General features: G+C 38.7%; 70 protein-coding genes and 2 other annotated features. Of the genes, 68 read left to right on the forward strand and 2 right to left on the reverse strand.

Annotation, left to right across the window (positions count from 1 at the left end; translation table 11 throughout):
* The first annotated feature begins 574 nt into the window (after positions 1–574).
* From ACE38V_RS20590 to tuf, 31 genes are all read left to right on the forward strand, one after another.
* On the forward strand, positions 575–1,036 hold the full coding sequence (locus tag ACE38V_RS20590; RefSeq protein WP_375844275.1) for a CtsR family transcriptional regulator: 462 nt from the start codon (positions 575–577) through the stop codon (positions 1,034–1,036).
* A gap of 27 nt (positions 1,037–1,063) precedes the next feature.
* The gene (gene mcsA, locus ACE38V_RS20595; RefSeq protein ID WP_375844276.1) at positions 1,064–1,612 is read left to right on the forward strand and encodes a protein-arginine kinase activator protein McsA; all 549 of its coding nucleotides are present in this window, start codon (positions 1,064–1,066) and stop codon (positions 1,610–1,612) included.
* 1 nt (position 1,613) lies between these two features.
* Positions 1,614–2,681, forward strand: a complete 1,068-nt coding sequence (gene mcsB / locus ACE38V_RS20600) for a protein-arginine kinase McsB (protein ID WP_375844278.1) — start codon at positions 1,614–1,616, stop codon at positions 2,679–2,681.
* A gap of 18 nt (positions 2,682–2,699) precedes the next feature.
* A complete protein-coding gene (gene clpC, locus ACE38V_RS20605; protein WP_375844279.1) occupies positions 2,700–5,135 on the forward strand; it encodes an ATP-dependent protease ATP-binding subunit ClpC in 2,436 nt (811 codons plus the stop codon).
* Positions 5,136–5,307: 172 nt separating this feature from the next.
* Positions 5,308–6,687: a DNA repair protein RadA gene (radA, locus tag ACE38V_RS20610; RefSeq protein WP_375844281.1), complete on the forward strand. Its 1,380-nt coding sequence runs from the start codon at positions 5,308–5,310 to the stop codon at positions 6,685–6,687.
* Between the two features lie 5 nt (positions 6,688–6,692).
* Positions 6,693–7,766: a DNA integrity scanning diadenylate cyclase DisA gene (gene disA, locus ACE38V_RS20615; protein ID WP_375844283.1), complete on the forward strand. Its 1,074-nt coding sequence runs from the start codon at positions 6,693–6,695 to the stop codon at positions 7,764–7,766.
* 246 nt (positions 7,767–8,012) lie between these two features.
* Entirely contained in the window at positions 8,013–9,095 is a 1,083-nt protein-coding gene (locus ACE38V_RS20620; protein ID WP_375844284.1) for a PIN/TRAM domain-containing protein, read from the forward strand.
* A 20-nt stretch (positions 9,096–9,115) separates the two neighbouring features.
* The gene (gene ispD / locus ACE38V_RS20625; RefSeq protein ID WP_375844285.1) at positions 9,116–9,802 is read left to right on the forward strand and encodes a 2-C-methyl-D-erythritol 4-phosphate cytidylyltransferase; all 687 of its coding nucleotides are present in this window, start codon (positions 9,116–9,118) and stop codon (positions 9,800–9,802) included.
* 12 nt (positions 9,803–9,814) lie between these two features.
* The gene (ispF, locus tag ACE38V_RS20630) at positions 9,815–10,294 is read left to right on the forward strand and encodes a 2-C-methyl-D-erythritol 2,4-cyclodiphosphate synthase (RefSeq protein ID WP_375844287.1); all 480 of its coding nucleotides are present in this window, start codon (positions 9,815–9,817) and stop codon (positions 10,292–10,294) included.
* 79 nt (positions 10,295–10,373) lie between these two features.
* Complete coding sequence (gltX, locus tag ACE38V_RS20635; RefSeq protein WP_375844289.1) at positions 10,374–11,837, forward strand: glutamate--tRNA ligase; 1,464 nt, start codon at positions 10,374–10,376, stop codon at positions 11,835–11,837.
* Positions 11,838–11,882: 45 nt separating this feature from the next.
* Positions 11,883–12,114 (forward strand) — a binding site (T-box leader).
* 139 nt (positions 12,115–12,253) lie between these two features.
* Positions 12,254–12,913 carry a serine O-acetyltransferase gene (gene cysE / locus ACE38V_RS20640; protein WP_375844290.1) on the forward strand — a complete coding sequence of 220 codons (660 nt, stop codon included), beginning with the start codon at positions 12,254–12,256 and terminating at the stop codon, positions 12,911–12,913.
* A complete protein-coding gene (cysS, locus tag ACE38V_RS20645) occupies positions 12,903–14,300 on the forward strand; it encodes a cysteine--tRNA ligase (RefSeq protein ID WP_375844293.1) in 1,398 nt (465 codons plus the stop codon). The genes cysE and cysS overlap by 11 nt, the downstream gene beginning before the upstream one ends.
* Positions 14,301–14,303: 3 nt before the next feature.
* Entirely contained in the window at positions 14,304–14,723 is a 420-nt protein-coding gene (locus tag ACE38V_RS20650) for a Mini-ribonuclease 3 (protein ID WP_375844295.1), read from the forward strand.
* The gene (rlmB, locus tag ACE38V_RS20655; RefSeq protein WP_375844296.1) at positions 14,720–15,463 is read left to right on the forward strand and encodes a 23S rRNA (guanosine(2251)-2'-O)-methyltransferase RlmB; all 744 of its coding nucleotides are present in this window, start codon (positions 14,720–14,722) and stop codon (positions 15,461–15,463) included. The genes ACE38V_RS20650 and rlmB overlap by 4 nt, the downstream gene beginning before the upstream one ends.
* A 2-nt stretch (positions 15,464–15,465) precedes the next feature.
* A complete protein-coding gene (locus tag ACE38V_RS20660) occupies positions 15,466–15,972 on the forward strand; it encodes an NYN domain-containing protein (protein WP_375844298.1) in 507 nt (168 codons plus the stop codon).
* A gap of 7 nt (positions 15,973–15,979) precedes the next feature.
* Positions 15,980–16,708 carry an RNA polymerase sporulation sigma factor SigH gene (sigH, locus tag ACE38V_RS20665; RefSeq protein ID WP_375844402.1) on the forward strand — a complete coding sequence of 243 codons (729 nt, stop codon included), beginning with the start codon at positions 15,980–15,982 and terminating at the stop codon, positions 16,706–16,708.
* Positions 16,709–17,031: 323 nt separating this feature from the next.
* Entirely contained in the window at positions 17,032–17,175 is a 144-nt protein-coding gene (rpmG, locus tag ACE38V_RS20670; protein ID WP_375844300.1) for a 50S ribosomal protein L33, read from the forward strand.
* Between the two features lie 53 nt (positions 17,176–17,228).
* Positions 17,229–17,411, forward strand: coding sequence for a preprotein translocase subunit SecE (gene secE / locus ACE38V_RS20675; protein ID WP_375844302.1), 183 nt, complete (start codon positions 17,229–17,231; stop codon positions 17,409–17,411).
* A gap of 200 nt (positions 17,412–17,611) precedes the next feature.
* On the forward strand, positions 17,612–18,145 hold the full coding sequence (nusG, locus tag ACE38V_RS20680; protein WP_375844304.1) for a transcription termination/antitermination protein NusG: 534 nt from the start codon (positions 17,612–17,614) through the stop codon (positions 18,143–18,145).
* 170 nt (positions 18,146–18,315) lie between these two features.
* Positions 18,316–18,741: a 50S ribosomal protein L11 gene (gene rplK / locus ACE38V_RS20685; protein WP_141770133.1), complete on the forward strand. Its 426-nt coding sequence runs from the start codon at positions 18,316–18,318 to the stop codon at positions 18,739–18,741.
* 140 nt (positions 18,742–18,881) lie between these two features.
* The gene (gene rplA / locus ACE38V_RS20690) at positions 18,882–19,583 is read left to right on the forward strand and encodes a 50S ribosomal protein L1 (protein ID WP_375844306.1); all 702 of its coding nucleotides are present in this window, start codon (positions 18,882–18,884) and stop codon (positions 19,581–19,583) included.
* 50 nt (positions 19,584–19,633) lie between these two features.
* Positions 19,634–19,777 (forward strand) — a sequence feature (ribosomal protein L10 leader region).
* 32 nt (positions 19,778–19,809) lie between these two features.
* A complete protein-coding gene (rplJ, locus tag ACE38V_RS20695) occupies positions 19,810–20,310 on the forward strand; it encodes a 50S ribosomal protein L10 (RefSeq protein WP_375844308.1) in 501 nt (166 codons plus the stop codon).
* Positions 20,311–20,370: 60 nt separating this feature from the next.
* Positions 20,371–20,733 carry a 50S ribosomal protein L7/L12 gene (rplL, locus tag ACE38V_RS20700; protein WP_375844310.1) on the forward strand — a complete coding sequence of 121 codons (363 nt, stop codon included), beginning with the start codon at positions 20,371–20,373 and terminating at the stop codon, positions 20,731–20,733.
* Between the two features lie 171 nt (positions 20,734–20,904).
* Positions 20,905–21,504: a class I SAM-dependent methyltransferase gene (locus tag ACE38V_RS20705; RefSeq protein ID WP_375844312.1), complete on the forward strand. Its 600-nt coding sequence runs from the start codon at positions 20,905–20,907 to the stop codon at positions 21,502–21,504.
* 251 nt (positions 21,505–21,755) lie between these two features.
* A complete protein-coding gene (gene rpoB / locus ACE38V_RS20710) occupies positions 21,756–25,316 on the forward strand; it encodes a DNA-directed RNA polymerase subunit beta (RefSeq protein WP_375844314.1) in 3,561 nt (1,186 codons plus the stop codon).
* A gap of 134 nt (positions 25,317–25,450) precedes the next feature.
* On the forward strand, positions 25,451–29,050 hold the full coding sequence (rpoC, locus tag ACE38V_RS20715; protein ID WP_375844315.1) for a DNA-directed RNA polymerase subunit beta': 3,600 nt from the start codon (positions 25,451–25,453) through the stop codon (positions 29,048–29,050).
* Positions 29,051–29,228: 178 nt separating this feature from the next.
* Positions 29,229–29,477 (forward strand): 50S ribosomal protein L7ae-like protein, encoded by a 249-nt coding sequence (locus ACE38V_RS20720; protein ID WP_375844317.1) that lies wholly within the window; start codon positions 29,229–29,231, stop codon positions 29,475–29,477.
* A gap of 105 nt (positions 29,478–29,582) precedes the next feature.
* On the forward strand, positions 29,583–30,005 hold the full coding sequence (gene rpsL, locus ACE38V_RS20725; protein ID WP_075980311.1) for a 30S ribosomal protein S12: 423 nt from the start codon (positions 29,583–29,585) through the stop codon (positions 30,003–30,005).
* 41 nt (positions 30,006–30,046) lie between these two features.
* Positions 30,047–30,517, forward strand: a complete 471-nt coding sequence (gene rpsG / locus ACE38V_RS20730; RefSeq protein ID WP_375844318.1) for a 30S ribosomal protein S7 — start codon at positions 30,047–30,049, stop codon at positions 30,515–30,517.
* A gap of 51 nt (positions 30,518–30,568) precedes the next feature.
* A complete protein-coding gene (fusA, locus tag ACE38V_RS20735; protein WP_375844320.1) occupies positions 30,569–32,647 on the forward strand; it encodes an elongation factor G in 2,079 nt (692 codons plus the stop codon).
* A 125-nt stretch (positions 32,648–32,772) separates the two neighbouring features.
* A complete protein-coding gene (gene tuf / locus ACE38V_RS20740; protein ID WP_375844322.1) occupies positions 32,773–33,960 on the forward strand; it encodes an elongation factor Tu in 1,188 nt (395 codons plus the stop codon).
* 58 nt (positions 33,961–34,018) lie between these two features.
* Here tuf and ACE38V_RS20745 read toward each other — a convergent pair whose 3' ends face one another.
* Entirely contained in the window at positions 34,019–34,633 is a 615-nt protein-coding gene (locus ACE38V_RS20745) for a nitrous oxide reductase accessory protein NosL (protein ID WP_375844323.1), read from the reverse strand.
* A 508-nt stretch (positions 34,634–35,141) separates the two neighbouring features.
* Here ACE38V_RS20745 and rpsJ point away from each other — a divergent pair.
* The 37 genes from rpsJ (at position 35,142) to ACE38V_RS20930 (ending at position 55,571) form a co-directional block, all read left to right on the forward strand.
* Entirely contained in the window at positions 35,142–35,450 is a 309-nt protein-coding gene (rpsJ, locus tag ACE38V_RS20750; RefSeq protein ID WP_003348621.1) for a 30S ribosomal protein S10, read from the forward strand.
* Positions 35,451–35,487: 37 nt separating this feature from the next.
* A complete protein-coding gene (gene rplC / locus ACE38V_RS20755) occupies positions 35,488–36,117 on the forward strand; it encodes a 50S ribosomal protein L3 (protein ID WP_375844326.1) in 630 nt (209 codons plus the stop codon).
* Positions 36,118–36,142: 25 nt separating this feature from the next.
* Positions 36,143–36,766: a 50S ribosomal protein L4 gene (rplD, locus tag ACE38V_RS20760; RefSeq protein WP_375844328.1), complete on the forward strand. Its 624-nt coding sequence runs from the start codon at positions 36,143–36,145 to the stop codon at positions 36,764–36,766.
* Positions 36,766–37,050 (forward strand): 50S ribosomal protein L23, encoded by a 285-nt coding sequence (rplW, locus tag ACE38V_RS20765; RefSeq protein ID WP_375844330.1) that lies wholly within the window; start codon positions 36,766–36,768, stop codon positions 37,048–37,050. Before rplD ends, rplW begins: the two co-directional genes overlap by 1 nt.
* A 24-nt stretch (positions 37,051–37,074) precedes the next feature.
* Entirely contained in the window at positions 37,075–37,905 is an 831-nt protein-coding gene (gene rplB, locus ACE38V_RS20770) for a 50S ribosomal protein L2 (protein WP_375844332.1), read from the forward strand.
* 60 nt (positions 37,906–37,965) lie between these two features.
* A complete protein-coding gene (rpsS, locus tag ACE38V_RS20775) occupies positions 37,966–38,244 on the forward strand; it encodes a 30S ribosomal protein S19 (protein WP_375844334.1) in 279 nt (92 codons plus the stop codon).
* Positions 38,245–38,261: 17 nt separating this feature from the next.
* On the forward strand, positions 38,262–38,603 hold the full coding sequence (rplV, locus tag ACE38V_RS20780) for a 50S ribosomal protein L22 (RefSeq protein WP_375844336.1): 342 nt from the start codon (positions 38,262–38,264) through the stop codon (positions 38,601–38,603).
* Between the two features lie 3 nt (positions 38,604–38,606).
* Positions 38,607–39,263, forward strand: coding sequence for a 30S ribosomal protein S3 (gene rpsC / locus ACE38V_RS20785; RefSeq protein WP_375844338.1), 657 nt, complete (start codon positions 38,607–38,609; stop codon positions 39,261–39,263).
* 1 nt (position 39,264) lies between these two features.
* Entirely contained in the window at positions 39,265–39,699 is a 435-nt protein-coding gene (gene rplP / locus ACE38V_RS20790) for a 50S ribosomal protein L16 (RefSeq protein ID WP_375844339.1), read from the forward strand.
* Positions 39,689–39,892, forward strand: coding sequence for a 50S ribosomal protein L29 (gene rpmC, locus ACE38V_RS20795; RefSeq protein WP_003351417.1), 204 nt, complete (start codon positions 39,689–39,691; stop codon positions 39,890–39,892). Before rplP ends, rpmC begins: the two co-directional genes overlap by 11 nt.
* 20 nt (positions 39,893–39,912) lie before the next feature.
* Positions 39,913–40,176, forward strand: coding sequence for a 30S ribosomal protein S17 (gene rpsQ, locus ACE38V_RS20800; RefSeq protein ID WP_375844342.1), 264 nt, complete (start codon positions 39,913–39,915; stop codon positions 40,174–40,176).
* A 39-nt stretch (positions 40,177–40,215) separates the two neighbouring features.
* Entirely contained in the window at positions 40,216–40,584 is a 369-nt protein-coding gene (gene rplN, locus ACE38V_RS20805; RefSeq protein WP_375844343.1) for a 50S ribosomal protein L14, read from the forward strand.
* A gap of 35 nt (positions 40,585–40,619) precedes the next feature.
* Positions 40,620–40,931, forward strand: coding sequence for a 50S ribosomal protein L24 (rplX, locus tag ACE38V_RS20810; RefSeq protein ID WP_375844345.1), 312 nt, complete (start codon positions 40,620–40,622; stop codon positions 40,929–40,931).
* Between the two features lie 26 nt (positions 40,932–40,957).
* A complete protein-coding gene (rplE, locus tag ACE38V_RS20815; RefSeq protein ID WP_375844346.1) occupies positions 40,958–41,497 on the forward strand; it encodes a 50S ribosomal protein L5 in 540 nt (179 codons plus the stop codon).
* A 26-nt stretch (positions 41,498–41,523) separates the two neighbouring features.
* Positions 41,524–41,709: a type Z 30S ribosomal protein S14 gene (locus ACE38V_RS20820; protein WP_256237720.1), complete on the forward strand. Its 186-nt coding sequence runs from the start codon at positions 41,524–41,526 to the stop codon at positions 41,707–41,709.
* Between the two features lie 31 nt (positions 41,710–41,740).
* Positions 41,741–42,139, forward strand: a complete 399-nt coding sequence (gene rpsH / locus ACE38V_RS20825) for a 30S ribosomal protein S8 (protein ID WP_075980329.1) — start codon at positions 41,741–41,743, stop codon at positions 42,137–42,139.
* A 31-nt stretch (positions 42,140–42,170) separates the two neighbouring features.
* Positions 42,171–42,707, forward strand: coding sequence for a 50S ribosomal protein L6 (gene rplF, locus ACE38V_RS20830; RefSeq protein WP_375844349.1), 537 nt, complete (start codon positions 42,171–42,173; stop codon positions 42,705–42,707).
* 32 nt (positions 42,708–42,739) lie between these two features.
* Positions 42,740–43,102 (forward strand): 50S ribosomal protein L18, encoded by a 363-nt coding sequence (gene rplR, locus ACE38V_RS20835; protein WP_375844351.1) that lies wholly within the window; start codon positions 42,740–42,742, stop codon positions 43,100–43,102.
* A 24-nt stretch (positions 43,103–43,126) separates the two neighbouring features.
* Entirely contained in the window at positions 43,127–43,627 is a 501-nt protein-coding gene (rpsE, locus tag ACE38V_RS20840; protein ID WP_375844353.1) for a 30S ribosomal protein S5, read from the forward strand.
* A 13-nt stretch (positions 43,628–43,640) separates the two neighbouring features.
* Positions 43,641–43,823: a 50S ribosomal protein L30 gene (gene rpmD, locus ACE38V_RS20845; RefSeq protein ID WP_375844355.1), complete on the forward strand. Its 183-nt coding sequence runs from the start codon at positions 43,641–43,643 to the stop codon at positions 43,821–43,823.
* A 33-nt stretch (positions 43,824–43,856) separates the two neighbouring features.
* The gene (rplO, locus tag ACE38V_RS20850; protein ID WP_375844357.1) at positions 43,857–44,297 is read left to right on the forward strand and encodes a 50S ribosomal protein L15; all 441 of its coding nucleotides are present in this window, start codon (positions 43,857–43,859) and stop codon (positions 44,295–44,297) included.
* Positions 44,297–45,589, forward strand: a complete 1,293-nt coding sequence (gene secY / locus ACE38V_RS20855; RefSeq protein WP_375844359.1) for a preprotein translocase subunit SecY — start codon at positions 44,297–44,299, stop codon at positions 45,587–45,589. The genes rplO and secY overlap by 1 nt, the downstream gene beginning before the upstream one ends.
* Before the next feature lie 57 nt (positions 45,590–45,646).
* Complete coding sequence (locus ACE38V_RS20860; protein WP_375844361.1) at positions 45,647–46,297, forward strand: adenylate kinase; 651 nt, start codon at positions 45,647–45,649, stop codon at positions 46,295–46,297.
* Complete coding sequence (gene map, locus ACE38V_RS20865; RefSeq protein WP_375844363.1) at positions 46,297–47,043, forward strand: type I methionyl aminopeptidase; 747 nt, start codon at positions 46,297–46,299, stop codon at positions 47,041–47,043. Before ACE38V_RS20860 ends, map begins: the two co-directional genes overlap by 1 nt.
* A gap of 309 nt (positions 47,044–47,352) precedes the next feature.
* Positions 47,353–47,571 carry a translation initiation factor IF-1 gene (infA, locus tag ACE38V_RS20870; protein ID WP_075980338.1) on the forward strand — a complete coding sequence of 73 codons (219 nt, stop codon included), beginning with the start codon at positions 47,353–47,355 and terminating at the stop codon, positions 47,569–47,571.
* Positions 47,572–47,609: 38 nt separating this feature from the next.
* Positions 47,610–47,723: a 50S ribosomal protein L36 gene (gene rpmJ / locus ACE38V_RS20875; protein ID WP_000868344.1), complete on the forward strand. Its 114-nt coding sequence runs from the start codon at positions 47,610–47,612 to the stop codon at positions 47,721–47,723.
* A gap of 22 nt (positions 47,724–47,745) precedes the next feature.
* The gene (gene rpsM / locus ACE38V_RS20880) at positions 47,746–48,111 is read left to right on the forward strand and encodes a 30S ribosomal protein S13 (protein WP_375844367.1); all 366 of its coding nucleotides are present in this window, start codon (positions 47,746–47,748) and stop codon (positions 48,109–48,111) included.
* Between the two features lie 21 nt (positions 48,112–48,132).
* Positions 48,133–48,522 carry a 30S ribosomal protein S11 gene (rpsK, locus tag ACE38V_RS20885; protein ID WP_075980340.1) on the forward strand — a complete coding sequence of 130 codons (390 nt, stop codon included), beginning with the start codon at positions 48,133–48,135 and terminating at the stop codon, positions 48,520–48,522.
* A gap of 165 nt (positions 48,523–48,687) precedes the next feature.
* On the forward strand, positions 48,688–49,632 hold the full coding sequence (locus ACE38V_RS20890; RefSeq protein WP_375844370.1) for a DNA-directed RNA polymerase subunit alpha: 945 nt from the start codon (positions 48,688–48,690) through the stop codon (positions 49,630–49,632).
* Positions 49,633–49,703: 71 nt separating this feature from the next.
* Entirely contained in the window at positions 49,704–50,066 is a 363-nt protein-coding gene (gene rplQ / locus ACE38V_RS20895) for a 50S ribosomal protein L17 (RefSeq protein WP_375844371.1), read from the forward strand.
* A gap of 537 nt (positions 50,067–50,603) precedes the next feature.
* On the forward strand, positions 50,604–51,443 hold the full coding sequence (locus ACE38V_RS20900) for an energy-coupling factor ABC transporter ATP-binding protein (protein WP_375844372.1): 840 nt from the start codon (positions 50,604–50,606) through the stop codon (positions 51,441–51,443).
* Entirely contained in the window at positions 51,419–52,288 is an 870-nt protein-coding gene (locus ACE38V_RS20905) for an energy-coupling factor ABC transporter ATP-binding protein (protein WP_375844374.1), read from the forward strand. Before ACE38V_RS20900 ends, ACE38V_RS20905 begins: the two co-directional genes overlap by 25 nt.
* Positions 52,285–53,082: an energy-coupling factor transporter transmembrane component T family protein gene (locus ACE38V_RS20910; RefSeq protein ID WP_375844376.1), complete on the forward strand. Its 798-nt coding sequence runs from the start codon at positions 52,285–52,287 to the stop codon at positions 53,080–53,082. The genes ACE38V_RS20905 and ACE38V_RS20910 overlap by 4 nt, the downstream gene beginning before the upstream one ends.
* 12 nt (positions 53,083–53,094) lie before the next feature.
* On the forward strand, positions 53,095–53,832 hold the full coding sequence (gene truA / locus ACE38V_RS20915) for a tRNA pseudouridine(38-40) synthase TruA (protein WP_375844378.1): 738 nt from the start codon (positions 53,095–53,097) through the stop codon (positions 53,830–53,832).
* A gap of 395 nt (positions 53,833–54,227) precedes the next feature.
* On the forward strand, positions 54,228–54,665 hold the full coding sequence (gene rplM / locus ACE38V_RS20920) for a 50S ribosomal protein L13 (protein WP_375844381.1): 438 nt from the start codon (positions 54,228–54,230) through the stop codon (positions 54,663–54,665).
* A gap of 19 nt (positions 54,666–54,684) precedes the next feature.
* Complete coding sequence (rpsI, locus tag ACE38V_RS20925) at positions 54,685–55,077, forward strand: 30S ribosomal protein S9 (protein WP_375844383.1); 393 nt, start codon at positions 54,685–54,687, stop codon at positions 55,075–55,077.
* Between the two features lie 239 nt (positions 55,078–55,316).
* A complete protein-coding gene (locus tag ACE38V_RS20930; RefSeq protein WP_375844385.1) occupies positions 55,317–55,571 on the forward strand; it encodes an alpha/beta-type small acid-soluble spore protein in 255 nt (84 codons plus the stop codon).
* Between the two features lie 164 nt (positions 55,572–55,735).
* Here ACE38V_RS20930 and ACE38V_RS20935 read toward each other — a convergent pair whose 3' ends face one another.
* A complete protein-coding gene (locus ACE38V_RS20935) occupies positions 55,736–56,320 on the reverse strand; it encodes a DUF4352 domain-containing protein (protein WP_375844387.1) in 585 nt (194 codons plus the stop codon).
* Positions 56,321–56,455: the final 135 nt, after the last annotated feature.

Here is a 56,455-nt window from a genome sequence, read left to right on the forward strand (position 1 = left end):
CAAATGGAATGGTGGCCATATTCAACAATGGGCTATGGTGATGAATCAACTACTCCTTCATGACCATCTTAAAGATCGTGTGTTAAGGTACTTAGAATAACTTACACACTTTAATTGACAAGCCCTATTATCACTTATAAGAATAAAACCTAGTAATTGTACCCAAGTACAAAAGAAGTTAGCGAAACTTAGCCTCCAAATTTCACCTTTCATTTATAATATCCGAAAATCCCTTATCTAAAAAAATAATTCCTTAGGCTTCATAAAAGAACACATTTCCCTTCTATCTAATACACCCCGTCTTCATCAAACACAAATACCACCCTTCTTTTTTTATTTCTTGCTGTTTCATAAAGGATTTTTTTAAAAAAAGAAAGAACTTATTTAATAAAGAATTATTAAAAATATAGTAATCCCTTTTATATAATATGATCTGGCTGTAAAATTTTTGCTCGATGTTTGGGTTAGTTTCAAATGGAGAGAATAGTAAAGTATGTTCATTTGCAATGGGACAATTAGGTATTGTATAATTAATGTCAAATATAGTCAAAGTCAGATTGAGGGGGGAGGACTGGTGAGAAATATTTCCGATATTATTGAAAGCTATTTGAAAAAGGTATTAGAAATGAGTGAAAGGGAAATTGTGGAAATTAAGCGTAGTGAAATTGCTGATAAATTTCAATGTGTGCCATCCCAAATCAATTATGTTATTAATACACGTTTTACGATTGAAAAAGGGTATATTGTTGAAAGTAAGCGTGGAGGCGGAGGCTACATTCGAATTATGAAGGTGCAGTCATACGATTATGCTCATTTAATTGATCAATTGCTTTCTTTGATACAGGATAGAATTTCCCAAAATAGCGCAGAAAGTGTTATTTTGCGATTAGTAGAAGAAGAGGTAATTACACATAGGGAAGCGAAGATTATGTTGAGTGTTATCGATCGCTCGGTTCTCTATATTGACCTTCCATATAGAGATGAGCTACGTGCTCGGATGTTAAGAGCGATGCTAACGACAATCAAGTATAAGTAATGCAAGTGGGCAAATGAGGTGAAATGAATGATTTGTCAAGAATGTAATGAAAGACCAGCGACATTGCATTTTACAAAGATAAATAATGGTCAAAAGACAGAATTCCATCTATGTGAAAAATGTGCTCAGGAAAAGGGGGAAAGTGCCATTTTAGGGAGTAATAATGGCTTTTCCATCAATAATTTATTAGCAGGATTATTAAATATTGAACCTCCATTTCAGGCAACAAAACAAACGCCAATTTACCAGGATCATATCTTACAATGTGACCATTGTTCCATGACCTATCAACAATTCATCCAAGTTGGGCGTTTTGGTTGTGCTCATTGTTATGAATCATTTCAAGAACAGTTAAAACCTATTCTTAGACGCTTGCATAGTGGAAACTGGACACATATTGGGAAAATTCCAAAACGAATTGGAGGAAAGTTGCATATTCGCAAAGAGCTTGAAGAATTAAAGCAAAGCTTGAAGGATTTAATTGTTCGAGAGGAGTTTGAAAGTGCAGCAATGGTAAGGGACCAAATTCGTTCTTTAGAAAGTCAGATAAACGAAAGTAACGAAGGAGGGGAATAGTTTGTCATTAGAACGTTTTTTAAATCAAGCAGTTAGTTCTTGGATGAGTTCAGAAGGTCCGGATTCGGATATTGTTCTAAGTTCTCGGATTCGTTTAGCAAGAAACCTGAATGAATACAAATTCCCCACTTTAATTACAAATGAGGAAGCGAAGCAAATTATTGATTTATTTTCTAAAAAAGCATCAACTGGTAACTTTCAGGGAGTGGGCTCATTCGAATTATTAAAAATGGATGAAATTCAGCCCCTGCATAAGAGAGTTTTAGTAGAAAAGCATTTAATTAGCCCAAATTTAGCTGAGAGTTCGAGTTATGGGGCATGCCTACTTTCAGAAAATGAAGAAATAAGTGTGATGATTAATGAGGAGGATCATATCCGAATTCAATGCTTATTTCCTGGATTTCAAATATCCGAAGCACTTAATATGGCCAATCAAATTGATGATTGGCTAGAGGAAGATGTGAATTATGCATTTGACGAAAAAATTGGATATTTAACAAGTTGCCCGACTAATGTAGGAACAGGTTTACGTGCTTCTGTGATGATGCATTTGCCTGCTCTTATTTTAACTCACCAAATGAATCAAATTATTCCCGCGATTAATCAGCTTGGACTGGTGGTTCGAGGGATTTATGGTGAAGGAAGTGAGGCCCTTGGTAATATATTTCAAATCTCCAATCAAATTACATTAGGAAAATCAGAACAAGATATTGTCGAAGATCTAAAAAGTGTGGTTAGTCAGCTTATTTCACAAGAAAGGTCAGCAAGGGAAGCATTAGCGAAAACTTCTAACATACAATTAGAAGACAGGGTATTTCGTTCTTATGGGATATTATCCAATTCCCGCATAATTGAAACGAAGGAAGCTGCAAGATGTTTATCCGATGTTAGACTTGGTATTGATATGGGATATATTAAGAATATTTCTAAAAATATATTAAATGAATTAATGATTTTGACTCAACCAGGTTTTTTACAGCAATATGCTGGTGGTCCATTAAGACCAAACGAGCGTGATATTCGTCGTGCCTTATTAATTAGAGAAAGAATCAGAATGGAAAACGAATAGAAAAAGGAGGAAGAGAAAATGATGTTTGGACGTTTTACGGAAAGAGCACAAAAGGTTCTCGCTTTAGCTCAAGAAGAAGCAATTCGATTAGGGCATAACAATATTGGAACGGAACATATTTTACTCGGACTTGTTCGTGAAGGCGAAGGAATTGCTGCAAAAGCTTTATATGCACTTGGGTTAGGCTCAGATAAGGTGCAAAAAGAAGTGGAGAATTTAATTGGTCGCGGTCAAGATGTATCGCAAAGCATTCATTATACCCCTAGAGCTAAAAAGGTGATTGAACTTTCAATGGATGAAGCTCGCAAATTGGGTCATTCTTATGTGGGCACAGAGCATATTTTACTTGGATTGATTCGTGAAGGCGAAGGGGTAGCAGCTAGAGTATTGAATAATTTAGGCGTGAGTTTAAACAAAGCACGTCAGCAGGTTCTTCAACTTTTAGGAAGTAATGAAACAGGGAATCATCAAGCTGGATCCCCTTCTAATGTGAATACCCCAACCCTTGATAGCTTAGCTAGAGATTTAACGGCAACAGCTAGGGAAGGCAGCCTCGATCCGGTTATTGGCAGAAGCAAAGAAATTCAACGGGTGATTGAAGTATTAAGTAGAAGAACGAAAAATAATCCGGTCTTAATCGGAGAACCTGGAGTAGGGAAAACGGCAATTGCTGAAGGTCTTGCTCAACAAATTGTCGATAATGAGATTCCTGAGATTCTTCGAGATAAACGAGTTATGACTCTTGATATGGGAACAGTGGTTGCAGGAACAAAATATCGCGGAGAATTTGAGGACCGTTTGAAAAAGGTAATGGATGAAATTCGCCAGGCAGGAAATATAATCTTATTTATTGATGAGCTACACACCTTAATTGGAGCAGGAGGTGCTGAGGGTGCGATCGATGCATCCAATATTTTAAAACCTTCCTTAGCTCGTGGAGAGCTGCAGTGTATTGGGGCAACGACTCTTGACGAGTATCGTAAATATATTGAAAAGGATGCGGCGTTAGAAAGACGCTTCCAGCCGATTATGGTTGATGAACCTACAAGTGAAGAATCAATTCAAATACTAAAAGGATTACGCGATCGATACGAAGCACATCATAGAGTATCCATCACAGATGCGGCCATTGATGCGGCTGTTAAATTATCGGATCGGTATATTTCCGATCGTTTTTTACCAGATAAAGCAATTGATTTAATTGATGAAGCAGGTTCAAAGGTGCGACTACGCTCTTACACTACCCCTCCAAATTTAAAAGAGTTAGAGCAAAAACTTGAATCTGTACGCAAGGAAAAGGATGCGGCCGTACAAAGTCAGGAATTTGAAAAAGCTGCTTCTTTGAGAGATACAGAGCAACGTTTACGTGAACAGCTTGAGGAAACAAAGAAGGGTTGGAAGGAGAAACAGGGGCAGGAAAACAGTGAGGTTACCGTTGAAGATATTGCGAATGTCGTATCTAGCTGGACGGGAATTCCCGTTTCAAAATTAGCACAAACGGAAACAGAAAAATTATTAAAACTCGAAGATATTTTACATGATCGAGTAATTGGTCAAGAAGAAGCAGTCATTGCAATCGCAAAAGCTGTTCGCCGTGCACGCGCAGGATTAAAGGATCCAAAACGTCCAATTGGTTCGTTCATCTTCTTAGGACCAACTGGTGTTGGGAAAACAGAACTTGCTCGAGCGCTAGCGGAAGCAATGTTTGGAGACGAGGATGCTATGATTCGGATTGATATGTCTGAATACATGGAGAAACATTCGACTTCTCGTCTCGTTGGGTCCCCTCCAGGATATGTTGGTTATGAAGAAGGTGGACAATTAACAGAAAAGGTCCGTAGGAAACCTTATTCTGTTGTGCTATTAGATGAAATCGAAAAGGCTCATCCAGATGTTTTTAATATTCTTCTCCAAGTATTAGAGGATGGCCGCTTAACAGATTCTAAAGGTAGAACGGTTGATTTTCGAAATACTGTTCTAATTATGACCTCTAACGTTGGGGCGCAGGCGTTAAAACGCAATAAATATGTTGGATTTAATATTCAAGATGGAGAGCAGGATTACAAAGATATGAAAGGAAAAGTAATGGAAGAGTTGAAAAAAGCCTTCCGCCCAGAATTCCTAAATCGTATTGATGAAATCATTGTTTTCCATGCTTTAGAGAAAAAGCACTTAAAAGAGATCGTAACCTTAATGTCAGAGCAATTAACCAAGCGTTTAAAAGAGCAAAATATTGTGTTGGAATTATCTGATACAGCAAAAGAGAAAATTGCGGATGAAGGCTATGATCCTGAATATGGTGCCCGTCCATTACGAAGGGCAATCCAAAAACATATTGAGGATCGCTTATCGGAGGAATTATTAAAAGGAACCGTGTTAACTGGTCAAAATATTTTAATTAATGTTGAAAATGGAGAATTTGTTGTAAAAATAGGTGAAGTAGTCAATAAGTAATATAAGCCGTAAGTTCTATTTTTAAATATTTTGTTAAAAAATGAAACTAATTTAAGAAGGTACACGTTATATAATACGTGTGCCTTCTCATTTTAAGGTCTTAAATATTAAATGGAATTATTTGATTTTTAGATATAGATTTCAGTCTGGATTGAAAAGAGGTAGGAAATTTTTGGCGAAACGAAAGACGAAATTTATGTGTCAGGAATGTGGGTATGAATCTCCAAAGTGGATGGGGAAATGTCCGGGTTGTGGACAGTGGAACAAAATGGTGGAAGAGGTAGAAAAGGTGACCTCTCCAAGAAGAGGGGCCTTTTCTCATTCACAGGGCTCTGCTGTTGTGTCAAAGCCAATGCCTATTACATCCGTTGAAACAGAAAGTGAACCACGCATACATACTGATTTATTAGAATTAAATCGTGTTTTGGGCGGTGGGATCGTTAAAGGATCATTAGTGCTGATTGGTGGAGACCCAGGGATTGGAAAATCAACCCTTCTTTTGCAGGTATCCTCGCAGTTAGCAAATAAAAATCATTCAACTCTTTATATTTCTGGAGAAGAGTCATTAAGGCAAACAAAATTAAGGGCAGAAAGATTAGGGGTGTCTTCTGATAAATTATTAGTTTACTCTGAAACGAATCTTGATGATATCAATCAAACGATTGAAGAGGTGAACCCGTCTTTTGTTATCATTGACTCGATTCAGACCATCTTTCATCCCGATGTCACTTCTGCTCCAGGGAGTGTCTCTCAGGTAAGAGAATGTACAGCCGAATTAATGCGAATTGCAAAAACAAAAGGAATTGCGATATTCATTGTCGGGCATGTTACAAAAGAAGGCTCTATTGCAGGCCCAAGGTTACTGGAACATATGGTAGATACGGTTTTATATTTTGAAGGGGAACGTCATCATACCTATCGAATATTACGGGCAGTGAAGAATCGATTTGGATCAACGAATGAAATGGGTATCTTCGAAATGAAGGAATCAGGATTAGAGGAAGTAGAAAATCCATCGGAGATTTTCTTAGAAGAACGCTCTGAAGGAGCTTCGGGCTCAACGGTTGTTGCCTCAATGGAAGGAACACGCCCTGTTTTAGTTGAGATTCAGGCGCTGATCTCGCCAACCAGCTACGGGAATCCTAGGAGAATGGCAACAGGGATTGACCATAATCGAGTATCTTTATTAATGGCCGTATTGGATAAAAGAATTGGAATGCTTTTGCAAAATCAAGACGCTTATCTTAAGGTAGCGGGTGGAGTCAAAATTGACGAACCAGCGATTGATTTAGCCATTGCTGTGAGTATTGCTTCTAGCTTTCGAGATCAGCCGACAAGAACAACAGATTGCATTATTGGTGAGGTTGGACTGACGGGTGAAGTTCGTAGGGTTTCACGAATTGAGCAAAGAGTTCAGGAGGCTGCAAAGCTTGGATTTGAAAGGGTCATTTTGCCTGCCAATAATATTGGAGGGTGGAATGTTCCTAAGGGAATTAAACTAATAGGTGTTTCTTCTGTTTATGAAGCTCTTCAGGCGGCATTAGGAGGATAGAGAAAGTGGAGAATAAGAAGCTTAGCGAAATGACGATGAGTGAAATTCTGCAATTTATTGCACCAGGCACACCCATTCGTGAAGGGATTGAAAATGTCCTTCGGGCTAATACGGGTGGACTCATTGTGTTGGGCTACAATGATAAGGTAAAGTCAATCGTTGATGGGGGATTTCAAATTGATTGCGGCTTTTCTCCTAGCTACTTATATGAGTTGGCTAAAATGGATGGAGCGATTATTTTGAATGAGAGTGGTAGCAAAATATTATTTGCCAATGCCCAGCTTGCACCCGATCCAAGTATTCCATCCTCTGAAACCGGAATGCGCCATCGTACGGCGGAGAGAGTGGCGAGACAAACAAAAGCCTTAGTGATCGCCATCTCACAGCGTCGAAATGTCATCACGTTATATCAAGGGAATATTCGTTATGCCCTAAGAGATATTGCTGTAATCATTACAAAGGCTAATCAAGCAATTCAAACACTGGAGAAATATAAGGTGGTCTTAGAGCAAAGTATTGCAAGTTTAAGTATTCTAGAGTTTGAAGAGATTGTCACTTATACAGATGTTTTGCAGGTTTTTCACCGGTTTGAAATGGTTTTTCGGATTAAAAATGAGCTCTTAACGTATTTAAATGAATTAGGTACAGAAGGTAGATTGATTCGACTGCAAATGAATGAAATCTTGACTAATTTAGAGCATGAAGTGGGATTGATTATCAAAGACTATTCCCATTCTCGTGAAATCAAGCCTTCTGATATGTTAAAGCGTCTGCAGGATCTTTCATCGGGTGATCCTTTAGAGGATTTAACTATCTTAAAACTATTAGGATATCAAGGCTATATCCATATGGATGAGTATAAATGTCCAAGAGGATATCGGGTTCTTCACCGAATCCCGCGACTACCGCCAATTATTATTGAAAACTTGATTGATCGTTTTCAGGAACTGCCGAAAATTGTCGCTTCCTCTGTTGATGAATTGGATGATGTTGAAGGAATTGGAGAAGTCAGGGCTAGAAAAATCAAAGATGGTTTGCAGCTATTAAAAGAACAGCTTGTAGCCGATAGACAAATATAAATAGGCTCTTGAATTTAGTAAATATTTGTGGTAAAATTGGTAATTTAATTATTTGACACTCCATTTCTCAGGTGCTACCCTAAGGGTGTAATTATGTAAATTTAGTAATTATCGGTGACTAGTGGATTGTGAAGTATTATGTATATGGCTATAATATTTCAAAACAATAACAAATGGTAAAAATGTCTGTTACATGAGGTTTCAATTTTATGGATTTGATTATAATGAATATAAGGAGGTGAAAAGATGTTAAAACGAATTGTTCAAGCTTGTTTTGTGATAACAGGAGGAACTCTTGGAATCATTTTAATGCCAATTTTATATACGCGTTGGAACTTAAATGATGTTTCCCTTATTAATAATCCTTATGTTTCCGCCATTATAGGTGCAATCATTTTTTATTTAATAACTTTTTGGGCGGTTGATTATGTTGTAGACTTTGTGAAATGGTTAGAAGAGTCTCTCGTCAAAGCTCCCATTACAGATCTAATCTTCGGTAGCGTTGGGTTAGGATTTGGATTAGTTATTGCTTTTTTAGTAGGTTATGCACTTAATGCAATTGAAGTTCCAATTGTGAATACCGTGGCACCTATCTTGTTAACCCTCCTTTTTGGCTATTTAGGTTTTCAAGTTGGATTTAAGAAACGGGATGAATTACTAACTCTTTTCGCAAGTAGGAAAAAGAAAAGTGGAGAAGAGGAAACCGACAAAAAGGCAAATCAAAAACTTAAATTATTAGATACAAGTGTTATTATCGATGGTCGGATTGCGGATATTTGTCAAACAGGCTTTCTTGAAGGGACTATTGTAATTCCACAGTTTGTCTTGGAGGAGCTACAGCATATAGCTGATTCTTCGGATGTTTTAAAACGTAATCGCGGGCGTAGAGGTCTTGATATACTAAATCGAATTCAGAAAGAGCTTTCCATTAAGGTAGAAATTTATGAAGGCGACTTTGAGGATATTCAAGAGGTTGATAGTAAACTTGTAAAATTAGCGAAGATTACAAATGGCATTGTTGTGACAAATGATTTTAATTTAAATAAAGTTTGTGAACTACAAAAGGTCGCCGTTTTAAATATTAATGATTTGGCTAATGCGGTTAAACCGGTTGTTTTACCAGGGGAAGAAATGCATGTACAAGTAATCAAGGATGGAAAAGAGCATAATCAAGGTGTAGCTTATCTAGATGATGGAACGATGATTGTCGTGGAAGATGGCCGTGATTATATCGGAAAGCATATCGATGTTCTTGTGACAAGCGTCTTGCAAACTTCGGCTGGCCGGATGATTTTTGCGAAACCCAAATTGTTAGAAAAAGCGTTGTAATCTAGATAGGAGTTTTTTATATGGCTTATCAAGTCATTATTCCTGCAGCTGGTCAAGGAAAGAGAATGGGAGCGGGAAAGAATAAGTTATTTTTGGAAATTAATAATATTCCTGTTTTCATTCTTACGTTATCCGTTTTTGAGAAAGACGAGCAATGTCATGGGATATTTTTAGCGATTCATCCTGATGACAGAAGACAGTTTGAATTTTTAATCCAAAAATATCACATTACAAAGGTTCGAGCACTTGTAGAAGGTGGTAAGGAAAGACAGGATAGCGTGTATGCTGCATTAAAGCAGGTGAAGGACGATGGAATAGTTCTTGTTCATGATGCGGCAAGACCATTTATAGACCTACCTCTTATTCATAAGCTGACAAAAGTAACGGAAATGACGGATGCCGCTGTTATTGCTGTACCTGTTAAAGATACCATTAAAAAGGTACTCAATAATCGAGTCATTGAGACAATTGAACGATCTAGCTTGTGGGCCATTCAAACCCCACAAGCTTTTCGTTTGTCATTACTTCTTCGGGCACATCTGAAGGCTGAGCAGGAAGGAATGATCGGAACAGATGATGCGAGCTTAGTGGAACACCTTCCTCATCCCGTTGCAATCGTGGAAGGGAACTATGATAATATTAAGCTGACAACACCAGAAGATTTATTCTTTGCCGAAGCAATTTTAAAGAAAAGACAAAATGAATAGAAGGAGAATCTTATGTTTAGGATTGGACAAGGTTTCGATGTGCATCAGTTAATAGAAGGACGTCCCCTTATTATTGGTGGAATTCAAATTCCTTATGAAAAAGGGTTGTTAGGTCATTCAGATGCAGATGTTCTTTTACATACGATTGCGGATGCTGTTCTAGGGGCTATTGGGGAAGGTGATATAGGTCGGCATTTCCCTGATACAGACCCAGCCTTCAAAGATGCAGATTCTGCTAAATTATTGACGCATGTTTGGGGCATTGTGAAAGCAAAGGGTTATGAACTCGTGAATGCTGATTGTACCATTATTGCGCAAAGGCCAAAAATGGCTCCATATATCGAAAAAATGAGAGATCGAATTGCTGAATTGCTTGAAACAAATATGGATCAAATCAATGTAAAGGCAACAACAACAGAGAAACTCGGGTTTACCGGAAGAGGAGAGGGAATTGCTTCACAAGCTGTGGTTTTATTGAAAAAGGTTGATTAATTTTCCCTTTATATCAGAAATGACGAGTGGTAAAATGAATCACGTACTGTATTTCGTATAGTCATGGAGGAATGGAAAGATGTCGAATCAAATTCGTGTGCGTTATGCTCCGAGTCCAACAGGACATTTACATATTGGGAATGCCCGTACTGCTTTATTTAATTATTTATTTGCTCGGAATCAAGGCGGAAAATTTATTATCCGCATCGAAGATACTGATAAAAAACGCAATATCGCTGGTGGAGAAGAAAGCCAATTAAAATATTTAAAATGGCTAGGAATGGATTGGGATGAAGGGGTTGATGTCGGTGGAGAATATGGCCCTTATCGTCAATCTGAACGCAATGATATTTACAAAAAATATTATGAAGAGCTGCTGGAAAAGGGTTTAGCCTATAAATGCTATTGTACGGCTGAAGAATTAGAAGCAGAACGTGAAGCTCAAAGTGCGGAAGGCAATGATATGGCGGGATATTCAGGTAAATGCCGCCACCTGTCAGAAAGTGAAATTGCAGCACTTGAAGCAGAAGGAAGAAAACCGAGCATCCGCTTCCGTGTTCCAGAAGGAAAAGTATATTCTTTTACGGACATGGTGAAAGGAGATGTTTCCTTTGAATCGGATGGAGTCGGTGGAGATTTTGTTATCGTTAAGCAAGATGGAACTCCAACGTATAATTTTGCTGTTGCAGTAGACGATCACTTGATGGAGATTTCTCATGTCCTTCGCGGAGATGATCATATTTCAAATACGCCAAAACAATTAATGATCTATGAAGCACTGGGCTTTGATCCTCCAATATTTGGTCATATGACATTAATCGTGAATGAAAGCAGAAGGAAATTAAGTAAGCGGGATGAGTCTATTATTCAATTTATTGAACAATATGAGGAATTAGGCTATTTACCAGATGCTTTGTTTAACTTTATTACTTTACTTGGATGGTCTCCTGCTGGGGAACAAGAAATATTCACCAGAGATGAATTTATTGAAATTTTTGATGCGAATCGTTTATCGAAATCACCAGCCTTATTTGATAAACAAAAGCTCACCTGGATGAATAACCAATACATGAAGAAGCAGGATCTCGAAACAGTCATTGAGCTAGCTGTTCCGCATTTAGTAAAGGCAGGACTTGTTAGTGAACAAATGAATGCTGTGGAATCTGAGTGGGTACATCATTTAGTAGCCCTTTATCATGATCAGATGAGTTATGGTGCTGAAATTGTAACTTTATCTCAATTATTCTTTAAGGAAGACCTTGAGATGGAGGAAGAGGCTAAAGATGTTTTGGCAGGAGAGACAGTGCCTGTTGTCTTAAAGGCATTCTTACAGGAAATTAATCAAATAGAAGAGTTTGAAGATGTAGCGATTAAAGCCGCAATTAAAGCTGTTCAAAAGGAGACCGGTCAAAAAGGTAAAAACTTATTCATGCCTATTCGTGTGGCAACAACAGGCCAAACACATGGACCGGATCTTCCAAAAGCGATTTCCTTACTTGGGAAAGAAAAAGTTAATAAACGGATTATGAGCATTTTAGGTTAACATATTGCGAAAAATATAATATAGTAATAGTAATAATTTCACTAACAAAAAATGATGATGAGGAAAAGTAAAAAAGCGACTGTCTTATAGAGAGAACCATCACCGGCTGAAAATGGTTTAGACCTCTCGCTTTTTGAAGTGCCCCTCTGAGTCCCTTTTCGAAAAGCAGTCAACTGCCAGTAGATTTGGGCGGATCCCTCCGTTACAAGGCTAGAGTTGAGACTTTATTTAATGAGGTCTAATCAGAGTGGAACCGCGCAAGGCAAGCGTCTCTGTCATTTTTGACAGGGGCGTTTTTTTTTACAATAGGGGTTTGATGTTTGCCGCACTCTTTGGGGCAATGATGAATGGATGATTTGTTTTTAGGGGGCAACCACGAATGACATAATTTTTAATATGATTGGAGGGGAGCAATAATGTTTACAATGCTTAAAGAGGATATTGAGGTTGTCTTTGAGCAAGACCCTGCTGCAAGAACCTATTTTGAAGTAATTTTAACCTATTCTGGTTTACATGCAATCTGGGCGCATCGAATTGCCCATGCTTTATATAAAAGAAAGTGGTTCTTTCTTGCAAGAGTACTATCACAAGCCAGCCGTTTTTTTACAGGGATCGAAATTCATCCAGGTGCAACAATAGGACGGCGTTTTTTCATTGACCATGGAATGGGCGTAGTGATTGGCGAAACGTGTGAAATTGGCGACAATGTTTCGGTGTTCCAAGGTGTAACTCTTGGGGGAACAGGGAAGGAGAAAGGAAAGAGACACCCAACTATTCAAGATAACTGTTTAATTGCGACAGGTGCTAAAGTATTAGGTTCTATTACAGTTGGGGAGAATTCAAAAATAGGTGCGGGATCGGTTGTTTTAAAAGATGTTCCCTCTAATTCAACGGTGGTTGGCATTCCAGGAAGAGTCGTTATTCAAGATGGTGTAAGAATTGGTAAGGATCTGAATCATTGTGATTTACCGGACCCAGTGGCGGATCGTTTTAAAGAACTTGAAAGTGAAATGTTGAAATTAAAGGCTGAACTAGAGGAACTTAAGCATGAAAGGAGCATACCAAGTGGCAATTAAACTATATAATACGATGACGAGAAAAAAGGAAACCTTTGTCCCTCTTGAGGAGGGAAAGGTAAAGATGTATGTGTGCGGTCCGACCGTTTATAACTATATTCATATAGGGAATGCAAGACCTGCCATTGTATTTGATTCGGTTAGAAGATATTTAGAATTTAGGGGCTATGATGTGCAGTTCATCTCAAACTTTACGGATGTCGACGATAAGCTAATTAGAGTGGCAAATGAACTAGGTGAAACTGTCCCAACAATTGCCGACCGCTTTATAAAAGCATATTTTGAGGATGTTTCAGCGCTTGGCTGCCAGAAAGCGGATGCCCATCCTAGGGTAACGGAAAGTATGGATATTATTATTGAATTTATTCAAGCCTTGATTGATAAGGGATATGCTTATGAATCAGAAGGAGATGTATACTACCATACTCGTAAATTTAATGAATATGGAAAGCTTTCTCATCAATCTATTGATGATCTTCGTTCAGGGGCGCGTATTGCGGTAGGAGAAAAGAAAGATGATGCGCTTGATTTTGCCTTATGGAAGGCAGCGAAAGAGGGCGAAATTTATTGGGAGAGCCCATGGGGAAAAGGAAGACCCGGTTGGCATATTGAATGCTCTGCCATGGTGAAAAAATATTTAGGTGATACGATCGATATCCATGCTGGAGGACAGGACTTAGCTTTCCCTCATCATGAAAATGAAATTGCACAGTCAGAGGCCTATACAGGAAAAACATTTGCTAAGTATTGGATGCATAATGGTTATATTAATATTGATAATGAAAAGATGTCCAAGTCTTTAGGCAACTTTGTACTAGTCCATGACATTATTAAAAAGCATGACCCACAAGTGTTAAGATTTTTTATGTTATCTGTTCACTATCGTAATCCGATTAACTATACAGAGGAATTGTTGGAGAACACGGCTTCTGCATTAGAACGATTGAAAACCTCTTATCAAAATCTTAAGTATCGCAAGGAATCCAGTGCGAATTTAACGGATAATAATCAAAAGTGGTTATCTCAGATTTCAGATTTACATGAACAGTTTATTCGCGAAATGGATGATGATTTTAATACAGCTAACGGGATTTCCGTTCTATTCGAGCTATCCAAATTAGCAAATTATTATTTAATGGAGAAAAATACGGCGTCTGATGTGATTGATGCCTTTATGAAAGAGTTTGCTGCTCTGTTTCAGGTGTTAGGGCTAGAACTTGAAAAAGAAGAATTACTAGATGCGGAAATTGAAGCGTTAATTGAAAAAAGGATCCAAGCAAGAAAAGATCGTGATTTTCAATTATCTGACCAAATACGAGATCAGCTAAAAGACATGAACATTATTTTAGAAGATACTCCTCAAGGTACAAGGTGGAAAAGAGGGTAAATCATGTTTGAAAGTCATAATATCGATGCGAAGCAATTGAATAGCCTAGCACTTGCTTACATGGGTGATTCTGTTTTTGAAATATATGTAAGAGAGCACTTATTACAATTAGGGAAAGTTAGACCGAATCAGTTGCATAGAGAGGCAACTAGATATGTATCAGCAAAGGCGCAGTCATCGATTGTCCATTATCTTCTTGAAGAGGGTTTGTTAAGTGAAGAAGAGATAGCGATTGTCAAAAGAGGCAGAAATGCCAAATCAGGTACGGTTCCGAAAAATACCGATGTGCAAACTTATCGATATAGTACCGCTTTTGAGGCTTTACTCGGTTCCTTATATTTACTCGGTGAAGAGAAACGTTTAAAGCAATTGATTGCGATTGCTTTTGAGCATGTAGAAAAGAAAGGAGGAGTCATGAAATGAATCAAGATTTTATCATCGGAAAGAACCCAGTAATAGAAGCGTTAAAATCGAGTCGGGATATCAATAAAATTTTAATAGCAGAAGGGTCTCAGAAAGGTCAAATGCAGCAAGTGATTGGGATGGCTAAGGAATTAAATGTGCTTGTTCAATTTGTCCCTAAGAAGAAAATTGATCAATTAGTAGAAGGTAATCATCAGGGAGTAGTAGCACAAGTTGCTGCCTATGAATATGCAGAATTGGATGATCTATTTCAAGCAGCAGAAGCAAAGAATGAAACTCCGTTCTTTCTTTTGTTAGATGAGGTTGAGGATCCACATAATTTAGGTTCTATTATGAGAACGGCAGATGTTGTAGGAGCACATGGAATTATTATTCCTAAGCGAAGAGCGGTAGGTTTAACCTCTACCGTTGCTAAGGCATCAACAGGAGCCATTGAGTATATTCCGGTGGTCCGTGTGACGAATATGTCGAGAACGATTGATGAACTAAAGGAGCGAGGGATCTGGATTGCCGGAACAGATGCAAAAGGCAAAGAGGATTATCGTCAATTTGATGGTACTCTCCCACTAGGTTTAGTCATCGGAAGTGAAGGAAAAGGAATGGGGCGCTTAGTTCGTGATAAATGCGATTTTCTTATTTACCTCCCAATGGCAGGACATGTGACCTCGTTAAATGCTTCTGTAGCGGCTGCGTTACTCATGTATGAGGTATATCGTAAACGTCATCCACTAGAGGGATAAAAATGGACATCCTTTTAGTTGATGGTTATAACATTATTGGGGATTGGCCGGAATTAAAAGTATTAAAAAACAAGGATTTAGCTGCAGCAAGAGACCGTTTAATTGAAAAAATGGCTGAGTATCAGGCGTATTCTGGCTATCGTGTCATTGTTGTTTTTGATGCACAGTTTGTTAAAGGGAATGCTAAAAAGATGAAAAATAGCAAAGTAGAGGTCCTGTTTACAAAAACAAATGAGACGGCAGATGAAAGAATTGAAAAGCTTGCGATTAGCCTTAATAACCGAAAAACGCAAATTCATGTCGCAACTTCGGATTATACCGAGCAATGGGCTATTTTTGGACAAGGAGCTTTACGAAAATCAGCACGAGAACTTTTAAATGAGATGGAATCGGTTGAAAAGAGGATAGAGAGTAAGGTGAAAAAAATTCAAGAAAGAAAGCCAGCATCGAAAATTCCGTTAAGTAATGAAGTTGCAGAAATTTTCGAAAAATGGCGCAGAGGGAAGTGATCACTTGTTGACGCTTACAAAACACCTACTGTATAATATTTCTATCTATGCTTGTGCGGTCAGGGGGATCCTTAAAGTGAGTGCGGAGTACCAGACAAAAATCAACGAAAAATATATTAACTATATCCAGTATGAAGATGAAGAATTAGTTGATTTAGTGCACAAAGGCGAAAGTGACGCATTAGACTACTTAATTCACAAATATCGCAATTTTGTACGGGCAAAGGCAAGAACATACTTCTTAATTGGGGCGGATAAGGAGGATATAGTCCAAGAGGGGATGATTGGGCTATATAAGGCCATTCGTGATTTTAAAGAGGACAAGCTTACTTCATTCAAAGCTTTCGCTGAGCTTTGTATAACAAGGCAAATAATTACAGCGATTAAAACAGCAACTAGGCAAAAGCATATCCCTTTAAATTCGTATGTTTCATTGGATAAGCCGATTTATGATGAAGAATCTGATCGAACGCTAATGGATGTTATTTCTGGTACAAAAGTAATGGACCCTGAAGAGTTAATTATCAACCAAGAGGAATTTGATCAGATAGAAATTAAAATGTCTGAGTTGCTTAGTGATTTAGAACGTAAGGTTCTTTCACTTTATTTGGATGGGCAATCGTACCAAGAGATTTCTGAAGAGTTGAATCGCCATGTGAAATCAATTGATAATGCTCTGCAGCGGGTTAAACGGAAACTCGAACGCTACCTTGAGGTAAGAGAGTTTACTTTATAATCACGCCAATAGGTTCTATGCTAGTTTGGGTGAATTTGGTATGAAATGTGGTAGCAGACAAGTATCAGTGAAAGGTGGTAATGCGGATGCTTGTCTTCATATGCGGCAAGCCGCCTCCGCTTTTCTAATTGTCTAGCTCCAGCGGCTAGTGGCTCGTGACATAAGCCAATCAGTCCAAGGGAAGAAAGGCACTTCCCCTGGCCTGCTTGTCTTATGCAAGTCGCCCCTGGGCAAGCCGCCTCCGCTTTTCTTTGTATTGACACTTGTGTTTGTCCATGTTACAGTTTTAAAGACGTAATAGACGGGTTTTGAAGGTGAGAAAATTGAGAAAAAAGATTGTACTTGCCTGCGTTGAGTGTGGTACACGTAATTATTCAACGATGAGCAATAAGGATTCAGAACGATTGGAATTGAAGAAGTTTTGTAGTACATGTAACAATCACACGATTCATCGCGAAACAAAGTGATTTTTTATAGATATTAAGGTTATCTCTTTCAGAGATTTGGAGGTTTCAGAAAAATGCAACGCATTATTAAATTTTTTGGTGATGTTGGGCGTGAAATGAGAAAGGTTAGCTGGCCAAAGCGCAAAGAGCTAACTAATTATACAATTACCGTTATTACTACAGTAGCATTTTTTGCTGTCTTTTTTGCTATACTAGATTTAGGTATTTCGAAATTGATTCGTTTTATTCTTGAATAACTCCTAAGTTCTCATGGTATAATGGATAATAGCGAAGGAAATTTTTACAAAAGCCCGGAAACGGGTTTTTTAATTTGTCTAAAAATCATATGTATATAGTTTGTCTTTTATGTAAATATGCTAATTTGAGTTCTAGGCAAATGATGTAAGATTAAAATTGATAAAAAATATAGGGAGGGAAGGACATTTTGTCCTGATCAATGGAAAAGAATTGGTACGTTGTCCATACTTATTCGGGCTATGAAAATAAGGTAAAAGCAAATTTAGAAAAACGTGTTGAATCAATGGGAATGCAAGATAAGATTTTCCGTGTAGTGGTTCCAGAAGAAGAAGAAACGGATTTCAAAAATGGGAAAAAGAAAGTTGTGAAAAGAAAGGTATTTCCAGGATATGTTCTTGTTGAGCTAGTCATGACAGATGACTCTTGGTATGTGGTAAGAAACACACCGGGCGTAACGGGATTTGTCGGCTCTGCGGGATCTGGTTCTAAACCAACACCTCTTTTGCCAGAAGAAGTAACCGTTATTTTGAAACGCATGGGTGTTGATGAAAAACGTGTCGATTTCAACTTTGAAATTGGTGAAACTGTTAAAGTGAAAGAGGGACCATTTGCGAATTTTACTGGTTCTATTGAAGAAATGGATAAAGATAAATCAAAAGTGAAAGTTCTCGTTAATATGTTCGGTCGAGATACTCCGGTGGAACTTGAATTTACACAAATTGAAAAATTATAACTTGAAAAACTTGAAATTAGTATAAAAAAGTGATACTATTTCATAGGTCAGTATGTCTCTATAAGAGACAAGACTTTGTCAAGTTCTTTATTTTATATATAAAGACTATAAGTTGAGTGGGAGGGAGTTTTCCCAATTACCACATCACGGACTTTAAGGAGGTGTGTCTCGTGGCTAAAAAAGTAATTAAGATTGTAAAATTACAAATCCCTGCAGGTAAAGCTAATCCAGCACCACCAGTTGGTCCTGCGCTTGGTCAAGCCGGTGTTAACATCATGGGATTTTGTAAGGAGTTTAATGCTCGTACAGCTGATCAAGCTGGCTTAATTATTCCTGTTGAAATTACGGTATTTGAAGACCGTTCATTTACATTTATTACGAAAACTCCGCCTGCTGCGGTTCTATTAAAAGTTGCAGCTGGAATCCAATCTGGATCTGGTGAGCCAAACCGTAATAAAGTAGCGACAGTTAAGCGTGATAAAGTACGCGAGATTGCGGAACAAAAAATGCCTGATCTAAACGCAGCAAGCGTAGAAGCAGCTATGCGTATGGTTGAAGGTACTGCACGCAGCATGGGTATTGTTATCGAAGACTAATCCATGTGTTAACTTGCTATGACGGACTTACAGGGGTTGCGATGTTGAATTTGGTTCACTCGCAACCTTTATTCTGTCTAGCATTGGTGTTTTAAGTGGGAGATTATTTCGTTAAAACCACAATCAAGGAGGAAAAAGAAATGGCTAAAAAAGGTAAGAAGTATTTAGAAGCTTTAAAGCTTGTAGATCGCTCGAAAGCTTACCCAGTTGAGGAAGCGATTGACCTAGTAAAGAAAACGAATTTTGCAAAATTTGATGCATCTGTTGAAGCTGCTTTCCGTTTAGGTGTAGATCCTAAGAAAGCTGACCAACAAATCCGTGGAGCAGTCGTGCTTCCAAATGGAACTGGTAAAACTCAACGCGTTTTAGTTTTCGCTAAAGGTGAAAAAATTAAAGAAGCAGAGGCTGCCGGTGCTGATTATGTAGGTGATGCAGAATACATTAACAAAATCCAACAAGGTTGGTTTGAATTTGATGTAATCGTTGCTACACCTGATATGATGGGCGAAGTTGGTAAACTTGGTCGTGTATTAGGACCAAAAGGTTTAATGCCAAACCCTAAAACAGGAACAGTTACATTTGATGTAACAAAAGCTGTTCAAGAAATCAAAGCTGGTAAAGTTGAATACCGTGTTGACAAAGCTGGTAACGTCCACGTGCCAATCGGTAAAGCATCTTTCGAAAATGAAAAGCTTGTTGAAAACTTCAACACGATTTTCGAAACATTAGCTAAAGTGAAGCCTGCTGCTGCAAAAGGTACTTACATGAAGAACGTTTCTGTTACTTCTACAATGGGACCTGGCGTGAAAGTAGATCCTTCATCTGTTTCAGCTAAACAATAAAATAGTAATTGACAACAGGTCAGCTATTTAATATAATATATTCTGTTGTGAATTTAATAACATTTGTACCGTAGACAGTAGGTGTCAAGTTTGACTTAATTTCCTACCGAGGTAATACGATAGATTTTAAAGAAACCAAATCTTTTGTATAAAACCTCCATGTCTCGTTGATGTGGAGGTTTTTATTCGCCGGTATAAATGTAGCAAAACTACAGGAGGTGTAAAAATGAGCAACGCGATCGAACAAAAGAAATTAATCGTAGACGAAATCGCTGATAAATTAAAATCAAGCAAATCAACTATCGTTGTTGATTACCGCGGTCTTACTGTATCAGAAGTTACAGAACTTCGTAAACAATTACGTGAAGCAGGCGTGGAATTCAAAGTATATAAAAACACTTTAACTCGCCGTGCGGCAGACTCTGTTGAACTTGGTGGATTAAACGAAGCGTTAACAGGTCCTAACGCAATTGCATTCAGCGTTGAAGATGTAGTTGCACCAGCAAAAGTTTTAAATGATTTCGCTAAGAAACATGAAGCTCTTGAAATTAAAGCAGGTGTTATTGAAGGAAATCTTGCTTCTGTTGAAGAAATCAAGGCTCTTGCAGAACTACCATCTCGCGAAGGCTTACTATCTATGTTACTCAGCGTGCTTCAAGCACCAATCCGCAATCTTGCTCTTGCTGCAAAAGCTGTTGCAGACCAAAAAGAAGAACAAGGCGCGTAAGTTAAAATTAATTACTAATATTTAATAAATCAAACCAAAATTTAAGGAGGAACAAATATCATGACTAAAGAACAAATCATTGAAGCAGTTAAAAATATGACTGTTTTAGAACTTAACGATCTAGTAAAAGCTATTGAAGAAGAATTTGGTGTAACTGCTGCTGCTCCTGTAGCTGTAGTTGGCGGAGCTGCTGGTGCTGCTGCTGAAGAAAAAACTGAATTTGATGTAGTACTTACTGGAGCAGGAGACCAAAAAATCAAAGTTATCAAAGTGGTTCGTGAAATCACTGGTCTTGGACTTAAAGAAGCAAAAGAACTTGTTGATAACACTCCAAAGGCTGTTAAAGAAGGAGCTTCTAAAGAAGAAGCTGAAGAAATCAAAGCTAAACTTGAAGAAGTTGGAGCTGGCGTTGAAGTTAAGTAATAAAGATTTTTTAAAAAAGCTCGCTGCATAAGCGAGCTTTTTTGGTTTTACAATAGAGGTAATATGTTTGATAGTATCATTCAAGAAATCTAATAAAGTCAGAATCTGATCTTGTTAGAAGTGTCCTCCAATTCTCTTCACAAAAAAATTCCTCATAAAGGGGGCGATTATTTGTCTGAGCATTATTATTCCCGCACTCAAAAGGTGGAAAGTGAACCAATTTATTGGGACTTTACCTTAAGAAATCAAAAAATGCACTTTAAAACAGATAATGGAGTTTTCTCAAAGAGAGAAGTTGATTTCGGCTCAAGGCTTCTGATTGAAACTTTTCAAATGCCGGATATGGCAGGTGAAATAATGGATGTTGGTTGTGGCTATGGACCGATTGGTTTATCTTTGGCCAAGGAATTTCAGAATCGCATTTTCCACCTAGTGGATGTTAACGAAAGAGCGTTAAGTCTAGCTAAAGAAAATGCGAGGATCAATCAAATATCTAATGTGCAAATTTATGAGAGTGATCGTCTTGTAAATGTAAATGTAAAAGATTTCGCGGCCATCTTGACGAATCCTCCAATTCGAGCTGGGAAGCAGATTGTCCATGATATTTTAGAACAAAGTCAAGAGTATCTTCTCCCGGGTGGAGAACTGTGGGTGGTCATTCAGAAAAAACAAGGTGCTCCTTCTGCTATTAAAAAATTAGAAGAATTGTATTCCGATGTGGAGACAGTTGAGAAGAAAAAAGGTTATTTTATCTTAAGGGCAAAAAAATAATTGACTTAGCGGTTGGATTATGGTAGCATTGTAAAATGCCAACATAATATTTACTGATTATATGCAAAAATAGTATTTAATTGTTTAATTTTGGATATAATCGGGTATGCTAATAAAATAATAGTTGAAATGTGAAAATGCGGTTTTTGAGTTAAAAACCCTTTTTCTTTTTGTCTTATGGGAAAACCTAAAGTTTTCTTATAAGATTGCAATAGATGCAATAATAACGCTTGATTTGAGGGGTGAATCAGTTGACAGGTCAACTAGTTCAGTATGGACGACACCGGAAGCGGAGGAGCTACGCACGAATCAGTGAAGTTTTGGAATTACCAAATTTAATTGAAATCCAAACCTCTTCATATCAATGGTTTCTTGATGAAGGTTTGCGTGAAATGTTTCGCGATATTTCACCAATTGAAGACTTTACTGGTAATTTGTCGCTTGAGTTCATTGATTACAGCCTTGGCGATCCAAAGTATTCCGTTGAGGAATCAAAACAACGAGATGTTACATATTCAGCACCATTACGTGTAAAGGTTCGCCTTGTTAATAAGGAAACAGGCGAAGTAAAAGATCAAGATGTCTTTATGGGTGACTTCCCGTTAATGACGGAAACAGGTACGTTTGTTATCAATGGCGCAGAACGGGTTATTGTTTCTCAGTTAGTACGCTCTCCGAGTGTGTACTTTAGTGGGAAAGTTGATAAGAATGGAAAAAAAGGGTATACAGCAACTGTAATCCCGAACCGCGGCGCTTGGCTTGAGTATGAAACTGATGCCAAGGATGTCGTATACGTGAGAATAGATCGTACTCGGAAACTGCCCGTTACGGTTCTTTTGCGTTCATTAGGGTTTGGCTCTGATCAAGAGATTATTGATTTGGTTGGAGATAATGAGTATATTCGCAATACTCTAGAAAAAGACAATACCGAAAGCATAGAAAAGGCATTACTAGAAATTTATGAGCGCCTTCGTCCAGGTGAACCGCCTACGGTTGAAAATGCAAAGAGCTTATTAATTTCAAGATTTTTTGATCCAAAACGTTATGACTTGGCTAGCGTAGGTCGTTATAAAATCAATAAGAAGCTTCATATTAAGAATCGCTTATTTGGTCAACGATTAGCAGAGTCATTGGTTGACCCTGAAACTGGGGAAATCATTGCTGAAAAAGGTGTTACTCTGGATCGTCGTACTTTAGATAAAATTATTCCTAATTTAGAAAAGAATATTGGGTTTAAGACGATTAATCCTTATGGCGGAGTAGTAGAAGAGGAAATTCTTCTTCAATCTATTAAGATTTTTGCTCCAAACGAGGATGGCGAAAAAGTCATCAATGTAATTGGAAATGCCTATGTAGAGGAAGCGGTTAAGAATATATCACCTGCTGATATTATTGCTTCTATAAGTTATTTCTTTAATTTATTATACTCAGTTGGGGATACAGATGATATCGACCATTTAGGAAATCGACGTTTACGTTCAGTTGGTGAGTTATTACAAAACCAATTCCGTATTGGACTTTCTAGAATGGAACGTGTAGTTCGTGAAAGAATGTCTATTCAAGACACGAACACAATTACACCTCAACAATTAATTAATATTCGTCCCGTTATTGCTTCTATTAAAGAATTCTTTGGTAGCTCTCAGTTATCACAATTTATGGATCAAACGAATCCGTTAGCTGAGTTAACACATAAAAGACGTTTATCAGCTTTAGGACCTGGTGGTTTAACTCGTGAACGTGCTGGAATGGAAGTTCGTGACGTCCACTACTCCCATTACGGTCGTATGTGTCCGATTGAAACACCAGAAGGTCCAAACATCGGGTTGATTAACTCATTATCTTCTTATGCAAAGGTAAATCGATTTGGATTTATTGAAACTCCATATCGTCGGGTTGACCCTGATACTGGTAAAGTGACAAATAAAATTGATTATTTAACAGCTGATGAAGAAGACAATTATGTCGTTGCACAGGCGAATGTTCTTCTAGGTGAAGATGGATCTTTCTTAGAAGAAGAGGTTGTAGCCCGTTTCCGTGGGGAAAACACTGTAATCAGACGTGAACGAATTGATTACATGGACGTTTCTCCTAAACAGGTTGTTTCTGCAGCAACTGCATGTATTCCATTCCTTGAAAACGATGACTCTAACCGTGCCTTGATGGGTGCGAACATGCAGCGTCAAGCTGTACCACTTATTCAACCGGAAGCTCCAAGAGTTGGTACCGGTATGGAATATGTATCAGCAAAAGATTCAGGTGCTGCTGTTATTTGTAAGCACCCTGGCATTGTTGAACATGTAGAAGCTAGAGAAATTTGGGTTCGTCGTGTATCAGAAGTAGATGGTCAAGAAGTAAAAGGAAATCTTGATAAATACCATCTATCTAAATTTACCCGTTCAAACCAAGGCATGTGCTACAATCAACGTCCAATTGTTGCAGTAGGCAATCGGGTTGTTAAGGGAGAAGTTCTTGGTGATGGTCCTTCTATGGAATTAGGGGAACTAGCATTGGGTCGAAATGTACTTGTTGCCTTTATGACATGGGATGGTTACAACTATGAAGATGCCATCATTATGAGTGAACGTCTTGTGAAGGATGATGTCTATACATCTATTCATATTGAAGAATATGAATCAGAATCTCGTGATACAAAACTTGGACCTGAAGAAATCACTCGAGATATTCCCAACGTAGGTGAAGATGCGCTTAGAAATCTTGATGAGCGTGGAATTATCCGCATTGGGGCAGAAGTTAAGGACGGAGATTTATTAGTTGGAAAAGTCACTCCTAAGGGAGTAACGGAACTAACTGCTGAAGAACGTCTATTACATGCGATCTTCGGTGAAAAAGCACGTGAGGTTCGGGATACTTCACTTAGAGTTCCACATGGTGGAGGCGGTATTGTTCATGATGTTCGTGTCTTCAATCGTGAAGATGGAGATGAATTACCACCTGGTGTTAACCAATTGGTTCGAGTATATATTGTTCAAAAACGTAAGATTCATGAAGGCGATAAGATGGCTGGACGTCATGGTAACAAAGGGGTTATTTCCCGAATTTTACCGGAAGAAGACATGCCGCATTTACCTGATGGAACACCAGTTGACATCATGTTAAATCCATTAGGGGTACCTTCTCGTATGAATATCGGTCAGGTGCTTGAACTTCATTTAGGTATGGCAGCAAGACAACTTGGTATTCATGTTGCTACTCCAGTATTTGACGGTGCCCGAGAAGAAGATGTTTGGGCAACAATCGAAGAAGCTGGTATGGCAAGTGATGCAAAAACCATTCTTTATGATGGTAGAACAGGTGAACCATTCGATAATCGTGTGTCTGTAGGAATCATGTATATGATTAAATTAGCTCACATGGTTGATGATAAACTTCATGCTCGTTCAACTGGACCTTACTCATTAGTAACGCAACAGCCATTGGGTGGAAAAGCTCAGTTTGGTGGTCAACGTTTTGGTGAGATGGAGGTATGGGCGCTTGAAGCCTATGGAGCTGCTTATACATTGCAGGAAATTTTAACTGTGAAATCTGACGATGTCGTTGGACGTGTTAAAACTTATGAAGCGATTGTGAAGGGTGAAAATGTACCAGAACCTGGCGTTCCAGAATCATTTAAAGTATTAATTAAAGAACTTCAAAGTTTAGGTATGGATGTGAAGATTCTATCTGGAAATGAAGAAGAAATTGAAATGCGTGATTTGGAGGATGAAGAAGAACTCCAACAAGCAGATTCATTAAGTATTCTTACAGAGTCAGAAGAATCTGAAACTGAAAAAGTGGGTTTGAAAGAGTAGTACCATTTAAAGTGAATATTGATCAGTCCTTTTCCATCTTCCCATTTGAGAAGGTGGAAAAGGTTTAACTGCCGTGCCACCGGTTAAAAGTGCAATTAGGGTAAAACCTGTATACTAAAAGGGAGGTAGGCCCCTTGCTAGATGTCAATAATTTTGAATATATGAAAATTGGTCTTGCATCACCAGATAAAATTCGTTCATGGTCCTTTGGTGAGGTAAAGAAGCCAGAAACAATTAACTATAGAACTCTAAAACCAGAAAAAGACGGTTTATTTTGCGAGAGAATCTTCGGTCCTACAAAGGATTGGGAGTGTCATTGTGGAAAATATAAGCGTGTTCGCTATAAAGGCGTAGTTTGTGACCGTTGTGGTGTAGAGGTTACAAGAGCAAAAGTCCGCCGCGAACGTATGGGGCATATTGAATTAGCAGCTCCTGTTTCTCATATTTGGTATTTCAAAGGAATTCCTAGCCGTATGGGACTTGTTCTTGACATGTCTCCACGTTCCTTAGAAGAAGTCATCTATTTTGCTTCTTATGTTGTAACAGATCCAGGTGATACGGCACTTGAGAAAAAACAATTATTATCTGAAAAAGAATATAGAGTATACCGTGATAAATACGGTAATAAGTTCCAAGCTTCTATGGGTGCGGAATCGATTAAAAAGCTCCTTTCAGACATCGATTTAGAAAAAGATGTTGAAACACTAAAAGAAGAATTAAAAACAGCACAAGGTCAACGTCGTACAAGAGCGATTAAACGTCTTGAAGTATTAGAAGCGTTCCGTAACTCTGGAAATGATCCTGCATGGATGATTTTAGATGTCCTTCCTGTTATTCCACCGGAATTAAGACCGATGGTACAGCTAGATGGTGGACGTTTTGCCACTTCAGATTTAAACGATCTTTATCGTCGTGTTATTAATCGTAATAATCGTTTAAAACGTTTATTAGATCTAGGTGCTCCAAGCATTATTGTGCAAAATGAGAAACGCATGCTTCAAGAAGCCGTTGATGCGTTAATTGATAATGGCCGCCGTGGCCGTCCAGTTACAGGTCCTGGTAACCGTCCATTAAAATCCCTTTCTCATATGTTAAAGGGGAAACAAGGACGTTTCCGTCAAAACTTGCTTGGAAAACGTGTTGACTATTCAGGTCGTTCCGTTATCGTTGTAGGACCTAATTTGAAAATGTATCAATGTGGTCTTCCAAAGGAAATGGCGCTTGAACTATTCAAACCGTTTGTCATGAAAGAATTGGTTGAAAAAGGATTAGCTCATAATATTAAATCAGCAAAGCGTAAAATTGAAAGAATCTCACCTGATGTGTGGGATGTTTTAGAAGAAGTTATTAGAGAGCATCCAGTTTTACTAAACCGTGCTCCAACTCTTCATAGACTTGGTATTCAGGCATTTGAACCAACTCTTGTTGAAGGTCGTGCCATTCGTCTGCATCCACTAGTATGTACGGCTTATAACGCAGACTTTGACGGGGACCAAATGGCTGTTCACGTACCACTTTCTTCTGAAGCACAAGCAGAAGCAAGACTTCTTATGCTTGCTGCTCAAAACATCCTTAACCCTAAGGATGGTAAGCCAGTTGTTACACCATCACAGGACATGGTATTAGGAAATTACTACTTAACGCTTGAACGTGAGGGCGCAATTGGAGAAGGAATGGTCTTTAAGGATATCAGTGAAGCATTGCTTGCCTATGCAAATGGATACGTGCATTTACATACGAGAATTGCCGTCGCTGCACGTTCTTTAAACAACCAAACCTTTACAGAAGAGCAAAATAATCATTTATTGATTACAACGGTAGGAAAATTAGTATTTAACGAAATCCTGCCTAAAACATTCCCATATATTAATGAACCAACGAAGCTCAACCTTGAAGAAAAAACACCAGAGAAGTATTTTGTTGAAAAAGGAACCGATGTGAAGGCAGTGATTCAATCAATGCCAATCGTGGATCCATTCAAAAAGAAAATTCTAGGAAATATCATCGCGGAAGTGTTTAAACGTTTCAAAATAACGGAAACATCTAAAATGCTTGACCGCTTGAAGGATCTTGGATTTAAATATTCAACAAAAGCGGGCATTACCGTTGGTGTTGCAGATATCGTTGTATTAGGAGAAAAACAACAAATTATTCACGATGCTCAAAACAAAGTGGATAATGTTATGAAGCAATTCAGACGTGGTCTTATTACGGAAGATGAGCGTTATGATCGTGTTATTTCTATCTGGAGTCAAGCGAAGGATACGATTCAAGCAAAATTGATGCATTCCTTGGAAAAAACAAACCCAATCTTTATGATGAGTGACTCCGGAGCCCGTGGTAACGCATCTAACTTTACACAGTTAGCTGGAATGCGTGGATTGATGGCCAACCCGGCTGGTCGTATCATTGAGTTGCCAATTAAATCAAGTTTCCGTGAAGGACTAACCGTATTAGAGTACTTTATCTCTACTCATGGTGCTCGTAAAGGTCTTGCGGATACTGCGTTGAAAACAGCTGACTCAGGTTACTTAACTCGTCGTCTTGTTGATGTGGCACAAGATGTTATTGTTCGTGAAGATGACTGTGGCACCGATCGCGGATTGCTTATCCGAGCATTAAAGGATGGCACAGAAATCATTGAATCACTTGAAGAGCGGTTAATCGGCCGTTATGCAAGAAGAGCCATTAAACATCCTGAGACACATCAAGTCATTGTTCCTGAAAATGGGTTAATTACAGAAGATTTATCCGCTGAAGTCGTAGAAGCAGGAATTGAAGAAGTTTGGATTCGTTCCGCATTTACATGTAATACAAGACATGGTGTATGTAAAAAATGCTATGGCCGTAACTTAGCTACTGGTCAAGAAGTAGAAGTAGGAGAAGCGGTTGGTATCATCGCAGCACAATCAATAGGTGAACCAGGAACACAGCTTACCATGCGTACGTTCCATACCGGTGGGGTTGCTGGAGACGATATTACACAAGGTTTACCTCGTATCCAAGAGATTTTTGAAGCTCGTAATCCTAAAGGTCAAGCGGTTATCACTGAAATTAGCGGTGTTGTTGTGGGAATTAATGAAGGTAAGGATCGTCAGCATGAAATTGTGGTTCAAGGAGAAGTTGAATCAAGAACTTATCATGCACCATACACAGCTCGTCTAAAAGTGACAGTTAATGACCAAGTGGAACGCGGTCAAGAATTAACAGAAGGATCCATTGATCCAAAAGAATTAATTAAAGTAAAAGACGTGACTGCCGTACAAGAGTACTTACTACGTGAAGTTCAAAAAGTTTACCGTATGCAAGGGGTAGAAATTGGCGATAAGCACGTGGAAGTAATGGTACGTCAAATGCTTCGTAAGGTTCGTGTCATTAATGCAGGTGAAACAGATGTACTTCCTGGTACATTACTTGACATTCATCAATTTACGGATGCTAATCAACAAGCGTTGCTTGAAGGAAGACTTCCGGCAACTGGCCGTCCAGTCTTACTCGGTATTACAAAGGCATCTCTTGAAACAGATTCATTCTTATCAGCTGCATCCTTCCAAGAAACAACAAGAGTTCTTACGGATGCTGCTATTAAGGGTAAAAGAGATGAATTACTCGGCTTAAAAGAAAATGTAATCATTGGTAAGTTAGTTCCTGCTGGAACAGGAATGCAACGATATCGAAAAGCTGAGCCTGTTATCATCGATGAAGAATCAGAAGAAACAATCACTATTGGCTAAACATAAAAATGCGGTCGGTCAATCAAGGTCGACCGCTTCTTTATATGTCTATATATAAAAAGTGATAGGATAATTGATCAATAATCACGAAAACATGAAATCAATGTTGACACCACAATTATAAAGTGATAATATATCAAAGGTGCTGCTATTAACCTGTTACTTTGGAGGATAGAAGATGTCTTATGAAAAAGTATCGCAGGCAAAGAATTTTATAGTAGGAACAAAGCAAACAGCAAAGGCTCTTAAACAAGGAATTGTAAAAGAAGTAATAGTTGCGAAAGATGCTGAACCACGTGTTCTAGCCTTTGTAATTAGTACTGCGAATGAATTAAACGTTCCAATTACCTATGTTGACTCGATGAAACGACTTGGAAAAGCATGTAACATAGATGTCGGGACTGCTGCTGTTGCGATAACACATTAAAAACTGTTTTTGTAGCCATTGGTACTACAAGAACTTTGTTTTTGCAACAAAATGAACCACCTGGATGTGTGGGCTTAAAAGAAAAGATGAAGGGAGGACAAATAAATGCCTACAATTAATCAATTAGTGCGTAAACCTCGTACATCAAAAGAGGAAAAGTCAAAATCACCAGCACTAAACAAAGGTTACAACAGTTTCAAGAAATCACAAACTAACGTGTCTTCACCACAAAAACGCGGTGTTTGTACTCGTGTTGGTACTATGACTCCAAAGAAACCGAACTCAGCTTTACGTAAATACGCTCGTGTTCGTTTAACAAACGGAATTGAGGTAACTGCTTATATTCCTGGTATCGGTCATAACCTTCAAGAACACAGTGTTGTACTTATCCGTGGCGGACGTGTAAAAGACTTACCAGGGGTACGTTACCACATTGTTCGTGGTGCACTTGACACTGCTGGTGTTAACAACCGTATGCAAGGCCGTTCCAAATACGGAACTAAGAAGCCTAAAGCAGCAAAAAAATAATCTAAAATTACAATATTACATCTTTGAAAGGAGGAAAAAACATGCCTCGTAAAGGTCCTGTAGCAAAAAGAGACGTATTACCAGATCCGTTATACAATTCAAAATTAATCACTCGTCTTATTAACAAAATGATGATTGATGGTAAAAGAGGTAAGTCACAAGCAATCCTTTATTCTGCATTTGATCTTATCCGTGAACGTTCTGGTAAAGATCCAATGGAAGTATTTGATGCAGCGTTAAAGAACATTATGCCTGTACTTGAAGTTAAAGCTCGCCGTGTAGGTGGATCTAACTACCAAGTACCAGTAGAGGTGCGTCCTGATCGTCGTACAACTCTTGGTCTTCGTTGGTTAGTAAACTATTCACGTCTTCGTGGAGAAAAAACAATGGAAGAGCGTTTAGCTAACGAAATCCTTGATGCAGCTAACAACACTGGTGCATCAGTTAAGAAACGTGAAGATACTCACAAGATGGCAGAAGCAAATAAAGCATTTGCTCACTATCGTTGGTAAGATAACCTTCAAAATAAAAATCACACTCATAGCAGGAAGGAGAAATACCAAATGGCAAGAGAGTTCTCCTTAGAAAATACTCGTAATATCGGGATCATGGCTCATATTGATGCCGGAAAAACAACAACAACAGAACGTGTCCTTTATTATACTGGTCGTATTCATAAAATTGGTGAAACTCATGAAGGTGCATCTCAGATGGACTGGATGGAGCAAGAACAAGAACGTGGTATCACGATTACTTCAGCAGCTACAACTGCTCAGTGGCATGGTCACCGCGTTAACATCATTGATACACCAGGACACGTAGACTTCACTGTTGAAGTTGAACGTTCATTACGTGTTCTAGATGGAGCTGTTGCAGTTCTTGATGCGCAATCAGGTGTTGAACCACAAACAGAAACAGTTTGGCGCCAAGCTACTACTTATGGTGTTCCACGTGTTGTATTCGTAAATAAAATGGATAAAATCGGGGCTGATTTCTTATATTCAGTAAAAACGATTCATGACCGTTTACAAGCGAATGCACATCCAATTCAATTACCAATTGGAGCTGAAGATCAATTCGAAGCAATCATTGACTTAGTAGAAATGAAAGCTCATTTCTATAGTAATGACCTTGGAACTGATATTGAAGTTCGTGAAATTCCAGAAGAGTATAAAGCGCAAGCTGATGAATATCATGAAAAATTATTAGAAGCAGTAGCAGAACTAGATGAAGAATTAATGGAGAAATACCTTGGCGGTGAAGAAATTACTGTTGCTGAATTAAAAACGGCAATTCGTAAAGGTACTGTAAATGTTGAATTCTTCCCAGTAATCTGTGGATCTGCATTCAAAAACAAAGGTGTTCAATTAATGCTTGATGCAGTTATTGATTACCTGCCATCACCATTAGATGTTCCTTCTATTAAAGGAACGTTACCTGATAGTGATGAAGAAGTGGAACGTCATTCTAGTGATGAAGAGCCATTCTCAGCTCTTGCATTCAAAGTTATGACAGACCCATTCGTAGGGAAATTAACATTCTTCCGCGTTTACTCTGGTACTTTAGATTCTGGATCTTATGTTCAGAACTCAACTAAAGGAAAGCGTGAACGTGTAGGACGTATCCTACAAATGCACGCAAACCACCGTCAAGAGATTTCAAAAGTATACGCTGGAGATATCGCAGCAGCGGTTGGTTTAAAGGATACAACAACTGGTGATACTCTTTGTGACGAGAAAAATCTTGTTATCCTTGAGTCAATGGAATTCCCTGAACCAGTTATTCAGCTTTCAGTTGAACCAAAATCAAAAGCAGACCAAGACAAAATGTCAACTGCTTTACAAAAACTTCAAGAAGAAGATCCAACATTCCGTGCACATACTGACCAAGAAACTGGTCAAACCATCATCGCTGGTATGGGTGAGCTCCACCTAGACATCATTGTTGACCGTATGCGCCGTGAATTTAAGGTAGAAGCTAATGTTGGTGCACCACAGGTTGCTTACCGTGAAACATTCCGTGCTTCAGCGCAGGTTGAAGGTAAGTTCGCTCGTCAATCAGGTGGTCGTGGTCAATACGGACACGTTTGGATTGAATTCTCTCCAAACGAAGAAGGAAAAGGCTTCGAATTCGAAAATGGAATTGTCGGTGGGGTAGTTCCTCGTGAATACATCCCAGCTGTGCAATCAGGCCTTGAAGATGCCCTTGAAAGAGGCGTACTTGCTGGCTACCCTATGGTAGACATTAAAGCAAAATTATTTGATGGTTCTTACCATGATGTTGACTCTTCCGAAATGGCGTTTAAGATTGCCGCATCAATGGCTCTTAGAAATGCAGCATCTAAATGTAGCCCTGTTATTCTTGAACCAATTATGAGGGTTGAAGTTGTAATGCCTGAAGAATATCTTGGAGATATCATGGGTGGTATCACTTCACGTCGTGGACGTGTAGAAGGTATGGAAGCTCGCGGTAATGCGCAAGTTGTTCGTGCAATGGTTCCACTTTCAGAAATGTTTGGTTATGCAACATCACTTCGTTCAAGCACTCAAGGTCGCGGAGTTTTCTCTATGCACTTTGACCATTACGAAGAAGTACCAAAATCAATTTCTGAAGAGATCATCAAAAAAAATAAAGGTGAATAATTGATTTTAACCTTTTAATCAAGTATAACTACTAATGTAAGCATGATAGTTTTGGGAATGGCCATCCATTTCCCAAAACATTAAAATACTTAATTATTTTTATAAACCAAAGGAGGATTTTCCTAATGGCAAAAGAAAAATTTGACCGTTCAAAACCACACGTTAACATTGGTACAATCGGACACGTTGACCATGGTAAAACTACTTTAACTGCTGCTATCACTTCTGTTCTTGCAAAAGCAGGTGGTGCTGAAGCGCGCGGATATGATCAAATCGATAACGCTCCAGAAGAAAAAGAGCGTGGAATCACAATCAATACTTCTCACGTAGAATATGAAACAGCAAACCGTCACTATGCACACGTTGACTGCCCAGGACATGCTGACTATGTTAAAAACATGATCACTGGTGCTGCACAAATGGACGGAGGTATCTTAGTAGTATCTGCTGCTGATGGTCCAATGCCACAAACTCGTGAACACATCCTATTATCTCGTCAAGTAGGTGTTCCTTACTTAGTAGTATTCATGAACAAATGTGACATGGTTGATGACGAAGAACTATTAGAATTAGTTGAAATGGAAATTCGTGACCTTCTTTCTGAATATGATTTCCCTGGTGATGATATTCCAGTTATCAAAGGTTCTGCATTAAAAGCATTAGAAGGCGAAAAAGAATGGGAAGATAAAATCATTGAGCTTATGGCTGCAGTTGATGAATATATCCCAACTCCAACTCGTGACACTGACAAACCTTTCATGATGCCAGTTGAAGATGTATTCTCTATTACTGGTCGTGGAACAGTTGCAACTGGACGTGTAGAACGCGGACAAGTTAAAGTTGGTGACGTTGTTGAAATCATCGGTTTAACTGAACAACCAAAATCAACTACTGTAACTGGTGTTGAAATGTTCCGTAAGCTTCTTGATTATGCTGAAGCTGGAGACAACATTGGAGCTCTTCTTCGTGGGGTTGCTCGTGAAGAAGTACAACGTGGTCAAGTATTAGCTAAACCAGGTTCAATCACTCCACACACTAAATTTACTGCTCAAGTTTATGTATTATCAAAAGAAGAAGGTGGACGTCATACTCCATTCTTCACTAACTACCGCCCTCAGTTCTACTTCCGTACAACTGACGTAACTGGAATCGTCAATCTTCCAGAAGGCGTAGAAATGGTTATGCCTGGTGATAACATCGAAATGACAGTAGAACTAATTGCACCTATCGCTATCGAAGAAGGTACTAAATTCTCTATCCGTGAGGGTGGACGTACAGTAGGCGCTGGATCAGTTGCTTCTATTACTGAATAATGAATGATGTAAAAAGGCTGGTGGATGAAATTCCACCAGCCTTTTCATTTTACCTGATTTATTTTTTATCCTTACTGTCCATGTTCATTTGATCATCGCTCTTCATGTTCATTTTATCTTTACTACTCATGTTCATCTTCATTTTGTATCTTTCATTAGCTACTTTATCAATATCATTCCAAGAAACAATTGCTGCCTGAAGATTTTTATTTTCGCTTACATATTTATCAGCATTTGCTTTATCAGCAAAGAATAAATATCCGTATTTCATAGGTGTTTGGACATTTGCTTTAACAGGAACAGCAGTCTTTGCGTCGATCCATTTAGAAGACTCATAATCTTTTACCCACTGATTCTTTAATTGCTCTCCTGTTTTTCTTTCGTAATTTAATAAACAGCCTGAGTCATCGAAGAAAATGTTTTTCCCATCCTTATTCACGGCTTGGGCTGTAAAAACCCCCATTTTATCTTCTTTAGTGTAGATCTTCATATTACAAAAGGCACACTTATCATTATGAGTTGGTTCAATGGCTTTTGCTGTTGTCGTGCTCTCCTCTTGTTTTGCCTGTTTGTCATTATTCTCGGTTACGTTGTTTTGTTTCTCAGAACTGCAAGCTGAAAGGATGATAGCAGAAAGCAGTCCGAATAAAATAAATAAAATCTTTTTCTTCATAAAAACTTCCCTCCATAATATTTGTTCCCATTTATGCTAACAACCCTTTGTGAGAAAAGAGTGAATTTTTAGAGAAATATAAGTGATAATTTAAGATATATTGTTACGTAATAGAGAATCATGCAAAATTGAGCGTGTTTCGTATAGATCAGGAGGTTTAAATATATGGAGAAGAGGGTAATGTGATCTTATATATATAAGAAAGAATTCATTCAAACATAAAAAAGATAGCGAAATAAATTGGAAACCAAAAGTCAATTTTCTGACTATATCGTTGCTGCTTGAATTTATCCAAGACACCCTATATAATAGTAAAAGTGCGTGAACATAAAGAAATGAAGATTCTTGTTGATTTTGCTTTATGATTCCAGTATAATAGACAATGTTGGTCTTTGACTGCGATGATGTGGAAGGTTGCTGACACACCCGGCCGCTTTGCCATGGCGAGTGTGTGGGAAATTTTCACGGAGAATGTCTATAGTAAAATAGGCGAAAAGGAGGGAAAATAATGGCAAAACAAAAAATTCGTATCCGTTTAAAGGCTTATGATCACAGAATCCTTGATCAATCTGCAGAAAAAATTGTAGAAACAGCTAAACGTTCAGGTGCAGCTGTGTCTGGTCCGATTCCTCTACCAACAGAGAAATCAGTTTACACAATTCTTCGTGCGGTGCACAAATACAAAGATTCTCGTGAACAATTCGAGATGCGTACACACAAACGTCTAATCGACATCATTAATCCAACTCCACAAACAGTTGATTCATTAATGCGTTTAGATTTACCATCTGGTGTTGATATCGAAATTAAACTTTAATGAATAAAAATGAAAAAATTTAGGAGGTGTGACTATAATGACCAAAGGAATCTTAGGAAGAAAAATCGGTATGACTCAAGTATTTGCTGAAAATGGTGAACTTATCCCGGTAACAGTTGTTGAGGCTGCTCCAAACGTTGTTCTTCAAAAGAAATCTGCTGAAACTGATGGCTACGAAGCTATTCAACTTGGATTTGAGGACAAACGCGAAAAGCTTTCAAACAAACCTGAGAAAGGGCATGTTACTAAAGCTAATACTGCTCCTAAGCGCTTCGTTCGTGAATTCCGCGAACTAAACTTAGATGGGTATGAGGTTGGTCAGGAAGTCAAAGTAGAAAATTTCGCTGCAGGCGATATTGTAGATGTAACAGGAATTTCAAAAGGGAAAGGTTTCCAAGGCTCTATCAAGCGTCATGGACAATCTCGTGGACCAATGGCTCACGGTTCTCGTTACCATCGTCGTCCTGGTTCAATGGGACCAGTTGCTCCAAACCGTGTATTTAAAGGTAAAGCACTACCTGGTCGTATGGGCGGAGAACAAATCACTGTGCAAAACCTTGAAATTGTTAAAGTTGATGCAGAACGCAATCTTCTTTTAATTAAAGGGAATGTACCAGGTGCGAAAAAAGCATTATTAAAAATTAAGAGTGCGATAAAAGCGAAATAAGTAAGTCGGAAAGGAGGAAATAAGAATGCCGAAAGTAGCATTATTTAACCAAGGTGGATCTCAAGTTGGAGAAATCGAACTTAATGATTCAGTATTTGGTGTTGAGCCAAATAACCATGTGTTATTTGAAGCTGTAATTATGCAAAGAGCTTCCTTACGTCAAGGAACTCATAAAACAAAGGTTCGCTCTGAAATATCTGGTGGCGGTCGTAAACCATGGCGTCAAAAAGGAACTGGACGTGCACGTCAAGGTTCAATTCGTTCTCCACAATGGCGTGGAGGTGGTACTGTATTCGGTCCTGTACCTCGTAGCTACAGCTACAAATTACCGAAAAAAGTACGCCGTTTAGCAATTAAATCAGCATTGTCTTCTAAAGTATTAGAAGAAAATATTTTAGTATTAGAAAGCCTTGCTTTTGAAACTCCAAAAACAAAAGACTTCAAAGGTGTATTAACAGGTCTATCTGTTGATTCTAAAGCACTAATTGTTACTGCTGACTTAGATGAAAACGTAGCATTATCTGCTCGTAACATTCCTGGTGTAACAGTCGTTACTGCAAATGGAATTAGCGTATTGGATGTTTTAAATCATGATAAGCTAATCATGACTAAAGCAGCGGTTGATAAAGTAGAGGAGGTGCTTGCATAATGGATGCACGCGATATCATTAAGCGCCCCGTTATTACAGAACGTTCTTCCGATTTAATGTCTGAAAGAAAGTATACTTTCGAAGTAGACGTTAGAGCAAACAAAACTCAAGTTAAAGATGCTGTAGAAGAAATCTTTGGTGTAGATGTAGAAAAAGTCAACATCATGAACTATAAAGGTAAGTTTAAACGCATGGGACGTTTTGGTGGATACACAAATAAACGTCGAAAAGCGATTGTAAAACTTACTGAAGACAGTAAAGCAATTGAATTCTTTGAAATTTAATAAATAGAAGAGGAGGGAAATCTAATGGCGATTAAAAAATACAAACCTACCTCCAACGGTCGTCGCGGAATGACTACTTCTGATTTCGCTGAAATCACAACTAGCACTCCAGAAAAAACTCTTTTAGCTCCATTAAAGAGCAATGGCGGTCGTAATAACCAAGGTAAGTTGACAGTTCGTCATCAAGGTGGCGGTCATAAGCGTCAATACCGCATTATCGATTTTAAACGCAACAAAGATGGCATTCCAGGCCGCGTTGCTACAATCGAGTATGATCCAAACCGTTCAGCAAATATTGCATTAATCAATTATGTAGATGGAGAGAAACGCTATATTCTTGCTCCTAAAAACCTAAGTGTAGGAATGGAAGTTATGTCAGGACCAGAAGCTGACATCAAAGTTGGTAACTCTCTTCCATTAGCAAACATTCCCGTTGGTACAGTTATTCACAATATCGAGTTAAAACCTGGTAAAGGTGGACAATTAGTACGTTCTGCTGGTACTTCAGCACAAGTTCTTGGTAAAGAAGGAAAATACGTACTAGTACGTTTAAACTCTGGTGAAGTTAGAATGATTCTAGCAACTTGTCGTGCAACTGTAGGTCAAGTTGGTAACGAACAACATGAACTTATTAACATTGGTAAAGCAGGTCGTTCTCGTTGGTTAGGTAAACGCCCAACTGTACGTGGATCTGTAATGAACCCTAATGACCATCCACATGGTGGTGGTGAAGGACGCGCGCCAATCGGACGTAAGTCTCCAATGTCTCCTTGGGGTAAACCAACTCTTGGATACAAAACTCGTAGCAAGAAAAACAAATCAGATAAATTTATCGTACGTCGTCGTAAAAAATAACGGGATTGAACTACGGTTCATAAATGGGGCCGTAGAGCAATCACGAAGGGAGGTTCAATCATGGGTCGCAGCTTAAAAAAAGGACCTTTTGTTGATGAGCACTTAATGACAAAGATCGAAAAGTTAAATGAGACAGAAGGCAAGCAAGTGGTCAAAACTTGGTCTCGCCGTTCTACGATCTTCCCACAATTCATCGGTCATACAATTGCAGTTTATGATGGTCGTAAACATGTACCGGTTTATGTAACTGAAGACATGGTAGGTCACAAACTTGGAGAATTTGCTCCAACTCGTGCGTACAAAGGCCATGCTAATGATGATAAGAAAACAAGACGTTAATGAGAGGAGGCATTCTTATGCAAGCTAAAGCTGTCGCAAGAACAGTTCGTATTGCTCCTCGTAAAGCTCGCTTAGTGGTTGATTTAATTCGAGGTAAGCAAGTAGGTGAAGCAGTGGCTATTCTTAAGCTCACTCCAAAGGCTGCTTCTCCAATCGTAGAGAAAGTTTTAAAATCTGCATTAGCAAACGCAGAACATAACTACGAAATGGATGTAAATAACCTAGTAGTTGAACAGGCTTTTGTAGACGAAGGACCAACATTGAAACGTTTCCGTCCTCGTGCTATGGGACGTGCAAGCCAAATTAATAAACGTACTAGTCATATTACTATCGTTTTATCAGAGAAGAAGGAGGGATAATCAGTGGGTCAAAAAGTAAATCCAGTCGGTTTGCGTGTTGGGATCATCCGTGATTGGGAATCCAAATGGTACGCAGGCAAAGACTACGCAGATCTTTTACACGAAGACCTAAAGGTTCGTGAGTATATTACGAAACGTTTAAAGGACGCTTCTGTTTCTAAAGTTGAAATCGAACGTGCTGCAAATCGTTTAAACATCACTATCCACACTGCGAAACCTGGTATGGTTATCGGTAAAGGTGGTACTGAAGTTGAGGCTCTTCGTAAAGCACTTAACTCATTAACTGGCAAACGAGTTCATATCAACATTCTTGAAATCAAAAAAGCAGACATCGATGCGAAATTAGTAGCGGAAAATATTGCTCGTCAATTAGAAAACCGTGTATCTTTCCGTCGTGCTCAAAAGCAAGCTATTCAACGTGCTATGCGCGGTGGTGCTAAAGGTATCAAAACAATGGTATCTGGTCGTTTAGGCGGAGCAGACATTGCTCGTTCTGAATCATACAGCGAAGGAACTGTTCCACTTCATACACTTCGTGCAGATATCGATTATGCAACTGCTGAAGCAGATACAACTTACGGTAAATTAGGCGTAAAAGTATGGATCTATCGTGGAGAGGTCCTTCCTACTAAGAAGAAAACTGAGGAAGGAGGCAACTAATATGTTAATGCCAAAACGTGTTAAGTATCGTCGTGTACATCGTGGCAAAATGCGCGGTCAATCAAAAGGCGGTACTGAAGTAAGCTTCGGTGAATATGGTCTTCAAGCTCTTGAAGCATCATGGATTACAAACCGTCAAATTGAAGCAGCTCGTATTGCAATGACTCGTTACATGAAACGTGGAGGAAAAGTTTGGATTAAAATTTTCCCTCATAAATCATATACTGCTAAGCCTCTTGAAGTCCGCATGGGTTCCGGTAAAGGTGCTCCAGAAGGATGGGTAGCAGTTGTAAAACCAGGTAAGATTATGTTCGAAATTGCCGGTGTTTCTGAAGAGATTGCTCGCGAAGCGCTTCGTCTTGCATCACACAAACTTCCAATTAAATGTAAGTTTGTAAAACGTGAAGAAATTGGTGGTGAATCAAATGAAAGCTAATGAAATTCGTGACCTTACCACTGCTGAAATCGAACAAAAAGTGAAATCATTAAAAGAAGAGCTTTTCAACCTACGCTTTCAATTGGCGACAGGACAACTTGAAAATACAGCTCGTATTCGTGAAGTACGCAAAGCGATTGCTCGCATGAAGACTGTGATTCGTGAGAGAGAGATCGGCGTTAACAATCGATAAACAGGGAGGAGGTTCGCACGATGAGTGAACGCAACCAACGCAAAGTTTATACTGGACGCGTTGTATCTGACAAAATGGATAAAACAATTACTGTTCTTGTCGAAACATACAAAAAGCATCCTCTTTACGGTAAACGCGTAAAGTACTCTAAAAAGTTCAAAGCTCATGATGAGCAGAACGCTGCAAAAGTTGGCGATATCGTACGTATTATGGAAACTCGTCCGCTTTCTGCGACTAAACGCTTCCGTCTTTTGGAAGTAGTAGAAAAAGCAGTAATTATTTAATGTTCGGAATAAGTTACATCCCGAAGGGAGGTTACACACATGATTCAACAAGAATCACGTTTAAAAGTTGCTGACAACTCAGGTGCTCGTGAAGTACTTACAATTAAAGTTCTTGGTGGCTCTGGCCGCAAAACCGCAAACATTGGTGATGTGATCGTTTGTACAGTGAAACAAGCAACACCAGGTGGCGTTGTTAAAAAAGGTGACGTTGTTAAAGCGGTTGTTGTAAGAACAAAATTCGGCGTACGTCGTAATGACGGTTCATACATTCGTTTCGATGAAAACGCATGTGTAATTATCCGTGATGATAAGAGCCCACGTGGAACTCGTATCTTCGGACCAGTTGCACGTGAACTTCGTGACAACAACTTTATGAAGATTGTTTCATTAGCTCCAGAAGTACTATAATTCAAAACAAATTGCCTTTAAGGAGGTGCGAACAGATGCATGTAAAAAAAGGTGACAAAGTCATGGTCATCTCTGGTAAGGATAAAGGCAAAACTGGTGTTATTCTAGCGGCATACCCAAAACAAGACCGAGTGATTGTTGAAGGTGTTAATATCGTGAAAAAACACTCTAAGCCATCCCAAGTGAATCCACAAGGTGGAATCATCAGCCAAGAGGCACCTATTCATGTATCAAACGTAATGCCAGTTGATCCCAAATCAGGCCAACCTACACGCGTTGGATATCAAGAGGTTGATGGCAAAAAAGTACGTGTTGCAAAAAAATCCGGTGAAGTTCTAGATAAATAGTCTATAAATGAAGGGAGGTACAATGAATGAACCGCCTAAAAGAAAAGTTTGATAAAGAAATTACTCCAGCTCTTGTGAGTAAATTTACCTATAAATCAGTAATGCAAGTACCAAAGCTTGAAAAGATCGTTATTAACATGGGTGTTGGTGACGCTGTTCAAAATGCAAAAGCACTTGATAACGCTGTTGAAGAATTATCGCTCATTACTGGTCAAAAACCAGTTGTCACTCGTGCGAAAAAATCAATTGCTGGTTTCCGTCTTCGTGAAGGTATGCCAATCGGTGCAAAAGTTACACTTCGTGGAGAGCGCATGTATGAATTCTTTGACAAATTAGTTTCTGTTTCTCTACCACGGGTACGTGACTTCCGTGGAATTTCAAAGAAATCTTTTGATGGCCGTGGAAACTACACTCTTGGTGTAAAAGAACAGTTAATCTTCCCTGAAATTGATTATGATAAAGTAAGCAAAGTTCGTGGTATGGATATCGTTATCGTTACAACTGCAAATACTGATGAAGAAGCACGTGAACTTTTAACTCAATTTGGAATGCCGTTCCAAAAGTAATCTCTATATAAAAGGGAGGCGAAAACGTGGCTAAGAAATCAATGATAGTGAAACAAAAACGTACGCCTAAATATAAGGTACAAGAATACACTCGTTGCGAGCGTTGTGGACGTCCACATTCTGTATACCGTAAATTTAAGCTTTGCCGTATTTGTTTCCGTGAATTAGCATACAAAGGACAAATTCCTGGTGTGAAAAAAGCTAGCTGGTAAAACCTAAAGTTCGGGAAGGAGGTAAAAACAAATGGTCATGACAGATCCAATTGCAGATTTGCTAACTCGCATCCGTAATGCGAACATGGTTCGTCACGAAAAATTAGAGGTTCCTGCTTCTAATATTAAGAAAGAAATCGCTGAAATTTTAAAGCGTGAAGGTTTCGTTCGTGATGTTGAATATATCGAGGATAACAAACAAGGAATTATTCGTATTTTCCTTAAATATGGTCCAAACAATGAGCGCGTTATTACTGGACTAAAACGTATCAGTAAGCCTGGTCTTCGTGTTTATGCAAAAACGAACGAGGTTCCTCGTGTGCTTAACGGACTAGGTATCGCATTAGTATCTACTTCTCAAGGCGTTCTTACAGATAAAGAAGCTCGCGCAAAACAAATTGGCGGAGAAGTATTAGCATACGTTTGGTAATAGAGTTTCTTAATGAATGGAGGTGCAATAAATGTCTCGCGTAGGTAAAAAACCAATCGAAATCCCAACAGGTGTTACCGTTACAATCAACGAAAACACTGTTACTGTAAAGGGTCCTAAGGGTGAACTAATTCGTTCTTTTAACCCTGATATGACTATTCAAGTGGAAGAGAACGTGATTAACGTAACTCGCCCATCTGATGTGAAAGAACATCGCGCATTGCACGGAACAACACGCGCATTACTTTCAAACATGGTTGAAGGTGTTTCTAAAGGATTTGAAAGAAGCCTTGAATTAATCGGGGTAGGGTATCGTGCTCAAAAACAAGGTAAAAAGCTTGTATTAAACGTAGGATATTCTCATCCAGTAGAAATCGAACCAGAAACTGGTCTTGAAATCGAAGTTCCATCAAATACAAAAGTTATTGTTAAGGGTGTTAGCAAAGAGCGCGTAGGCGCCCTAGCTGCCAACATTCGTGATGTACGTCCTCCTGAGCCTTATAAAGGCAAAGGAATCCGTTATGAAGGCGAATTTGTACGTCGTAAAGAAGGTAAAACTGGTAAGTAATGCCGCATAGGTAAACGAAAGGAGTGACCTAAATGATTACGAAGGCTGACAAAAATGCAGTACGTAAAAAAAGACATGCTCGTGTACGTGCAAAACTTAGTGGTACTGCAGCTCGTCCTCGTTTAAATGTGTTTCGTTCCAACAAACATATTTATGCGCAATTAATCGATGATGTTAATGGAGTTACGATCGCAAGTGCTTCTACATTAGATAAAGAAATTAGTCTTGATGCAACAGCAAATGTTGATGCTGCAGTTAAGGTCGGAGAATTAGTTGCTAAACGCGCTACTGTAAAAGGTGTTACATCTGTAGTGTTCGACCGTGGGGGATATTTGTACCATGGACGTGTGAAAGCATTAGCTGACGCAGCTCGTGAAAACGGCTTAGAATTTTAATAGACAAAGGAGGGACACACAAAGATGAATCGTATTGATCCAAACAAACTTGAACTTGAAGAACGCGTAGTTACGGTTAACCGTGTTGCGAAAGTTGTTAAAGGTGGACGGCGTTTTCGTTTCACTGCTCTTGTAGTAGTAGGAGACAAAAATGGTCATGTAGGTTTCGGTACTGGTAAAGCTCAAGAGGTACCAGATGCTATTCGTAAAGCGATTGAGGATGCGAAAAAGAACTTAGTTTCTGTACCTATGGTTGGTACAACTATTCCTCATGAAGTAATTGGACACTTTGGTGCTGGTGAAATCCTTCTAAAACCTGCTTCTGAAGGTACAGGAGTTATCGCTGGTGGTCCAGTTCGTGCGGTTCTTGAATTAGCTGGTGTTGGTGATATCCTATCTAAATCATTAGGTACTAATACACCAATTAACATGGTTCGTGCAACAATCGACGGATTAAATCAATTGAAACGTGCTGAGGAAGTAGCGAAATTACGCGGAAAATCAGTAGAAGAACTGTTAGGATAAGGAGGGAAATCAAATGGCAAATACTCTAGAAATTACCCTCACTCGCAGTGTGATTGGACGTCCACAAAGTCAACGTGAAACTGTTAAAGCACTAGGTCTACGTAAAGTAAACCAAACAGTAGAACAACAAGATAACCCAGCAATTCGCGGGATGATTAACAAAGTATCTCATTTAGTTACTGTAACTGAAAAATAATTAGATTTTTCTTCTAAATAAGGAGGTGCCAACATGAAACTTCATGAATTACAGCCTGCAGAAGGTTCTCGTAATGAACGCAAACGCAAAGGTCGCGGTATTGGTTCAGGTAATGGAAAAACTGCTGGTAAAGGTCATAAAGGTCAAAACGCACGTTCAGGCGGCGGAGTACGTCCTGGATTCGAAGGTGGTCAAACTCCTTTATTCAGACGTTTACCAAAACGTGGTTTCACAAACATTCATCGGAAAGAATTCGCTATCATCAATCTTGATGTGCTAAATCGTTTCGAAGAGGGAACTGAAATTACACCAGAACTTCTTATCGAAACTGGTCTTGTAAGTAAAGAAAAAGCAGGAATTAAGGTTCTTGCAAAAGGCAAAGTTGAGAAAAAGCTTACAGTTAAAGCTCATAAATTCTCTTCTGCTGCAAAGGAAGCTATTGAAGCTGCCGGCGGTCAAACTGAGGTGATTTAATGTTTCAAACGATCTCCAACCTTATGCGTGTTGCTGAGATAAGAAGAAAGATTATTTTCACCCTTCTCATGTTAGTTGTATTTCGCATCGGTACATTTATCCCTGTACCGAATGTGAATGCAGAACTATTAGGCGCTCAAGATGAAATGAATGTCTTCGGTGTTCTTAATACATTTGGAGGGGGAGCCCTTAAGAAATTCTCGATTTTTGCAATGGGAATTATGCCATACATTACAGCATCTATCATTATTCAGTTATTACAAATGGATGTAGTACCAAAGTTAACGGAGTGGTCGAAGCAAGGAGAAGTTGGACGCCGTAAAATAGCTCAGATTACTCGCTACTTTACAATTGTGCTTGGTTTTATCCAAGCTTTTGGCATGTCTTACGGTTTTAACAATCTTGCTGGCGGAGCTCTTATTGAAAATCCAGGCATTGGTACTTATCTATTAATCGCAATTGTATTAACAGCTGGTACAGCTTTTCTGTTGTGGTTAGGTGAACTGATTACTTCAAAGGGTGTAGGAAATGGAATCTCTATCATTATCTTTGCTGGGATCGTAGCTCAGATTCCAACAACGGTCAATCAAATCTATGCTCAGCAATTTGAAAATGTAGGAGAAGCACTTTTCCTTCGTATTGTAACGTTGGTTATTATTGTACTTGCAATTATTGCTGTAGTTGTTGGGGTAATTTTCGTTAACCAAGCATTACGCAAAATTCCAATTCAATATGCAAAACGGATGGTGGCTGGCCGTACACCTGTAGGTCAATCCACTCATTTGCCATTGAAGGTTAATGCCGCAGGGGTTATTCCTGTTATCTTTGCTATTTCATTTATTGTTACTCCTAGAACGATAGCTTCTTTCTGGGGTACCAATGATGTTACTACATGGATCCAGAAGATCTTTGACTATACACATCCTATTGGGATGGTCATATATAGTGCATTGATTGTGGCATTCACATATTTTTACGCCTTTATTCAGGTAAATCCGGAGCAATTATCCGATAATCTGAAGAAACAAGGTGGATATATTCCTGGTATTCGACCTGGTAAAAATACTCAGGAGTATTTGACTCGTGTCTTATATCGTTTAACAATCGTTGGTGCTTTATTCTTAGCTGCAATTGCCATACTACCGGTTTTCTTCATTAATCTCGCAAATTTACCACAGTCTGCTCAAATCGGTGGAACAAGCTTACTAATTGTTGTTGGTGTTGCCCTTGAAACAATGAAACAACTAGAAGCACAGCTTGTTAAACGTCACTATAAAGGTTTTATTAAATAAGCGGTTATGGGGACCAGTAGTTCCCTTAACCGTAAAAGAGACTGAGGGGGAATTCGAGTGAATTTAGTATTAATGGGGCTCCCTGGTGCTGGTAAAGGTACTCAAGCTGAGAAAATCGTCGATAGTTATGGCATTCCTCATATCTCAACTGGAGATATGTTCCGAGCTGCAATGAAGGAAGGAACAGAGCTAGGATTAAAGGCTAAATCTTATATAGATCAAGGTGCACTTGTACCAGACGAAGTGACTATTGGGATTGTAAGAGAACGTTTAAGCAAAGAGGATTGCAATAAAGGATTCTTATTAGACGGGTTTCCAAGAACTGTTCCACAAGCCGAAGCACTTGAGGATATTTTAAAAGATTTAGGCAAAACAATTGATTACGTCATTAATATTGATGTTGATCAAGACATTCTAATGGAGCGCTTAACAGGACGAAGAATCTGTAAGGATTGCGGAGCGACTTATCATCTAGTGTTTAATCCTCCAGCAAAAGAAAACACATGTGATCGATGCGGTGGAGAATTATATCAACGAGCTGATGATAATGAAAACACTGTTAAAAACCGTTTAGAAGTCAATGTTCAACAATCTAAACCATTACTCGATTTTTATGAGACGAAAGGCTACTTACGAAATATTAATGGTCAACAAGATATTCAGGTAGTTTTCGAAGAAGTGAATCGTCTCCTCGGGAGTTTGAATTAATGATTATTTGTAAATCTCCAAGAGAAATCGAAATTATGCGAGAAGCAGGTCGCATAGTAGCACTCACTCACCAAGAGTTAAAAAAACATATTGCTCCAGGAATCTCAACCAAAGAATTGGATGTAATTGCTGAAAATTTTATTCGTAAACAGGATGCAATTCCTTCTTTCAAGGGTTATAATGGGTTTCGCGGAAGCGTGTGTACCTCTGTGAATGAAGAACTGGTTCACGGAATTCCTGGTGACCGAGTTTTAAATAATGGTGACATTATTAGCATTGATATAGGCGCTAAGTTTAATGGTTACCACGGTGATTCAGCTTGGACTTATCCTGTCGGTACGGTGGATGAAGATACAATGCGTCTATTAGATGTAACGGAGTCGTCTTTATACAAAGGACTGATAGAAGCTAAGCCAGGTGTACGTCTAACGAACATTTCCCATGCAATTCAAGAGTATGCGGAATCAAATGGCTTTTCTATTGTACGTGAGTATGTCGGACATGGAATTGGGAAAGACTTACATGAGGACCCTGATGTTCCTCACTATGGTCCACCTAATAAAGGTCCGCGATTAAGACCCGGAATGGTGCTTGCTATTGAACCGATGGTGAATGCAGGAAGTCGTTATGTTAAGACATTGGCTGATGACTGGACTGTTGTTACAGTTGATGGAAAGATGTGTGCTCATTTTGAACATACAATCGCGATCACTGAAACAGGCTATGAAATATTAACGCAAGTTTAATTTGAGATAGTTGTTCGATATCTTAAGTTCAGGCATTGCTTAATTCGAAAAATTGTATCGCGAAATGATTAGGCGATATTGATTTTGTATGCTATAATGAGAAGGTTGACTGACTTTGGGGCTGTTATAGTCTTAAATTTGTTTTTATGGAACACTTTTAAAATGGCAAATAGCTAAAAAGGTCAATAGATTTTTGCGTTACCAGAATTAAGTTGGTATTTTGAACCATTCGATATATACAGGGACTCTTAATACAATATTTAAGTTTATAAGGTTACGTATCTTAGAAAAGAAGGGGGAATCAGTTCGATGGCGAAAGATGATGTTATTGAAATCGAAGGTACTGTTACGGAAACTTTGCCGAATGCAATGTTTAAAGTTGAATTAGAAAATGGTCATACTGTATTAGCTCACGTTTCTGGTAAGATTCGCATGCACTTTATTCGTATTTTGCCAGGTGATAAAGTAACAGTTGAGCTTTCTCCATATGACTTAACTCGCGGAAGAATTACTTATCGCTTTAAATAATCTTGATTGCACTCCGTACTATTAAGGAGGTTAGGATAATGAAAGTAAGACCATCTGTTAAACCCATCTGCGAAAAATGTAAAGTTATCCGCAGACGCGGTAAAGTTATGGTTATCTGTGAAAACCCTAAGCATAAACAAAAACAAGGTTAATAACAAGGAGGTGCGCATCTAAATGGCACGTATTGCAGGTGTTGATATCCCACGTGAAAAGCGTGTAGTTATCTCATTAACTTACATCTATGGTATTGGAAAAAATACTGCACAAAAAGTATTAGCTGAAGCAGGTGTTTCTGAAGACACTCGTGTACGCGATTTAACAGAAGACGAATTAACAAAAATTCGTGAGAGCATCGACAAATTAAAAGTTGAAGGTGACCTTCGTCGTGAAGTATCCCTCAACATTAAACGTCTAATGGAAATTGGTTGCTACCGTGGACTTCGTCATCGTCGTGGTTTACCAGTTCGTGGTCAAAATACGAAGAACAATGCTCGTACACGCAAAGGTCCTCGTAAGACTGTAGCTAACAAGAAGAAATAATTGGTAAAGGAGGTACTTTAAATGGCTCGTAAAACTAATACACGTAAACGTCGTGTGAAAAAAAATATTGAATCAGGTATTGCTCATATTCGTTCAACATTTAATAATACAATCGTAACGATTACTGACGTTCATGGTAATGCTCTTTCTTGGTCAAGTGCTGGTGCATTAGGATTTAAAGGTTCTCGTAAATCTACTCCTTTCGCAGCACAAATGGCAGCAGAAACAGCTGCAAAAGCATCTATGGAACATGGTATGAAAACTCTTGAAGTAACTGTAAAAGGACCTGGTGCAGGACGTGAAGCTGCAATCCGTGCTCTTCAAGCTGCTGGTCTAGAAGTTACAGCTATTAAAGACGTTACTCCAGTACCACATAACGGATGCCGCCCACCAAAACGTCGTCGTGTTTAATTTTTCTGTATAGAATTTGTATCCCTGTCTATAATGGGATATGATGAGTATTTTAGATTATCAGAATGATTAATCCAGTTGTTGTGCACAATCGGGAATGTATACATGGGGACTTTCGGTTACCATATAACCGAGGTTTCGACGTTTTGAAGGAGGGTATATTTGATGATCGAAATAGAAAAACCAAAAATTGAAACGGTTGAGATCAGCGATGATGCCAAATACGGAAAGTTCGTCGTAGAACCACTTGAGCGTGGATATGGTACTACTTTGGGTAACTCCTTACGTCGTATCCTATTATCCTCACTCCCAGGTGCTGCTATTACAGCGATTCAAATTGAAGGGGTACTCCATGAGTTCTCAACAATTGAAGGCGTCGTTGAAGATGTAACATCTATCATTTTAAACATTAAGAAATTAGCATTGAAAATCTATTCTGATGAAGAAAAGACGCTTGAAATTGATGTTCAAGGTGAAGGTGTTATTACTGGTGCAAATATCACGCATGACAGTGACGTCGAAATTCTTAACCCTGATCTTTATATCGCTACTCTTGGATCAAATGGTCATCTACGCATGCGTTTAACAGCTAGACGTGGTCGTGGCTATACTCCTGCTGATCAAAATAAGAGAGAAGATCAACCAATTGGTGTCATACCTATCGACTCCATTTACACTCCAGTATCACGTGTTGCTTATCAAGTAGAAAATACACGTGTCGGTCAAATGACCAACTATGATAAACTAACTTTTGATGTTTGGACTGACGGAAGTACTGGTCCACAAGATGCGATAGCACTTGGAGCGAAGATTTTAACTGAGCATTTGAATATCTTTGTTGGATTAACTGATGAAGCGCAAAATGCTGAGATAATGGTTGAAAAAGAAGAAGATCAAAAAGAAAAAGTTCTTGAGATGACAATTGAGGAGCTTGATTTATCAGTTCGTTCATATAACTGCTTAAAACGCGCTGGCATCAATACCGTTCAGGAATTGGCTAATAAAACTGAAGAAGATATGATGAAGGTACGTAACTTAGGTCGTAAATCTCTAGAAGAAGTAAAACATAAATTAGAAGAGCTTGGTTTAGGTTTACGTAAAGACGACTGATTCATTCATTCGCTTGGACGATGAACGTTTAAACTTGCTAAAATCATAACTCAAAAAGGAGGGAAACTTTCATGGGATACAGAAAGTTAGGACGCACCAGCGCTCAGCGTAAAGCTATGTTACGTGACTTAGCTACAGACTTAATCATCAACGAGCGTATTGAAACAACTGAAACACGCGCAAAAGAACTTCGCTCAGTTGTTGAAAAAATGATCACTCTAGGCAAACGTGGAGATTTACATGCACGTCGTCAAGCTTCTGCTTACATTCGTAACGAAGTAGCAAATGTTGAAACGAACCAAGATGCAGTTCAAAAACTATTCAGCGATATCGCTCCTCGTTATGAAGAACGCCAAGGTGGTTACACTCGTATTATGAAATTAGGGCCTCGTCGCGGTGATGGCGCACCAATGGTAATCATTGAGTTAGTTTAATATAATCACTCACAGACAACAAGGGCTCAGGACAGTTTAGTGAAAACTTGTTCTTTGCCCTTTTTCTGTAAAAGATATTTGTTTAATAGAAATAAGCCCCAATAGAGCGTTATGATGAGCGTGTTACATACATGAATGGAAGTGGTACATCCCTTTCTTGTATGGAAACCGAAATAATAAATAGTTGAGTTATACTCGGCTTTTATAGGTTGGTCATTTGACTTACATGTCTCGTCTAGCTCTCGCACCTCCACTCCTTTAATTCGTATATCGTCTTGTTAATGAATCGTGTCGATAGTGGAGGTGCAGGCTTTTATTTATGTATTCAATGGGCCCATGATTTTCGAAGACACATTGTTTATTTTTTTTGCAATTATTTTTTTATATTCGTTATCATTATTTTGTCTTCATTTCATTAAGGCTCGCCAGTTGGCGAGTTTTCTTTATATCCATTGAATTTAATTATGCTATATTAAAATATAATGAGTGATGATATAAAGAGTTTGAGAATAGCAGAGCTGAGAAAGGGGGATTCAGGTGAATAGAGCGCTTGTAACATTGGATCATGTGTCTTTTACTTATGAAGGACAGGCGGACTACGCCTTGCACCAGGTCTCATTTAAGATCTATGAGAATGAGTGGTTAGCAATCGTTGGACATAATGGTTCTGGAAAATCCACTTTAGCAAAACTAATGAATGGCTTACAATTCCCACAAGAGGGCAGTATCAATGTTTGTGGAATGACACTATCGGAAGAATCCGTTTGGGAAATAAGAAAGCGCATTGGTATGGTTTTTCAAAATCCAGATAATCAGTTTGTCGGGACAACCGTTCAGGATGATGTGGCTTTTGGGTTAGAAAATAACGGAATCGAAAGAGAAATTATGGTGGAGCGGGTGAAAAGCTCCTTAGAAAGCGTCAAAATGGATGGTTTTCTCAATCAAGAGCCGCACCATCTTTCAGGTGGACAAAAACAAAGGGTTGCGATTGCAGGTGTGATTGCACTACGACCCGATATTATTATCTTAGATGAGGCAACCTCTATGCTAGATCCTAGAGGCAGAGAAGAGGTATTAAATACAGTAAGGGAGTTAAAAAGGGATCATCAGATGACAGTTATCTCGATTACCCATGATTTAGAAGAGGCTGCAAGGGCTGATCGCATGATTGTCATGAATAAAGGCCAGTTATATCGGGAAGGTACTCCAACGGAAATTTTTCAAATGGATGAAGAACTAGTGAGACTTGGACTTGATATTCCTTTTCCAATCAAAATGAGTAAAATGCTTAGGGAAAAAGGACTTCCCATTGCAAAACATTTCCTATCAGAAGAAGAGTTGGTGAATGAATTATGGACATCTCACTTCAGCAAGTAGAATATCGCTATCAAGCTAATACTCCGTTTGAACGACTTGCCCTCCAAGATGTATCGATTGATATTCCAAGTGGTACCTATCTTGCGATTATTGGTCATACTGGTTCAGGAAAGTCTACTGTTTTACAGCATTTAAATGTTTTATTAAAGCCAACTAAAGGAAAGGTCATAATTGGTGAGCGGGAAATTAACTCCGGGAAGAAACAAAAGGATCTCAAAGGAATAAGAAAACGAGTTGGAATTGTTTTTCAGTTTCCTGAACATCAGCTTTTTGAGGAAACGGTTGAAAAGGATATTTGCTTTGGTCCGATGAACTTTGGGGTTTCTGAAGAACAGGCAAAGCTCCGTGCTAAAAAGGCTATTGAGCAGGTTGGTTTAGCACAGGAAATAATGGACAAGTCTCCTTTTGATTTATCTGGTGGTCAAATGCGACGGGTCGCGATTGCAGGTGTATTAGCAATGGAGCCGGACGTGATCGTATTAGATGAGCCGACGGCAGGTCTCGATCCAAGAGGTCGGAAGGAGATCATGGAGATGTTCTACCGATTACATCAGGAAAGAGGATTATCTACCGTGTTGGTCACTCATAGCATGGAGGATGCGGCAATGTATGCTGATCGAATTGTGATTATGCATAAAGGAAAGGTGTATAAGCAAGGAACACCGAAAGAAATTTTTTCATCTCCAGAAGGCTTATTGGAACTCGGATTAGATGTTCCAGAGGTAGTTCGTTTTCAAAATAAATTTGAGCATACCTTTCATGCTAAGCTTTCAAAAACCTGTTTAACCATGGAAGATTTAACAGAGGAAATTGCTGATTTCTTCAAGGGGAGTGATCGCAAATGATGGATAATATGATTTTGGGGCGCTATATCCCTGGTGAGTCCATTATTCATCGAATGGATCCTCGCTCAAAGCTAATCCTTGTATTTTTATTTGTTTGTATCGTTTTTATTGCAAATAACAATTTAACTTATGGGTTGATTACTCTTTATACCATTGTGATGGTCACGTTTTCAAGGATTTCCATTCGCTTTATTATTGCAGGTATGAAGCCTGTTATTTGGTTGATTTTATTTACGCTTGTGCTGCATTTGTTTTTTACAAGAGAAGGAGACGTTCTATTCCATATTGGTTCATTCAAAATTTATGAAGAGGGCGTTCGCCAAGGGATTTATATTTCTATTCGCTTCTTTTTATTGATTATGATCACGTCATTATTAACGTTGACCACTACGCCTATAGAGATTACCGATGGTCTTGAGACATTATTAGGTCCATTAAAAAAAATCAAGTTTCCTGTACATGAGCTTGCTTTAATGATGTCCATTTCTTTAAGATTTATTCCGACTTTAATGCAGGAAACGGATAAGATTATGAAAGCGCAAATTGCACGCGGAACGGAATTTTCAAGCGGCCCATTGAAGGAAAGAATAAAAGCCATTGTGCCCCTACTCATTCCTTTATTTGTGAGTTCTTTTAAAAGAGCGGAGGAGTTAGCTGTCGCAATGGAGGCCAGAGGGTACCGTGGCGGTGAGGGACGAACGAAGTACCGTGTATTAAGTTGGCGGGGTACAGACACAATTATGCTATTGTTACTCGTTGCAGTAACTGCTTTATTGACCATATTTAGAACATAGGGATGCTGTATGATGCAAAGGTTAAAATGTAAGGTTCAATATGATGGGACAAGCTTTTCAGGCTATCAAGTACAACCAAATAAACGAACGGTCCAAGGAGAGCTGGAAAAGGCTCTCCAAAGGCTTCATAAGGGCGGAATGGTTAAGGTTTACGCATCTGGAAGAACGGATGCAGGAGTGCATGCTAAAGGGCAAATCATTCATTTTGATTCTCCATTAGCGATTCCTCTAATTAAATGGGAAACCGCTCTCCAATCAATGCTTCCTCAGGATATAGCTGTCTCTTGTTTTGAGATGGTTGCTCCTGGCTTTCATGCGCGCTTCGATGCAAAAGGAAAAGAATATCGATATTTTGTCCATATTTCACCGCAGCGCGATCCGTTTAAACGGAATTACAGTTACCATTATTCATATCCCCTTGACTTTGAGAAGATGAGAAACGCAAGTGAATCTTTACTGGGAACCCATGATTTTACTAGCTTTTGCTCCGCTAAATCAGAGGTTGAGGATAAGGTAAGGACTATTCATGCGATTGAAATTTCACAGGATGGGGATTTGCTTATGTTTCGTTTTGTTGGAAATGGTTTTCTTTATAATATGGTAAGGATACTGGTTGGAACCTTATTAGAAGTCGGGTCTGGAGGCCTTTCGCCAGCTTCTGTGAAAGAAATAATCGAGAGAAAAGATCGGCAATTTGCTGGTAAAACGGCACCACCTCAAGGGCTATTTTTGTGGGAAGTGTTTTATTGAGTAAGAGGAAAACTGGTTGAATGACAGGAAAAGATTTTGAGAATTTAAATGGATATAGATTATGAAAGCTGATCATAATCGCAAATAAATTAGGAAAATCAGTTATATCCAGTTAATTAAGACCATTTTGCTTTTTTGAACGTCGTTTGGGATTTTTTGAACTAGGATTTCATTATATTTCACATGGCCATGATTTTTAACAATCCAATACTCTCAAAAAATTTTTTACCCGTGACAACTATTCCTGGTGTAACATCCTCTTGACATGTACACTGGACTGATATATCATAATATGGTATGTATTTTAATCCCACGGTAAGCCCCGGAACTTATTGTGATCAAAATATACGAACTCAAAAATTTATGAAAATGGATATTGATTAGGAGGGAAACTCATGCGTACAACGTTTATGGCGAATGCCCAAAACATCGAGCGTAAATGGTACGTAATTGATGCAGAAGGTAAAACTTTAGGTCGTCTTGCTAGCGAAGTTGCATCAATTCTACGTGGTAAACATAAACCAACTTACACACCACATGTTGATACAGGTGATCATGTAATTATTTTAAATGCTTCTAAGATTGAATTAACTGGTAAAAAATTAACTGACAAAATTTATTACCGCCATACAATGCATCCAGGTGGTTTAAAAACAAGAACTGCTCTTGAAATGCGTACAAATTACCCTGAAAGAATGTTAGAACTTGCTATCAAAGGCATGCTTCCAAAAAATTCTTTAGGTCGTCAAATGTTCAAAAAATTACATGTATATGCTGGTGCAGAACACAAACACCAAGCACAACAACCTGAAGTTTACGAACTTCGTGGATAATTAAAGGGAGGGTATTAACTTGGCACAGGTTCAATATATTGGTACTGGTCGTCGTAAGAGCTCCGTTGCACGTGTTCGTTTAGTTCCAGGCGACGGAAAAATCGTAATCAACGGTCGTGACATCGAAAACTACATTCCATTTGAAGCACTTCGTGAAGTAGTAAAACAACCATTAAACGCTACGGAAACTTTAGGTAGCTATGATATTCTTGTAAACGTAAAAGGTGGAGGTTATACTGGTCAAGCTGGCGCAATCCGCCATGGTATCGCTCGTGCGTTACTTCAAGTAGATCCAGAATACCGTCCAACACTTAAACGTGCTGGATTATTAACCCGTGACGCTCGTATGAAAGAACGTAAGAAATACGGTCTTAAAGGCGCTCGTCGTGCACCTCAGTTCTCAAAACGTTAATTTTTGCCGTTTTTCAGAAGGCTCTCAAGCATTTTGCTTGGGGGTCTTTTTTTGTTTTAATAAAGCATAAATTGCCAACAGTGGTGAAAGCTTCATGTAGTGCCCATTTCAGGAATAAAGTATTAATGTAACTATGTTGCTGTTTTATTTAAAGGCTCGCCAAATAATCGATTTTTCTTTCTATTTAACAATGGTTTCGCTTTAATTTGGGCAATTTATAAGAAAAGGAGGGAATATGTATGGCGAGAAGAAATAGAATCTTAGTCCCGGAGGCACAGAATAGACTTAATCAGTTAAAGGCAAAAGTAGCAGGAGTGAATCAACCGGAGCAAGCAAAATTTGAAGCAGCGGAGGAGGCAGGTGTCCCTCTTCATAAGGGATATAATGGGACGCTAACTTCCAAACAGGCTGGCAAGATTGGCGGCAGATTAGGGGGAAATATGGTTAAAGAACTTGTAAAAATGGCGCAAGAAGATTTGAGTAAGAGACAATAGCAGGGGAAAGAAAAGGGGGCGGAATCTACATAAGAGTCGCCTCTTTTTTTAGTTCAGAGAGACTGGGCAGTTCATTTTATTTAAATTTCTCCTATATTTTGCAAAAAATAAAAAAAGGCGGATGCCACATATAAAGCATCCACACTCTCAATATACCTTTGTATTTATTTTAAGTTAATGATTTCTGTTTCTGTTCCAAATGCCCCTGTTTGTACCTGCAATTGGAGATCATTTGCCTTGGCAATATCAGGTGCGACATCAAAAACGACTTTCCCTGACATTTCGGAGTCTGGATTTAATTGTTGGGCAAAAAAGCTATTTTGAATATCTCCACTTTCACTCTGATTTGCGGAAAGACTTGCTGCTGAGTCTGCCTCATAGGTTTTATCTCCACGCTTCAGTTTAAAAAAGCTGGAATCTACTGTTACGGCTTCATTCCCATTATTTTTCACATTGACTTTAATGACAACGAAGGTTCCATTTGCCTTTTCAGGTAAAGCGGAAGGGCCTACCTGTGTGGCTGTATCCTTGCTAATTACATTATATACCATATCTCCAATTTTTACTTGATCGCCAATTCCATACGTTTTCTTAGCAGGTTCCTCAGTCTTATCTTTTTCATTGGTTGTGGTTGTTTTTTCATCATCGTCTCCATTCCCGCAGTTGGCAATGGCAATGACAACAATAATTACTAATACCCAAAACCAAAATCTTTTATAAAACGGTTTTTTTCTTTTTCCATCTGCCATTTTTAATCCCCTTTAATGTATTTAATTTTTCAGCTAATTGCTTTGATTTTTATTTTTTATCATTTTCCTTTTATTATTCATTTTTCTTGTGGTTCGTCTTTTATATCAAGCGTTGGATAATTTAGACAATTAATT

This window comes from Cytobacillus sp. Hz8, assembly GCF_042263505.1.
Taxonomy (GTDB): Bacteria; Bacillota; Bacilli; order Bacillales; family Cytobacillaceae; genus Bacillus_BE.

Excerpts from the sequence above, each read along its gene's own strand:
- mcsA (WP_375844276.1), top strand. The coding sequence starts at position 1,064 with ATGATTTGTCAAGAATGTAATGAAAGACCAGCGACATTGCATTTTACA.
- clpC (WP_375844279.1), top strand. The coding sequence starts at position 2,700 with ATGATGTTTGGACGTTTTACGGAAAGAGCACAAAAGGTTCTCGCTTTA.
- ACE38V_RS20620 (WP_375844284.1), top strand. The coding sequence starts at position 8,013 with ATGTTAAAACGAATTGTTCAAGCTTGTTTTGTGATAACAGGAGGAACT.
- ispD (WP_375844285.1), top strand. The coding sequence starts at position 9,116 with ATGGCTTATCAAGTCATTATTCCTGCAGCTGGTCAAGGAAAGAGAATG.
- ispF (WP_375844287.1), top strand. The coding sequence starts at position 9,815 with ATGTTTAGGATTGGACAAGGTTTCGATGTGCATCAGTTAATAGAAGGA.
- gltX (WP_375844289.1), top strand. The coding sequence starts at position 10,374 with ATGTCGAATCAAATTCGTGTGCGTTATGCTCCGAGTCCAACAGGACAT.
- cysE (WP_375844290.1), top strand. The coding sequence starts at position 12,254 with ATGTTTACAATGCTTAAAGAGGATATTGAGGTTGTCTTTGAGCAAGAC.
- ACE38V_RS20650 (WP_375844295.1), top strand. The coding sequence starts at position 14,304 with ATGTTTGAAAGTCATAATATCGATGCGAAGCAATTGAATAGCCTAGCA.
- rlmB (WP_375844296.1), top strand. The coding sequence starts at position 14,720 with ATGAATCAAGATTTTATCATCGGAAAGAACCCAGTAATAGAAGCGTTA.
- ACE38V_RS20660 (WP_375844298.1), top strand. The coding sequence starts at position 15,466 with ATGGACATCCTTTTAGTTGATGGTTATAACATTATTGGGGATTGGCCG.
- secE (WP_375844302.1), top strand. The coding sequence starts at position 17,229 with ATGCAACGCATTATTAAATTTTTTGGTGATGTTGGGCGTGAAATGAGA.
- nusG (WP_375844304.1), top strand. The coding sequence starts at position 17,612 with ATGGAAAAGAATTGGTACGTTGTCCATACTTATTCGGGCTATGAAAAT.
- rplA (WP_375844306.1), top strand. The coding sequence starts at position 18,882 with ATGGCTAAAAAAGGTAAGAAGTATTTAGAAGCTTTAAAGCTTGTAGAT.
- rplJ (WP_375844308.1), top strand. The coding sequence starts at position 19,810 with ATGAGCAACGCGATCGAACAAAAGAAATTAATCGTAGACGAAATCGCT.
- rplL (WP_375844310.1), top strand. The coding sequence starts at position 20,371 with ATGACTAAAGAACAAATCATTGAAGCAGTTAAAAATATGACTGTTTTA.
- ACE38V_RS20720 (WP_375844317.1), top strand. The coding sequence starts at position 29,229 with ATGTCTTATGAAAAAGTATCGCAGGCAAAGAATTTTATAGTAGGAACA.
- rpsL (WP_075980311.1), top strand. The coding sequence starts at position 29,583 with ATGCCTACAATTAATCAATTAGTGCGTAAACCTCGTACATCAAAAGAG.
- rpsG (WP_375844318.1), top strand. The coding sequence starts at position 30,047 with ATGCCTCGTAAAGGTCCTGTAGCAAAAAGAGACGTATTACCAGATCCG.
- fusA (WP_375844320.1), top strand. The coding sequence starts at position 30,569 with ATGGCAAGAGAGTTCTCCTTAGAAAATACTCGTAATATCGGGATCATG.
- tuf (WP_375844322.1), top strand. The coding sequence starts at position 32,773 with ATGGCAAAAGAAAAATTTGACCGTTCAAAACCACACGTTAACATTGGT.
- ACE38V_RS20745 (WP_375844323.1), bottom strand. The coding sequence starts at position 34,633 with ATGAAGAAAAAGATTTTATTTATTTTATTCGGACTGCTTTCTGCTATC.
- rpsJ (WP_003348621.1), top strand. The coding sequence starts at position 35,142 with ATGGCAAAACAAAAAATTCGTATCCGTTTAAAGGCTTATGATCACAGA.
- rplC (WP_375844326.1), top strand. The coding sequence starts at position 35,488 with ATGACCAAAGGAATCTTAGGAAGAAAAATCGGTATGACTCAAGTATTT.
- rplD (WP_375844328.1), top strand. The coding sequence starts at position 36,143 with ATGCCGAAAGTAGCATTATTTAACCAAGGTGGATCTCAAGTTGGAGAA.
- rplW (WP_375844330.1), top strand. The coding sequence starts at position 36,766 with ATGGATGCACGCGATATCATTAAGCGCCCCGTTATTACAGAACGTTCT.
- rplB (WP_375844332.1), top strand. The coding sequence starts at position 37,075 with ATGGCGATTAAAAAATACAAACCTACCTCCAACGGTCGTCGCGGAATG.
- rpsS (WP_375844334.1), top strand. The coding sequence starts at position 37,966 with ATGGGTCGCAGCTTAAAAAAAGGACCTTTTGTTGATGAGCACTTAATG.
- rplV (WP_375844336.1), top strand. The coding sequence starts at position 38,262 with ATGCAAGCTAAAGCTGTCGCAAGAACAGTTCGTATTGCTCCTCGTAAA.
- rplP (WP_375844339.1), top strand. The coding sequence starts at position 39,265 with ATGTTAATGCCAAAACGTGTTAAGTATCGTCGTGTACATCGTGGCAAA.
- rpmC (WP_003351417.1), top strand. The coding sequence starts at position 39,689 with ATGAAAGCTAATGAAATTCGTGACCTTACCACTGCTGAAATCGAACAA.
- rpsQ (WP_375844342.1), top strand. The coding sequence starts at position 39,913 with ATGAGTGAACGCAACCAACGCAAAGTTTATACTGGACGCGTTGTATCT.
- rplN (WP_375844343.1), top strand. The coding sequence starts at position 40,216 with ATGATTCAACAAGAATCACGTTTAAAAGTTGCTGACAACTCAGGTGCT.
- rplX (WP_375844345.1), top strand. The coding sequence starts at position 40,620 with ATGCATGTAAAAAAAGGTGACAAAGTCATGGTCATCTCTGGTAAGGAT.
- rplE (WP_375844346.1), top strand. The coding sequence starts at position 40,958 with ATGAACCGCCTAAAAGAAAAGTTTGATAAAGAAATTACTCCAGCTCTT.
- rpsH (WP_075980329.1), top strand. The coding sequence starts at position 41,741 with ATGGTCATGACAGATCCAATTGCAGATTTGCTAACTCGCATCCGTAAT.
- rplF (WP_375844349.1), top strand. The coding sequence starts at position 42,171 with ATGTCTCGCGTAGGTAAAAAACCAATCGAAATCCCAACAGGTGTTACC.
- rplR (WP_375844351.1), top strand. The coding sequence starts at position 42,740 with ATGATTACGAAGGCTGACAAAAATGCAGTACGTAAAAAAAGACATGCT.
- rpsE (WP_375844353.1), top strand. The coding sequence starts at position 43,127 with ATGAATCGTATTGATCCAAACAAACTTGAACTTGAAGAACGCGTAGTT.
- rpmD (WP_375844355.1), top strand. The coding sequence starts at position 43,641 with ATGGCAAATACTCTAGAAATTACCCTCACTCGCAGTGTGATTGGACGT.
- rplO (WP_375844357.1), top strand. The coding sequence starts at position 43,857 with ATGAAACTTCATGAATTACAGCCTGCAGAAGGTTCTCGTAATGAACGC.
- secY (WP_375844359.1), top strand. The coding sequence starts at position 44,297 with ATGTTTCAAACGATCTCCAACCTTATGCGTGTTGCTGAGATAAGAAGA.
- map (WP_375844363.1), top strand. The coding sequence starts at position 46,297 with ATGATTATTTGTAAATCTCCAAGAGAAATCGAAATTATGCGAGAAGCA.
- infA (WP_075980338.1), top strand. The coding sequence starts at position 47,353 with ATGGCGAAAGATGATGTTATTGAAATCGAAGGTACTGTTACGGAAACT.
- rpmJ (WP_000868344.1), top strand. The coding sequence starts at position 47,610 with ATGAAAGTAAGACCATCTGTTAAACCCATCTGCGAAAAATGTAAAGTT.
- rpsM (WP_375844367.1), top strand. The coding sequence starts at position 47,746 with ATGGCACGTATTGCAGGTGTTGATATCCCACGTGAAAAGCGTGTAGTT.
- rpsK (WP_075980340.1), top strand. The coding sequence starts at position 48,133 with ATGGCTCGTAAAACTAATACACGTAAACGTCGTGTGAAAAAAAATATT.
- ACE38V_RS20890 (WP_375844370.1), top strand. The coding sequence starts at position 48,688 with ATGATCGAAATAGAAAAACCAAAAATTGAAACGGTTGAGATCAGCGAT.
- rplQ (WP_375844371.1), top strand. The coding sequence starts at position 49,704 with ATGGGATACAGAAAGTTAGGACGCACCAGCGCTCAGCGTAAAGCTATG.
- ACE38V_RS20905 (WP_375844374.1), top strand. The coding sequence starts at position 51,419 with ATGGACATCTCACTTCAGCAAGTAGAATATCGCTATCAAGCTAATACT.
- ACE38V_RS20910 (WP_375844376.1), top strand. The coding sequence starts at position 52,285 with ATGATGGATAATATGATTTTGGGGCGCTATATCCCTGGTGAGTCCATT.
- truA (WP_375844378.1), top strand. The coding sequence starts at position 53,095 with ATGCAAAGGTTAAAATGTAAGGTTCAATATGATGGGACAAGCTTTTCA.
- rplM (WP_375844381.1), top strand. The coding sequence starts at position 54,228 with ATGCGTACAACGTTTATGGCGAATGCCCAAAACATCGAGCGTAAATGG.
- ACE38V_RS20930 (WP_375844385.1), top strand. The coding sequence starts at position 55,317 with ATGGCGAGAAGAAATAGAATCTTAGTCCCGGAGGCACAGAATAGACTT.
- ACE38V_RS20935 (WP_375844387.1), bottom strand. The coding sequence starts at position 56,320 with ATGGCAGATGGAAAAAGAAAAAAACCGTTTTATAAAAGATTTTGGTTT.